Below are 54,784 nucleotides of genomic sequence, written 5' to 3' on the forward strand. Positions count from 1 at the left end.
GCTCGACCGCTGGCAGCAGCCGCCCTCGGTCCGGCCTTGCCGGGCATGGAGATTCGGGTGGTGCCGAGAGCGGCGGGCGACCTGGAAGTCACCGGCCGTGACGTCGGGGACATCGAAATCCGCGGCCATACGATGATGAGCGGCTACCGCGAATCGGCGCCGATCGATCCTGCGGACTGGTTCCCGACGGGCGATATCGGCTATCTGCACGAAGGACAGCTCTACGTGTGTGGCCGATCGAAGGAAATGATCACGATCGCGGGTCGCAACCTGTTCCCGCAACAGGTCGAGAACGCGGTGAGCGAGATCCCTGGAGTTCGCGCGGGCGGAGTCGTCGCCACCGTCGTCGCCACCGGCGGTGGTCGATCGATACGTCGTCCCGAACTCGTGGTGGTCGCCGAATTCCGTGGCAAGGACGCCGATCAAGCGCGTAGCCGCATACAACAAGCCGTGGCAGCCGAGTGCGGCGTCGTACCGTCGAATGTCGAACTGGTGTCGCCGGGCGCGTTGCCTCGAACGACCTCCGGAAAACTGCGTCGGCTCGAGGTCGGCGGGTGGTTCGCCGACAGGAAGGTTTCCGTCGAATGACTGTCGTTGGCACCGCCCCCGATGCGGCCGAAGAGTTCACTACACCAAAGGATTTCAAGGAACTGCTGGCCGGATATCTGACCCCCGAGGTCGAGCGGATCGCTGCCGCCGCGGAAGTCGCGGGGGAGTTCCCGAGGATCCTGATCGAACGCATGGGCATGTCTGGAATCCTGCGGGAGAAGTGGCGCTCGGGCAGCAGACCCGATCTGGCAAAGCTCAACGAACTGGCAATCACGCTGGGTCGCTTGGGTTCTGGCGGCATCGGTCCCGGCCTGAGCATCCATGATTCGGCCATCGCCATCCTGCGCAGGTTCGGCAGCAACGCCTACCTGAAGGGGCTCGCGGAATCCGCGATCGACGGACAGACCGTGCTGTGCCTTGCCGCCTCTGAGGCGTCCGGCGGGTCTGATCTGCAGAATGTCGAGACGATCGCGAAGCGCTCGGGTGACGGGTACACGCTGGTCGGGCGGAAGAAGTTCGTATCCCTCGCACCGATCGCGGACCACGCGCTGGTCGTCGCGCGCTGCCCGGATGAAGGTAGTTCGGCCCGCGAGAGCGGCAACGTCGCGGTCTTCGCGGTGCCGATGAAAGACGTGACCGTCGGGCCCGCTTACCGCAAGGTCGGCGCCGCAGCGCTGTCAACCGCGCCGATCGAGTTCGACACCTGGGTGAAGGAAGAGCAGCTTGTCGCCCGGCCGGGAGTCGGTCTGTTGGCGATCAGTTGGGGACTCGCTCACGAGCGGCTGTCGGTGGCCGGGCAGATCGCCGGGTCATGTGAAGTGGCAATCGCGATCACGCATGCGCGCATGGTGCACCGCAAGCAGTTCGGTCAGCGGTTGTTCGACCATCAGGCGTTGCGACTTCGCCTGGCCGACCTGTGCGCCAGGGTCGACATGCTCAAGCTGGCGTTGAGCGGTCTCGCCGCCACCCAGTCCACCTTGGATCTGCGGTCGTCGGCCGGGTTGAAGGTGACCGCGGCCCGGTTGGGAGAAGAAGTGATGGCGGAATGCATGCACATCTTCGGCGGTGCCGGCTACCTGCTCGACGAAACGCCGGTGGGGCAGTGGTGGCTGGATATGAAGCTGGCCCGCACCGCCGGTGGTTCCGATGAGGTGCTGTGGGAGCTGGTCGCTTCGGGCATGAAGCCGGATGTCGCCAACTACCAGCGCTTTTACGAACTGTCGCCAGCCAATGACGGAACAAGGAAATGAACATGAGTTCTGCACCGGACGGTGCGATCACCGTCGACGAGTCGACCATCGGAACGGTTGACAAAGATACCTATCGACAGTTCTACGACCAGATCAGCCAGGGCCTGGCCACGACCGGGCTCGGCAAGTTGTCGTCCTTTCTCAATTTCGGCTACGTCAGCGTCGACGACCAGGACGAAGCGCGCGGTGAGCTACCGCGCCGCGCCTTCAACACACATTCTGTGCGCCTGGCCTTCGAACTGATCGCTGACACCGAGCTGACCGGGCGTTCGGTCCTCGATGTGGGATGTGGCCGGGGCGGGGTCGCGGCGCTGCTGGCAACGGAGTTCGGCGCCGAGGTCCTCGGAGTCGACCTTTCGCCGGAGGCGATCGCGTTCTGCGCAGAGACGCACAAGCATCCGTCGGTACGTTTCGAGGTTGGTGACGCGGAGAATTTGCCGGTCGGCGCCGCGTCTCACGACGTGGTGACCAACATCGAGTCGTCGCACACCTACCCCGATCTCCTCGCGTTCCTGTCCGAGGTGCGCCGAGTGCTCAAGCCCGGCGGCGTGTTCCTGCACACCGACGTGCTGCCGGCGCAGCGCTGGCCCGATGTGCGGGAGGCGTTGCGGGAGAACGGCTTCGAAGTACTCGATGAGCGTGACATCACCGCCAACGTGCTCGCCGCCCGGGACAAGTTCGGCTCGGGGCGAATCGAGGTACTCGGCGAACAGAGTGCGCTGATGGAGAACTTCCTCGCGGTCCCGGGTTCGGCGATGTACGAGCAGATGACGATGGGCAGCCTGCAGTACCGGATCATGCGGTCGCGGTTGGGCGGGCACCGGTGAGATCCGTCGCCGCGTACGTGGCTGATTCGTCGGGGGGACCGCTGACCAGGACGGCGATCCCGCGTCGACCGGTCGGCCCGGCCGACGTGCTCATCGACATCCATTACGCCGGTGTCTGCCACACCGACATCCATATCGCCAGGAATGAATGGGGCACGACCCACTATCCGGTCGTGCCGGGCCATGAGATCGCCGGTGTGGTCAGGGAAGTCGGGAGCGAGGTCACATCGCACCGGCCGGGCGACCGGGTCGGCGTTGGTTGCTTCGTCGACGCGTGCCACGAGTGTGACGCCTGCACATCCGGGGTCGAACAGCACTGCCTGCGCGGGGCCACATTGACCTACAACTCGTTGACCGCCGACGGCACCGTGACTTATGGCGGGTACTCGTCGGCGATCGTCGTCGATCACCGCTTCGTTGTCTCGATACCGGACGCGATTCCACTCGACGCCGCGGCGCCGATCATGTGCGCGGGCACGACCGTCTACGCGCCGCTGCGCCGGTTCGGCGTCGGCACGGGAACGCGGGTCGGCATCATCGGGCTCGGGGGTCTCGGCCACCTCGGAGTGATGATCGCCCGCGCGCTCGGCGCGGAGGTCACCGTGCTGAGCCAGTCGTCGGACAAGCGCGACGACGCGCTGCGGTTCGGTGCGACGCGCCATTTCACCACCGGTGCCGCAGCGACCTTCGATGAGTTGGCCGGCACGTTCGACGTGGTACTGAATACGGTTTCGTCGAAAATCGATTTGAACCCCTATTTCGCCACCCTCGCTCGATACGGCGTCCTGGTGGAGCTAGGTATTCCCGATGCACCCCTCGAGCTCGACGGATTCTCCCTCATCCTCGGCGACAGATCGTTCGCCGGATCGTTTGTCGGTAGCGTCCGGCAAACCCGGGAAGTGCTCGAGCTCTGCGCCGAGAACGGTATTCGTCCGCAGATCGAGGTGGTCGCGGCGTCCAGGGTGAACGAGGTGTTCGCGTCGATCATCGACGGCCGAGCACGATACCGGTACGTCCTCGATACGAGGGAATTATGAGCCGCGCTCGTTCACCGGTGCGGGGATATCGGTCGGCGGACCGACGCATGGATGGGAGGTGGCGCCCGTGTTGACACTGAGTGGTGCCGAAGAGTTGCGGTCCTATGTCGGAAAGGAACTGGGCGTGAGTCCGTGGCGTGAGATTCCGCAGCAGGCGATCGACGATTTCGCCGCGGTGACCGGCGACGACCAGTGGATTCACGTCGACCCGGTCCGCGCTGCCGAAACCGAATTGGGTAGCACCATCGCGCACGGATGCTTTCTGCTGGCACTGGGCCCGCGGTTTGCCTACGACATGTTCTCCCTGGACGGATTCGCGTACGTGCTGAACGTCGGTTACGGCACCGTGCGGTTCACCGCGCCGGTCCCGGTCGGCGCCAAGGTGCGCATGCGGGCTGTGCTCGGTCGAGTGGACGAGGTTCCGGGGGGTTTGCGGATCACCGTGACGCAGAACTTCGAATGCGAAGGCGTCGACCGGCCTGTGTGCATAGCGCAGAGCCTTGTCCGTGCCCTATACGCCACGCCGGACGGCCAGGTGAACTGAGCGCGCCGGACGGTGGGCGTTCTTCAATCTTTTCCCGAGGAGTAATCATGAGTTCCGTAAGTTGTGTCGTATGTCCCGGGTCGGTCGCGCTGCCGGCCACCGTCGAATTGTCCGAGATCGTGGTGTGCCGCGATTGCGGACAAGAACATGAAGTGATCGAAACCGATCCCGCCGTGCGGCTGGAACTCGCCCCCGAGATCGAAGAGGATTGGGGCGAGTAGGTGATCCGCGCGAAGCGTGTGCTGGTGTCGGTGACGGTCCTTAGACCGGAAGAGAAGGAGATCCTGAGCTCACTTCGAGAGCTCGGCTGCGCGATCGAAGTCGCGAACCGTCGGAACTACGCCCAATTCTTGGGCTCGGCTGATGCACGGCCATCACTCGTCCTCATGCGTAATGTTTCGCGCAACGAGAACCTCCGTATGGCTCAATTGTTCGAGCATGCCGGAATCGCGGTGATCAATTCCGCCGCATCGATTCTGACTTGCTCGGGGAAGGACATACAAGCGCTCGCTTTCGCGCGGCACGACATCCGTCATCCGCAGACTCGGCTCGCGTTCACCTTCGACGACGTGTCGTCGTTCGTAGCTGGACTCGGCGGTGACGTCGTGATCAAGCCGGTGAATTCGTCGTGGGGTCGCGGTGTGGTGCGGATCAGGACCGAGGAACAGTTCGCGGCCTGGCGGGCCGGCTGGGAGAGTGTCGACGCGCGCGGCCGCGAGTTCCCGGTGATCGTGCAGCAGCACATTCCGAAGGCTGACCACGATCTACGCGCGATCGTCATCGGCACCGAGGTCGTGGTGGTGATCAGGCGGGACGCGATCGGCCTGCGAACCAACACCGCACTCGGCGGCGTCGCCAAGCGGGTACCGATCGAACCAGAGGTCCGCAGCCTGTGCGCCGAGGTGGTGGCGATGTTGGGGCCGGGATTCTACGGAATCGATCTCGTCCGGTCGACCCTCGATGGCGAGTACTTCGTGCTCGAGGTCAACGCGAACCCGGAGTTCGCGCGATCGGCACCAGCGCACGATGTCGACATCGCCGGGCTGTTCGCGAGTTACACCACCTCGGTGCTCGGCATCGAGCGCGAGTTGGCCGGGCTGGGAGCGCCGTCATGACGAGAGTGTCGGTGCTGGGCGCCAGTGGCTATATCGGTGGTGAGGTACTCCGGCTGCTCGGCGGTCACCCGCAGGTCACCGAGATAGTCCCGGTGAGTTCGTCCAGGGCAGGGGACATCGTCGGCGACACCGTGCGCGGAGTGCGCAATTCCTCGGTCGGCGACCTGCGCTTCGTCGACATTGATGCGATGCCTGACGTCGACGTCGCCATCGCGGCCATGCCACATGGGGCGCTGCCCGAGCGGTTGGATTCTGTGTCGGCAAAGGCGTCGACGGTGATCAACGTCGCCGGCGACTTCCGGTTGACCGACCCGGCGGCAGCGGCCCGCCACTATCCCGCCTCGGCCGCTACACCGGTCGCCGGGGCCTATTACATCCCGGAGTTCGGCGAAGTTCCGGACGGTTCGCTGGTGAACATGCCGGGCTGTATGGCGGTGGCCGCGCTGTATGCCGCGCTGCCGCTGTACCGGGGCGGCCTGGTGTGCGGGCCGGTGGTAATCGAGGCGAAAACCGGGTCCAGTGGCGGCGGTGTGCACGGCGAAGCACACGCACAGCGCTACGGCGACATCCGGATGCATCGGTTCTTCGGCCATCGCCACGAACCAGAAGTGCGCGAGGCGATCTCGCGATACTCGGGAAAGGATCCGGACATTCAGTTCTCGACGGTGAGTCTGCCGATCAGCAGGGGTGTCTTCGTCAGCGTGTACGCCCGGCTACGACCGGATACCGGAATCACGGAGGTCCGACGCGTCTACGCGGAGGCGTACCGGCATTCGGCTTTCGTGAAGGTGCGCAACGGCCGCAGCCCCGGTTCGTTTCCCTCGGTCAACACGGTGATCGGCACCAACTTCGCGGAGGTCGGCGTCGCGGTGCGCGGGGAAAGCTGCGTTGCCGTGTGCGCGCTGGACAACCTGATCAAGGGTGGCGGTGGCCAGGCGGTGCAGGCGATGAACAAGCGACTCGGTCTCCCGGAGGAGACTGGTCTCATGGCCGCCGCGAGGTGGCCGTGAAGCCGTACCGTCCGCTGTATGTCGTGAAGATCGGCAATCGCTCGATCCGCGCCTCGCTGGTGTGGTCACAGATCAAAGACCTGGTGGATGACGGCGCGCACGTGCTGGTCGTCGCCGGAGGGTCCGCGGACCTGACCGAACACTACGCGGCGATGCATCGGGAGCCACCGGTGCTGACCATGGAAAACGGCACCTCGGTTCGGGATTCGCGGCACGCGGAGATACCGCACATCGTCGACTCGTACCGAACCCGGACGTTGCCGAGATTGGTTCGTGCCGCTGAGCAGTTCTCGCTGCGGGCGACGGTGAGGTCTGCCGGTGCGGACGGATTGGTGCGTGGCGTTCGTAATCGCCCGATCAAGGCGCTGTTCGGCGATCGGGTGACGGTTGTTCGTGACCTGATGGTCGGCCAGGTCGCCGCCGTCGACACGGTACGGGTGCGCGAACTCCTGGCGTCCTGCGATGTGTTGTGCCTGACACCACCGATCGCCGACCCCGACGGCGGATGGTTGAACATCGACGCCGACGTGCTCGCGGCGCAGCTGTCCAACGAGCTGTCCGCCGATCACCTGCGCATCGTCACGTCGACGCCGGGACTGCTCGCCGATCCCGAGGACGCGCGCACGAGGCTGCCCGATCTGTATCGGGGCGAGGGTTACGCGTACGCGTCGGGTCGAATGCGGCAGAAGGTACGTGCCGTCGAATTGGCCGATTCGGGTACCGCGGACATTGCCATCACCGGCCCGGACACGCTGGACACCACGCTGGGTACGCGGTACTGGCGGGTCGGGCGCTGCGCCCCGGAGCTGGATTTGCTGTCGAAAATGGTGGACATCTCGTCGGTGTCCGGCGACGAGCGCGAGCTCGCGATCTTTCTGCGGGATTGGGCGACGGCCCGAGGACTGTCCGCGGACCTCGACAAGGCCGGAAACCTGGTGGTCAGTGTCGGGGAGGGGTCGTTCACCGTGCTGTTGCTCGGTCATCTCGACACCGTTCGGCACCGGTGGCGCCCGCACTGGCGGGACGGGGCGCTGACCGGGCGGGGCAGCGTCGATGCCAAGGGGTGCCTCGCGACATTCCTCGAGACCGCCGCGTCGATTCCGGTACCGCCCGGTGCCCGGCTCGTGGTGGTCGGCGCGGTCGAGGAGGAGACGACGTCGCGTGGGGCGTTTCATATCCGGGACAACTACACCGCCGACGCTGTCGTGATCGGCGAGCCCAGCGGCGAAGCCGGGCTGACGATCGGCTACAACGGCTTGCTGAAGGTACGCCTCGACTTCGGTACCGACGGCATGCATCCGGCAGGCGAGGGATCGGTCACCGGCGCGGACGGGATCATCGCCGAGGTCGTGGCGCTACGGCAGGCCGTCGCGGCTTTCGCGCCGCATGCGCTCGTGGCCACGCTGGACGTCGGAGCCGATGAGCACGGGGGTCGGCAGGTCGGGTACGCGGTCGTGGATATCCGGGTACCCGCGGACGTCGAGCTGGCCGGCCTGGTGGCCGTGATCGAAGCCCGCAGCAGCGAGAATCTGACCGTCGATGTGCTACGGGCGACGCCTGGGGTGATTACGCGGCGCGACACCGATCTCGTTCGATCCTTCGCGGTGGCGTTCCGCTCGGCCGGCCTGCGGCCGCGCTATGTCTTCAAACGCGGCAGCAGTGACATGAATACGCTCGCGACCGCCTGGTCGGACGTCGCGATGGTGGCGTACGGGCCTGGCGATGCGAATTACGACCATACGCCGGACGAGCAGATCACGGCCGCGGCGTATGAGACGGCTCGGGGCGTCTTGGCCTCGGCTCTGACTCGACTGCTCGACAGAGGTGCAGATAGATGACGTCCATTGTCGTGAACGAACTGGCGACGATTCTCGAACGACAGGCGCTGCGCTGCCGGGAAGTCGTGATCGATACCGCCGCAACCGAAGTCGGCTGCCATCTCGGCGGAAGTCTGTCGGTGGTGGAGATCCTGCTTGCCACGATGGCGATCGCGGACACCGAGGAAGGGTCCGCGGTGGTGCTGAGCAAAGGACACGCGGCTGCGGCGTTGTACGCGGCGTTGCATGTGCGTGGCGTGCTATCGGAGCACCCCGCGGTTTCGTATGGAAGGGCGGGATCCGCCCTCACCGGCCATCCCGGTAAGGACATGCCGGGGGTGCTATTCCCGACCGGAAGCCTCGGCCACGGTGCGGCCTACGCGGTCGGCTGGGCACTGTCCCGCAGGCTGCTCGCCCGGCCCGGTCGGACCTTCGCCATCGTCGGTGACGGTGAACTGCAAGAGGGACTTGTCTGGGAAGCCCTGCAGGTCGCCGCGGCGAAAAAGGTCGATGACCTGACGCTGATCGTCGATGCCAACGGGGGACAGAACGACGGGTACGTGGCCGACATCTCGCCGCTCGGCGACCTCGCGGCGCGATTGCGCGCATTCGGCGCTGTCGTCGAGACGGTGGACGGGCACTCGGTTCCAGCGCTACTCGACGCGCTCACCACAGGATCGGGCCTGCGCGCGATCGTCGCGCGGACGACCAAGGCGAAAGGCGTGTCGACCGCGGAGGGATTGTCGAAGTCCCACTACGTCCGCATCGGCAAGCAGCGTGCGCACCAGTGGAAGTCCGCGCTGGCCGGAGTGAACCGGTGACCCCCGCCGGGCTGTCCGGGCGCGACGCGTACAAGGACGAGTTGCTCGCGCTCGCTCGGCAGGACGACCGGGTGGTGTGCATCGAGACGGATGTCGGCGGGCACAACCACGTCTTCCAGGCGGAGTTTCCGGATCGGTTCTTCAACCTCGGCATCGCCGAAGCCGCGGCCATCGACATCGCCGTCGGTATGGCGAAGGCCGGCCTACGTCCGTATCTGTCCACGTTCGCGACGTTCGCCACGTATCGAGCGGCCGAGAGCCTGAAACTCGGACTGGGATATATCGGTGCACCGGTGGTGCTCGTCTGTCCGTATGGCGGCCTGGCTGGTGCGTGGTACGGCCCTACGCACCACGCGGTCGATGATCTCGCTGTGGTCCAGGCCATTCCAGGCGTGACCATCGGGGTGCCGTGCGGTGAGCAGGAAACCCGGTCCGCGCTGCGCTACGTGCACGCCGCGGGCAAGCCCGCGTATCTGCGATTGGCCCGTAACGAATCACACGCGGCGAGTGGCCATCCCGAGCCCGGACGGATCAACTGGTGCCGTGTGCCGGTGGCCGGGGCGCCCATTCTCGTCTCCGTGGGTGAGCGGTCGTCCGAACTGTGCTCGGCGGCAAGCGATTTGCGTGACGGGGTGGGGCACGCACAGTTGTGCTGGCTCGATGGTGATCATCTGATCGCGGCGGTCGCGGAGCTGACCCAGCGGTCGCGGCACCTGATTTTCGTAGAAGAGCACCGCCTACCGGGCAGCGTCGCATCGACGGTGGCAGTACTGGCCCGCGACGCCGAGGTGACCAGCGTCAACGTCGGGACCGGTTGGGCGTCGGTCGGTGGCGATCACCGCGACGTGCTCGCCGCGTATGGCGTCACGGTGGAGGCGGTATGCGCGGCCATCGACAATTCGAAGGAGTTTCAATGAGTAGCGGCACGGATTGGCTCAGTCGGCCACACGTCGGTTTGGTCGACGATACGGCCCACCGATTCACCGTAGGTGAGGAATTCGCCAGGGCGGTGGCCGGAAAGATCGGCTCCGATGGCGTCGTTGTTACCTACCGCACCCATCTGACCAGTGCTTTTCCCCTCTTCGCGCAGCGTCCCCGGTACGCGGTACGGGATCTGGTCAAGACCGCGTCCGCGGGTGACCGGCCCGCGAACTACGTGCGGGAAACGATCGGTGCCAACTCGCATCCGGCACGAGACCGTCAGTCCTACAGCGGAACCCGTGAGGCGCGGGCGCGGACGGACCTGGTGGAGCGGCCGATGACGGATATCCAGGTGGATGTCGATATCCCGACCGATCTGCTCGGGCACACCGCGCAGCTGGCGCACTTCGTCGATTACCGGGTCCTGGTGCGGCTGTCTGTGCGGGAGAACGAAACGCTCCTGCACGGCAGCGGCGATGGCGCCGTCACCGGTCTGCTCCAGGAAGACGGCATCCGCAGGCACGAGCGAATTTTCGACGGCGTCGAGGATCTGGTCTATCGCCTCGCGGCGGAAGTCGAGGAGGCGGGCGGATCGTTCGACGGCTTGATCGTCCACCCCCAGCAGTACTGGGATCTGGTGCGCTCCGGGACCCTGGCACGGCTCACCGCTGTCGGTATCAAGGCGTCGCGGACCAGGATGATCCCGGCAGGGCAGGTGATGCTCGGTGACTTCAGCGCGGCGGCGACCATGTTCCTGCCGCGGATCGGAAGTGTGGAGCTGCGTGGGAACGGTGATGGGCCGCAAAGCCAGATCAGGGCGTCAGCGCGATTCGGGTTCGCCGTGCCGCTGCCGGATCATCTGATCGTCGCGAGGACGAACTGACGTGACCAGTGCGCCGAAGCCGTCGGTGCTCTACATCACCGGCATGATGCGGTCGGGGAGCACGCTGGTCGGAAACATTCTCAACGAGGTGCCCGGCGTCGTCCACGTCGGTGAACTCCATTACCTCTGGAAGAACCTCGGTATGGCGACCGGGTCCAACGCGCAGTGCGGTTGTGGCGCTCCCGGGGCCGAGTGCGAGTTCTGGGCACCGATCTTGGACCACTCTATAGACCTCGGACTGTCGGCCGCCGTGGTTGCCGAGCAGCATCGGCATACCCGGGTCCGGCATACTCCGGCTCGTCTCGCGCGCCCGACGCCGACCCGAGCCGTGCCGGAGCTCGTCGAACAACGCATCGCTCTCTACCGCGCGATCCACCGGCGAACCGGCGGTAGCATCATCGTCGACAGCTCCAAGGTTCCGACGGAGCCGCTCGTCTTCGGGCTCGGCGGCGATATCGACTTCCGGGTACTGCACATCGTGCGTTCGCCGCACGATACGGTCGAGTCGTATCGCAAACCAAAATCATATATTCGGCGCGTATCGCCGTTGCGCACACTGGGCTACTGGACGTCCTTCAATATCGCGGCGGAAATGGTGATGCTGCGTTCGGATATTCCCGGGATGCGTATCCGTTACGAGGACTTCATTCGGAATCCGCAGCGCGGCATCGAGCGGATACTCGAGTTCATGGATCTCCCGGTGGAGTCGCCGATCAGCGGTGATCGGAGCGTCTCTTTCGGGGTTAATCACACCATCACCGGAAACCCTGATCGGTTCCGGCGGGGCGCCGTGGAAATAAAATCCGGGTCAGCTCCGAAGACGGTGCCGGAGCATATACGCCGTGCGCTTTCCATGGCGCTGGTAGCGCCAGTGGCGCTCCGCTACGGATATCTGAAATTCTGATCGCTTCCGGACTGTGAAATGAGCATGGTATGGAAATAGGCATAAAGGGTCGCGTCGCGCTGGTGAGCGCGGCGAGCAGCGGACTCGGGTTCGGCGTCGCGGCCGCGATGGTGCGCGAGGGCGCTACGGTCTGCATCTGCGGGCGCGATTCCGAAAAGTTGGCGAAATCAGTTGAACGGCTCCGGGATTCGGGTCCCGGCGGGGTGGACGCGACGGTCGTCGACCTGCGTGATCCTGCGGCCGTCCTGCAGTGGGTCGAGCAGGTTGTCGCGGACCATCAGCGACTCGATATCGTGGTGTCGAATACCGGCGGGGTCGACCACGGTGATATTCGTTCTTTCCAGCTGCCGGACTATCGAACAGCAGTCGAGTCGACAATGCTGCCACACATCGGGCTCACGCTGGCGACATTGCCGCACCTGCAGCGGAACGGCTGGGGACGAATCGTGTACATGACATCCGAGTCCGTCCGTGAGCCGATGGTCGACAATGTACTTTCGGGAACGGTGCGGTCCGGCATCTCTGCCTTCGCGAAGAACGTGGCGAACTCATACGGGCGATACGGAATAACCGCGAACGTGGTCGCGCCCGGATATCACCGGACCGCCGCCCTGGATACCCAGTTCGGCGATGCGATCGACCAGGAATTGGAGCGGCTGTCGGCGGAGCTGCCGGTCGGACGGGTGGGTGATCCGGCGGAATTCGGTGACGTCGTCACCTTTCTCACGGGGGAGTCGGCGGGCTTCATTTCCGGCGCGATGCTCGTGGTCGATGGTGGAAAGGCGGCTGGTATCTGATGGACCACGATGATCTCGGCGTTTTCGCGGATCCGGACGCGCCTGCCCATGTGGCCGCCGGTCTGTGGCGGAGCCACTCGACGTTGATCGATGACCTGATCGCGGCCGCCGATGCGAGTCCGGACAAAACCGCGGCGATCTGCTACGGCGAAACCGTGCGGCGCACGAGCTATCGGCAGCTCCATGATCGGGTGACCAGGCTGGCGCTGCTGCTGACCCAGCAGAACGTGCGGCGTGGCGATGTCGTGGCCATCCAGCTGCCGAACTCCGAGGAACTGATCGCTCTCGCCCTGGCTGTCTGCGCAGTGGGGGCGATCCCGGCGCCGATTCTGCCCGCCATGCGGGCCCGTGAAGTCGAATACATTCTGAAGCTCACCGAAAGCCAGGTGTACTTCGGCGCCGAATCCTTCAGGGGATTCTCGTATCTCCCAATGCTCGAAGAGGTTTCGGCCCGGCTCGCGCAGCCGCCGCGCTGCGTTCTCGTCGCCACATCGGACGAATCCCGGGCGCGCGTCGCGGCAGCGGGTTTCCCGTGTCTGTCCGAGTGGGAGGCCGCGCCGGTATCCGCGGAGTCGCCGAAAGCGTTGCGGCGCTTGGCACGCACGCTGAACGCCGACGACGTGTGTCAGCTGATGTTCACCTCCGGGACCACCGGTGAGCCGAAAGGGGTGATGCACACGCACAACACCCTGTACGCGATGAACAAGGTCCAAGCCGACGTCATGGGACTCGACTCGGCGACCATCACCTGCATGGGGTCGCCGACGGCCCATCAGGCCGGGTACACCTGGAACTTCATCATGCCGCTCATCCTCGGCGCGACGGCTGTACAGGTCGAGCGATGGGATCCCGACCTCGTGCTGGATATCATCGAGCGCGAGAAGGTCACGTTCTTCATGGGGGCGCCGACGTTCCTCATCGATCTGATCGCGGCGCAGGAAAGCCGGCCGAGAGATCTCTCGACGTTGGTCAGCTTCGTGACCGGGAGCGCCCCGATCGCGCCGCACCTCACCGAGGCCGCCCATCGGGTGCTCGGCTGTCGGCTGTATTCCGAGTGGGGGATGACCGAGAACGGTTGCGTGACGGTGACCCGCCGGAGCGAGCCGATGCTGCGCGCCAGCGAATGCGACGGTTCGGCGGTGGACGGCATGGCGGTACGCATCACCGCCGATGACGGCTCATCGGTCACCGCGGTCGGCCCGATCGGTGAGCTGCAGGTCAAGGGCGCGAGTCAATGTACCGGGTACTTCCGGCGGCCGGAGACCTACGCGGAATGCCTGACCTCCGACGGTTGGTTCCGCACCGGGGACCTGGCGCGCTGGACCGACGATGAAGGCATCCGCATCTGCGGTCGTACCAAGGACATCATCTCCAGGGGCGGCGAGAAGATACCGGTCGCCGAGGTGGAGAGCGCGCTGTTGGGGATGGCGGCGGTGCGCGATGTCGCTGTGATCGCCGTTCCCGACGCGCGTCTCGGCGAACGCTCCTGCGCCGTGCTGGTGACCGACGGCGCCGAGCCGTCGCTGCCGGAGATCACGCGACACCTCGAAGCACTCGGAATGGCGAAGATCTACTGGCCCGAGGAGATTCGGTTGGTCGAATCGCTGCCGCGCACGACCACCGGGAAAGTTCAGAAGTTTCTGTTGCGAGAAGGGCTGGGTTCACTGTGACCACGAGTTCGGCAGTAGTCACGAGACAGGAGTGGGTCGATCGCGCCCGCGAGGTCGCCGATCGCGTGCTACGACCCGCCGCCCGATGGCACGACCAGCACGGAGTGCTACAAGACGGGGTGCTGCCCGAGCTGGCGACCGCGGGCTTCTTCGGGATGGGCGTCGGTCGCGAATACAGCGGCTCGTCGGCCGGGTCGGTGGTCGTCGGGGAGGTGCTCGAACAGTTGGCACGGGTGGATATGTCCCCGTGCTACCCGATCCTCAATGCGGCACTGATCGGCAGCATCATCGAAGCGAATTGCTCGGACGAGCAGCGGGCGCGCTGGCTGCCCGGTCTCGCAGCCGGGGACATCGTTCCCGCGCTAGCGTTGACCGAGGAAGAGTACGGAACCGATGCCGCCAACATATCCTTCCGCGCCGACCGCGATGGCTCCGGCTGGATACTGTCCGGGCGCAAGACCTCGATCATGCTCGCGGCGTACGCGACGCACGCGCTGGTCTTCACACGAACCAGTGACGGTGGCGCGCAAGGTGTTTCGGCGTTCTTCGTGGCACTGGATCAGGCTGGGGTGCACCGCGACCTCTTCGATGACCTCGGGTGCCGAGCGGGTGGCCGTGGCGTACTGGACTTCTCGGCGGTGCGAGTCGAACGGTCGGAGTTGGTCGGAGCGATCGACAGTGGATTCGTGCAAGTGATGAAGGGATTCGGCTACTCGCGGGCGCTGATCTGCATGATGGCGCTCGGTACGGCGCAGGCGGCACTGGACGAGTCCGTCGAATTTTGCAGGCAGCGAACCACATTCGGAAAGCCGATCGGCGCGCACCAAGGGGTCTCCTTCCCGTTGGTCGACGCACACATCTCCGTCACCGCGGCACGTCTGCTGACGTTGGACGCTTTGGCGAAACGCGATGCGGGCGTTGATTTCAACGCCGCGACGAATATGGCCAAAGCGTGGGTGCCGCGGGTCTGTTTCGAGGCGGCGCATCAGGCGCTGCTCTCGTGTGGGCATCGAGGATGGTCCGGCGAAACGGGCTTCGGACGCAGGTTGCGAGATCTGGTCGGACCGGAGATCGCCGATGGTACGGACAACGCGGCCCGGCTCGTGGTCGCACGAAGGATCTTCGGCCGGGCCTACGCGCCCTGATCACACGAAATCTGTTGCTGAGGAGGTAAATATGCTGTGCGGCACCGTATGGCTCACCGGTCTGCCGAGTTCGGGAAAGACGACATTGGCGGCGGCGGTGTGCCGGGGATTGGGAAGCGAGGTGCGCACCGAGCACTTCGACGGTGACGTGGTACGTGCCAAGTTCTTCCCCGAGCTCGGGTTCGCTGAAGCGGACCGGCGCGCCAACATCCGCCGGATCGGCGAGCTTTCCATGATGGTCGCCAGACACGGTGTGCTCGCGGTGGTTTCGGCGATCTCACCGTATCGCGACGCGCGTGCCGATATCCGCGCCGCACATGCCGCCGCGGGCTTGGCCTTCATCGAGGTGCACGTGGATCCGCCACTGGCAGTCTGCATCGAGCGCGACGTCAAGGGTTTGTACCGACGAGCCGCCGACGGGCAGATCTCCGATATGACCGGTGTGCAGTCCACCTACGAGGCGCCGATCTCGCCGGAGCTGCGCTTGGACACCTCGATGCAGTCGATCGAGCGGTGTGTTACCGAGATCATCGACGTTGCCGAGCAGGCCATGTTGTCCGCGCGGCGCGGCCTATCCCTCTCGCCGGAGGCCGGCGCGGGGGTCGGATAGCTCATGCGATTCGACGCGCTCTGGGTCAACGGGGTAAGCGGCGAGTCGGGCGACCTCGTCTCGGTCGCCGATGCGGTAGCGGCAGGCCACTACCGTGCGGACGACATCGCCGAGACCAAGATGCGGTCGGTGTCGGTGCTCGATGTTCCCGCACCGGAAGCGGCGGTGACGGCCGGCGCCGCGGCATTGACCGCGGGGGTGGCGGAAGGTGCGCCGTCCCCCTCGTTCCTGATTCATTCCTATACCTTCTTCCAAGGCATCTCGATGTGGCCAACCGGTTGTTGGATCGCCAACCAGCTCTTCGGCGCGGACTCGGCGATCGTCCCGTTCGAGCTGACCGCCTACTCGAACAGCATGATCTTCGCCCTCGCGACGGCGGGGCGGATGCTCGCCGGTGATCCAGCGGTCGCGTCATCGATTCTGCTGACCTGTGCCGACCGTTTCACCGCTCCAGGGGTCGACCGGTGGACCTTGAGCTCCGGCATGGTCTTCGGCGACGGCGCGGCAGCCGCGCTGGTATCGAATGTGCCTGGGCGGTACCAGGTGTTGTCGGTCGAACTCGGCGCGGACGCGGGTATGGAGCCCCTGTTCCGCGGCGACGAAGGGCACAGTTCGATCCCCGCTCCGGTCGACATGCGGGCACGCAATCGCGCGTTCTTCCGAAAGGGAGAGCTGTCGCCAGCGCAGGTGCGGGCGCGGGCCGCAGCGGGGGTACGCTCGGTCGTCTCGAAGGCGATCGCGCAGGCAGGCATCGAGCGCAGCGAAATAGCCTGGGTTATCCCCCCTTTCGTTGGGGAGCGGATGTTCAACGAGTCCTTCGTCGAACCGCTGTGGGACTTCTCGGACAGCAGTGTGTTGGACCTCGGCCTGCGGCACGGTCATATGGGGCCGGTTGATCAGATGTTCGCGCTGCACCATCTCGAACAGTCCGGCCAACTGCTTCGCGGGCGTTGCGTGCTGTTCATCGGCACGGGTTTCGGGTTCACGTTCTCCGCGGCAGTACTGCGGGTGGCCGCCGCGTAAATGTTCCGTCATGCACAGCTGTGCGTGCGGATAGTTCAGAGAGGTAGCAGACATGCCCAAGGATTTGACTCAGCTCGCCCTCCTCACCGAGCTGGAGCCGATCGCCGAGGCGAATCTCAATCGACACCTGTCGATGGCCAAAGAGTGGCATCCGCACGATTACGTGCCGTGGGATGACGGTCGGAACTTCGCCGCGTTGGGCGGAACAGACTGGGAGCCTGCCCAATCCCGGCTTTCGGAGGTGGCCAAGGCCGCCATGATCACCAACCTGCTCACCGAGGACAACCTGCCCTCTTATCACCGAGTGATCGCCGAGAACTTCTCTCGGGACGGTGCCTGGGGTACGTGGGTCGGACGTTGGACCGCCGAGGAGAACCGGCACGGCATCGTCATGCGGGACTACCTGGTGGTCACTCGCGGTGTCGATCCGGTCGAACTGGAGCGGGCCAGGATGGCGGCCATGACAACGGGATTCGATCCGATGACCGCTATCCGGCACAGCGACGTCGGCGCCGCCGCCGAATTGGCCGACGGCTCGGTCCTGCACGGTCTGGCTTACGTGACCTTTCAGGAACTGGCGACTCGGGTCAGCCATCGCAATACCGGGAAGGTATGCGACGACCTGATCGCGGACCAGATGCTGCAACGCATCGCCGCCGACGAGAACCTGCACATGATCTTCTACCGCAACCTCTGCGGCGCCGCCCTCGACCTGGCCCCGGACCAAGCACTGGAGGCGATCACATTCATGCTGCTCAACTTTCAGATGCCGGGCGCGGGGAATCCGAACTTCCTCCGGTACGGCGCGCTCATGGCCAAGAACGGCATCTACGACATGCGACAGCATCTCGACGAGGTGGTCCTGCCGGTGCTGCGCAAATGGAAGATATTCGAGCGCAACGACTTCACCGCACGGGGCGAGAATACGCGCGAGCGCCTTGCGGAGTTTCTGGAGAAGTACCGGCAAGACACGCTCAGGTTCGAGGAACGGCGCGATCGCATCGCCGATCGCCTGTCTCGCGCCGAGGCCGGCCGCTAGATGATTGATTCCAAGGGGTGCGGTGCGCGGCTGCTGCCGGGGCTGGCTGTGACGAACAGACCCACCTTGGCAGGCGTCAGCTTGCCCACCCGGAACCTGACCGACCCGCGTCCGACGCTGGAGACGAACGCCCCGTAAGCGGCGTTCTCCGTCTCGGGAACCGCAGCCGAAAACTCCAAACCCAGACGGTCGAAAAGTAGCCTCGCCTCGGCCACATCGGGATGCACGCCAATAGACACCAACCAACTCCTCACCGAACAAGACCTGCCGATCAATGCCACGGCACAACAGGCCAAAGCCACCGGGCAAGGCAGCATACGACGCACCAGGCGCGCGCATCGATGTACGACCCGATGTCCTTCCTTTGTCGGATGTGGGTCGGAGTTCGGCTGCTCGACGATGAGAGTCCTGTCGTTCCGAAAGGAAATGGATGACTTTCACTCTCGTCGCGGCGTTGATCGGACTCGCGCTCATCGACAGCACCAGTTTCGGCACGCTGCTGATCCCCATCTGGTTGTTGCTGACTCCCGGGCGGTTGCGGGCCGGCCGGATCGCGGTCTACCTCGGGACCGTCGCGGTGTTCTACTTCGGCGTCGGAATCCTGTTGGTCCTCGGCGCGGATGCTGCGCTGACAGCGGTCGGCGCCATCGACATCCCACCGGTTCCGCTGCGGATCGGGCAACTGATCCTCGGCATCCTCATCATCGCGCTGAGCTATCGGCTGGAGGCCAGGGCCGAACGGCGGGCCGGTAGCCCCGGCAAGATACAGCGCTGGCGGTCCAAAACGATGTCGGGCAGCGGCAGCGCACGGAGCCTGATGAGGCTCGCACTCGTGGCCGCCGCCCTGGAAGTCGCCACCATGCTGCCCTATCTCGCCGCCGTCGGCCTGATCGCCAACGCCGATCTCGCCTGGCAGCTGACCGGCCTCGTGCTGGCCGCCTACTGCGTCGTCATGACCCTGCCCGCCATCGCCTTGGCGCTGGCCCGCCTCGCCGCACACCAGCGGGTCGATCCGTACCTGCAACGAATCAACGACTGGTTCACCCGAAACAGCGCAAAAGCCCTCGGGTGGACCGTCGGTGGGATCGGCATAGGCATAACTCTCAACGCCGCGACCGTCCTCGCCGTCAACCCGACCTGAACCGCTCAGGGATCGCGGGCGCGCACACGGCTGCTTACCGAGCGTGTTGGCGGAACGTCGGGAGAAGACGCGTCGTCCGAAGCCTCGACAGACTATTGGGCTCCGGCCGCCCCGCCCAGGCCGTGCGCTCCGCCGCCCACCGCCGAGCGGCGTGGTGTCCCGGCGTACGCGCCTGGAGCACCACGCCGGGCCTTTCCCGCGTGGGGCGAGGCTCAGCGGATGAACGCCTTCCGCTGTGCTGTCGCTGCGTCGGCTCGCGCTTTCGCGCTGTCCTCGAAGGGGTGCCGGACGAATTCGTGGATCGGCGTTGCAGGGCGTTCCACTGCAGCCTGACCGAACGACCAGAAGGCACCTCACCAAAACTCACACTCTCAGCGGGGATCGGCGAGAAGCAGGGCGGCATGTGACCGCGGAGCGACGGCCGGGCGATGGACGGGCGCTCGGATTCAGAACGGCGGCTGGTTCCGGGGCGGGTACTGGTGCGGCCCTTGGCCTCCGGTCCGCGTCGTCGCGGCGGCGACCACGGTCGCGAGGGTGGCGGCGAATGCGGCGAGCGCGCACGGGATGGACAACCAGAAGGTGTCCTCGAAGAGGAATTCGAACTGCGCGGCACTGAGCACAGCTTCCACCATGCCGGACAGGAGCATGCCCGCAGCCACCGCCGCAAGCGAGCGCAGCACGGGATATCGCGCGCCCATCCCCGCGAGCGTGCAGATACCAGTGAGGATCGCGAGCAGGATCATCAGCACGAGCATGATGTCGGACCAGAGGAAACGCGAAGAACTCGAGGAGAACGCGTTGGCCACCCGGAAGACGATGGCGAACAACGCGGCGATCAGCAGCAGACCACCCGCGACCCGCTCCATCGCGCCGCCGCTCGCCGGTCGGCTCGGCGGACCGTAGCCGGGCACGGACGGCGCCGGAGCCGGCAAGCCGGGCGGCGGCGCGCCGTAGGGATGCGGCTGATAAGGATGCGGCTGACTCTGCTGCGGGTTCACTTGACCCCCATACGGATTCGCCTGGCCCTGCGGCCCGTACCCGCCCGGCTGACCCGGTGGCATCGGATTCACCATCGGCAACACTCCTCCCCGGCCGCCCGGCCGCACACTCGAACCGCTACGACGAAGGACCCTAGTGTCTCTGGCCTCGCAGCGCCGCACGGCGTCGACAGAGACGAGCTGCCCACGGCGCGGTAGCCGGGTAAACCGGCTTGTTCAGAGTCTTCACCGGTCGCTGTTCTCTGAGCTGCCAGGGTTACCGATCGGCCTGGGGAAGATGGACTTTGGCGTCGGCGTAATCGCCGGTCCGGATACCGCCGTCGGAGGTGTAGATCAGGTGCACGACACCGGTGGTGAACGGCTGGGCGGAGATGAGCCGCAGCGGGATCGGCGTGCCCTCGTCGAAGAGTCGCTGACCGCTGCGCACGGCGATGGGGTGCACCAGCAGGTGCAGTTCGTCGATCAGTCCCGCCGCAAGCAGCTGTCGCACGACCGACGGCGAACCGCTCATGGCGATATCCGTCGCGCCCGGCTGCTGCTTCAACTCAGTGACGGACTGCACCAGCTCACCTTGCAGCTGCTCGGAATTGCGCCAGGTGAATTCGAGCTCCCGATGCGAGACGACGATCTTGCGGGCATCGCCCAGAGCCTTCGCCATGACCGCGTCCTCTCCGCCGGCCGCCTCACGCTCCGGCCATGCTCCGGCGAAGCTGTCATAGGTCGCGCGGCCGAGCAGCAAGGTGTCGGCAGCGGCGAGCTGCGCGCCGACGGCGGCACCCATCTCGTCGTTGAAATAGGGAAAGTGCCAGTCCTGCGGTTCGCCGATGAGGCCGTCGAGCGAAATGAACAGGCCTGCGGTGATTTTGCGCATGGGTGAACTCCTCGAAAAGAAGGCTGGGGTGGTTATGGGCCGAATCAGCCGGCGAATTGCGCGGTGCCGGTGAGGAATTCACCAGCCGACGGCGTGAGGATGGCGATATTCGGATTGTGGCTCAGTTCGGCCAGCTCCACATGCTGAGCATCGGGCAGGACCGCGGTAGCAGCGCGGGCCGCGGTGCGCAGCAGATCGCCACTCTTCGCACCGGAGATGACCAGGGTCGGCACGGTCACCCCGGACCAATCGGCCGCACGCAGCGGCTCTCCTGTCATGAACCGGCCCATAATGGCCCAATCATGGCCCGCAGCAGGTGAAACCGCCTTCAAGTTCTTCCAGAACGGGGTGAATCGCATGACTGCGACCATGGCGCGCGGCATACCCATCCCCTTGGTCATGTAGAACTTCACGGTCTCACCACGACGGTCCTCGGCGATCAGCTTGTGCAGCGTGACGTGCAGATCGGCCGGCGGAACAAAGTTCTCGTGATTCACCACGAACGGCGGCTCGAACGCGATCACCTTGGTGATACCGGGCACCCGGCCGGAGGCGGCAGCCTGCAAGGCCAGCCCCGCACCGGACGACCAGCCGAACAGCGCGGCCGAGCCGCCGACCGCCTCGACGATCGCCGCAATATCGTCGATCTCGTTGTCGACGTCGTAGACGCCCGGCGAATCACTGCTGTCACCCCGGCCACGCCGGTCGTAATTGATCACGGTGAGCCGATATTCATCGGCCAGCTTCTCCGCGAGCTCAACCATTTTCGGGAATTTGCGATAGCTGAATGCCCCGCCGATCACAATGACCGTTCCGGCATCCCCGCCGACGTAACGATCGAAGGCGAGAGTGATACCGGCAGGTGTGATGACGGTTTCCATGGGGTGATCCCTTCAGGCGAAGCTCCAGCGGCACCGTGTGGTGCTTTCAGTGATAGAGACGGCGGCCGGATCCGGTATTCATCGCCGCATCCGGAAACCGGAATGTGACCCGGCGCACGCCGCGCGCTCGTGTGCGTGGCAGCGATCGATGGCCTAGGCACCCTGCGCCGGCGCGAACCGCAGGGCTACTGTCTGGCCCACGGCGGTGCGCTCGCGTGTGATCATCAAGACACCGGGCCCGACCATGACGTCGAGGCGTTCGCCTTCCCCATGCGTAACGCCTGCGTGGTCGCCGTCGGTCGTCATATTGAGAGGCGGATAGGCGAGGGCGAGGACCAGCGTTCCGCTCGGTACATCGACGAGCCCCATCGGAAGGGTTTCGGTACGTGGCTCGTGTTCGAGGCCGTCCTCCGGAATTGGGCGGACACCCGGCTCGACCGGTGGTGAGATCCAGAGGGTTCCGTCATCGCTGCGACGCACCTCATGGTGGCCATCACCGTGGGCTTCCTCGACGTAGACGCGCAACCCGTCGAGCACCAGTTGCGTGCTGCCCTCCGCGGCGAGCTCGTCGCCGTGGACATCCCAGCCGCCGAACCGCGCCCCCGCATCGCACAGCACCAGGAAAAGCCCGTTGTGCACGAGATTTCGGATCGATCCAAGGTAGTTCACGATGGGGAAGCCTACGGCGGGCGATCGTTCGCCGATGACCTCCGGCTCACCCTGCGCGGCGGCGGTTGGCGACCGGATGTCGGTTGGTGGTGCGGAGGGGCGTGCCACGGTGGCATCATCGCGGCCGCTCTCGACGGTGCGACGGGCACCCACAACGCGGGGCGCCAGAGCGGTTGGGGAACCACCGACTCACGCAGCGCTCCGTGACACGATCCAAGTCGAGTAGCGCGGGCCCGCGGGTGAGTACTGGAGTCGCTGACCAATGAGTATCAAATCCTGGTGACAACCTCCCACTCTGAGCGGATCATACGAACGGACAAGGCGAATACGAATATCGCCAGACCGGTTCGAACCCCGGTTCAGGAGGTAGTGAGCAATGTTCTCGAACCGCAGGGCCCTTTCGATGTCGATCACCGGAATCGTCCTGACCGTTGTCGCGGTGCTCGGCACCGCCTCGCTCGGCGGCGCCGCATCGGCACAGCCCTCGCCCAAAGTCTTCACCTGGAACCAGGACATACGGGAGGGTGACTGCACGATGTTCGGTGGCGCGCGATGGGTACTGAAGGTGGACGGCCAAGCCCACTTCACGGGAAAGGTCACCAGCCATGACGACAACGATGCATGGTTGATGTGGGCCGAACTCAGGGACGGCCAGAGAAACTACCTCGGCAACATCCTTGCCCATCAACTCGACAGCGACATAGCCAAATTCGTCATCAACCTCCCCGACAGCCGCCGCCAGTACGACTGGTGGGTCCACGGCACGTTCGACCCCGCCCTTCTTTCGAGGGTGCACCACATGACCCTGCGATCAGCCTGCTGACCCGCCACGGTATTTCCGTTCTGCCGCTGGGTGGTACGTCACGACCGCCTTACCGCGAACCGACCGGCGCGGCGGCTGACCAACCAGGTCCGCCGCAGCGGGCGCCGCGGGGAGGAGACCTCCCGAGATCGCGACGAACACCTCACGCCGAACCGATCATGAACGCGGCCGGGAACATTCACGGAGTCCGCATCTGGGTCGGGAATCCGTGGACGGACGTCCCGACCCCGCCGCGTTCGGGGCGCGAAATTGGAATCTCGAGAAGATCATGCGGTCGAGCTGCGGTGCGGCAAGTTGGATGGTGAACCGGTCAAGTTTCGTCGGCATTCAAGTGGGCGGTGTCGGCGAGGCCGAGCAGGGTGCGGTTGCGCCAGTAGTCGTCGAGGCGCAGATGGGTGATCGCGCCCGGCGTTGTCGCGAAGGAGGCGAACCCGACCGCGTCGACGGGGATCTGCATCCAGCTGGTGATGACGAATGTCAGTGCGTATCCGTGGGTGACCACGATATGGTCGTGGCCGGTGTCGTCCATCAGCTCGCGTGTGCATGCTCCGACTCGGGTGGCGACCTCGCGTCGGGTCTCGGCACCAGGTATGGGGCCTCGGTGGTCGAGTCGGTTGTGGTCTGGTGCGGGAATTTGCCGCTGTGCGAGCCACTCGTTCGATCGGCCTTCGGCCTCGCCGAAGCTGATCTCACGCAGACGGGCATCTGTGGAGACCGGGGCGTTGAGGGTCGTGCCGAGAATCCGGGCGGTTTCGGCGCATCGGGCGAGGTCGGAGGTTGTGATGCGGATCGGCCGTAGTGTGTCGCGGCGGCGTTCGAGCTCCCCGGCGATCAGGTGTGCATCGTGTCGGCCGGGCGGTGTCAGGTGAGAGTCGTGCCAGCCGCCGACCAGGTTGGCTTCGGTGTGTTGTGCGTGCGGGTGGCTCACGACGTAGAGATTCTGCATGTGCCTTCAGAAATGTCGGTGTGTGCGGCGTGGTCGAGGTCAACGGGCATTCGTCGAATAGCCTTCAGCAGACCTGCCGCGGACCGGTGAGTCGATGTGCCAGAAGGAAGTCCATCATCCGGCGCTGCAACGTGAGTCCCGACGGTGACTGCATGAGCAGCCCGCCGCCGATGTGGTCCGGTCCGACAGGCGTGACGAATTGCGCCAGCTCACAGCCGCTTCCGATGTAGTGCTCGATGGTCGCGGGGACCGGATCCGCGGTGGTGGTGACCGCGGTCGGTGCGTCGGCGAGGGTGAGGTTGCCCGCCCGCCGGTCGGCGCCCAGCCACTGCAGGACGTTGGCACGGCCGATCGGGTAGAGGCTGGTCTGATCGGCGAGGTCCTGGAGGAAGAAGGCCGGGACCGGGCGTGCCCGCGGGCCCATCGACGCGACAATGGTGGCGCCGGTGAGATCCGCTTCGAGCGGCTGCAGGCTCATGCCGTGCGGTGCACCCGCCATCGGGGCTATGGCGGCGTACAGATCCGGATACGTGGCCGCCATGACGGTGCTCATACCGCCGCCCGCGGAGTAGCCGCCGACGTAGACGCGGGCGCGGTCGATTCCGAACTCCTCGATCAAGGTTTCGGTGATGCCCGCGACGATCGACGGCTCACCGGAGTCGCGCTCCTGGTCGGCGGGGTCGAACCAGTTCCAGCACCAGCGCTCGTCGGCATCCCTGGTCTGGATCGGGTACGCGAGGACGAAACCCAGCTCGTCGGCGATCCTGGTCAGCGAGAAGCCGTTGTCGGCCAGTTGCGCTTCGGGGTCGGTGCAGCCGTGCAGGTAGATCATCAAGGGTTTGCCCGCCGTGTCACCCGGCGGCACGTGTAGGTAGTAGCTGCGGGTGCCCGCCGCGTTGGTGTAGCTGCGCTCGGCGATATCGGCCGCGTACACGCGGGGAATACCGAGCGCGGCCAGACCCGAGGCCAGCAGCAGCACGGCGACCATGCCCGCCAGCCGATTCCGAGAGATGACGCGGTCGATCAACTGCACTCCCCACACCAAAGCACCAACGAATACGCGCATCTCGGAGGCGATCCTTCGATGCGGGGTCGAGCTCTGCCGAGCACCGGCTCCATCTGAAGGATAACCATTCCACGTGGGCGTCGGCGCGGTGTCTACGGGTCATCCGATGCACATCCGAATTCCAATCCATCCCAACGGAAATCGGCGGCGTCCTCCTCAGCGGATCGTGTCGGAGGAGATGGATAGGCTGCCGACGTGATTTTCGAGATGGATGCCCGGAACCGGGCGGGGCGGGAAGGTCGAGTTCAGATGCGGGAGTGGATGATTCGGGTTGGGCTGGGGGTTGTGCCGGTGCTGGTCGTTGCGGCGGCGGGGGTGGCCGCGGTCGGTGCGGGCGGCTCGCTGGAGTCGAATCATGCAGTGATGGGGCAGGTTTCGGGAAGTGAGCCGGTTCGGCTGGCGGCGCTTCGGACGATCGTCGCAGTGGATGGCAAGACGCAGGTGACCGTGCCGGACGGATGGGGAATGTCGCCGCAGAATGTGTGGGGCAAGGGTGAGACTTTGCAGGTGGCGGATTCGCGCGGGTCCGGCAACCTGCTGATCGCACCGCAGCACACCCGGAACGACTTCGCGACATTCGTGCAGAATGTCCGGGCGAACCTGGTCAGCGGCAGGGTGATTCGCACGACCAGCGTCTCGGAGGACCATCCGATGACGGTTGGCGGCAAGCAGGCAGTCCAATGGGATGTTGCCGTCAGCAACAATGGCCTCGATGGGGTCGGGTGGATGACCGCGGTGGCGGGGGACCACTCGTATTACCTGGTCTTCGGCTTCACCAGCCCGGACCGGGCCGACACCGACAAGACCACCATCCAGAACATCATCGCGTCGTTCCAGGAATGCCCCTGACTCTGCCGATAGCCGGGAACTCGTTCGTTGGAGACACCCGAGCCCCGTCCGGCTCGGGCCGGGCGGGGTCTTCGCAGTTGAGGTCTAAAGGGACAGAACAGCCTGGTCTTGGCGGCGTCTGGTCAGGCGGCGGCTCTCCGGCGGACGGTGCGCTCGAGGATCCCGAGGGTGGCTTTCAGGGCGGATTCCGGGACGACCGGGAAGGTGAGGCGCTTCTTCCACGTCTCGTCGATCTCCGACCAGTCGTAGTAGGACGTGACGAGGGTGCCGTCCTCGGTCGGCTGCAGCCGGTAGCCGTAGATGTGGCGGGCATGGGGCCGGGTCTTGGCCTCGACGGTCCAGGCGATCTCTTGGTCCGGGATGAGCTCGGTGATGACGACCTCGACTTGGTACTTGCCCAACGGAATGTCCCCGAGGGCTTCTCGGTCCATGTGGACCAGGAACCGGTCACCGGGTTGCTCGACCGGTTCGCCTTCGGCGTCGATGAGCATTCCCGACGCGTCGATGTCCACGTGGCCCTTCGGGTCGGTCAGGACCGCGAAAATGGCGCTGGCGGGGGCGGGGATGTGTCGGGAAACCTCGATCCGTTCGGTGTCCTGGCCCACATGCGGCGTTTCCGCGGTAGCGGTCAGGACCGCGCGGCCGAGGATGTGGTCGGTCATGGTGAAGCCGAGAAGGGCCGGAGTGGCGTCGGCCGGGACGCCGATGGATTCGACGTCGAGGGCGTGCACCACGACGAAGTAGCGGTGCGGGCCGTGCCCAGCCGGCGGCGCCGCGCCGATGAAGCGCGCTGCGCGGACGTCGTTGGGCAGCTGGAAGGCGCCCTCGGGCAGGCCCGAGCCGGTGTCGTCGCCTGCGCCCTCGGGGAGCTCGGTGACGGTGGCGGGGATGTCGGCGACTGCCCAGTGCCAGAACCCGGACCCGGTGGGGGCGTCGGGGTCGTAGACGGTGACGGCGTAGCTCTTGGTGCCTTCGGGGGCGCCGCTCCAGGACAGCTGCGGGGAGATGTCCTTCCCGCCCGGGATGCCGGAGGAGAACTGCTCGGGCGACCAGGCGCCACCGTCGGCGACGGTGGCGCTGGTAACGGTGAAGGAGGCCGCCTCGGGGAGGCGAGCGAAGGGGTTGTTGGGGCTCATCGCGTCGTTCCTTTCAGGCCGTGCAGGGTGGCGGTGATGCGGCCGACGGAGACCGTCCCGCTAAATCGACCATATCAGAAATAATCGATTATCTTTCCGATTGTCTATGCTGGTGACATGACCCGGACGGCCCACGCCTCGACCTCGTCGGGCAACCAGATGCTCACCGAGCAGGTCTACGCATACCTGCGGGACGCGATCATGCGCGGGAACTACGCCCCCGGTGACGCCCTCAAACCGCAGGACCTCGCCAAGAAACAGGGAGTGAGTCTGGCCGTCGTACGCGAGGCGCTCGTGCGGGTGGTCGGCGATGGCCTCGCCGATCGGTTGCCGAACCGCGGCTTCGCCGTCCCGGCATTCTCCGATCGCCGCTGGAAGGAAATCGCGGAGGCCCGCCGGACCATCGAACCGGTCCTGCTACGCATGTCGATCGAGCGCGGCGACGTCGAATGGGAGGCTCGAGTACGAGCCGCCCACCACCGCCTTGCCCGTACCCCGGCGTTCGTGCCGGAGGAGGGCGAGTACTACAGCGAGGCATGGGCCGAAGCCCACCGGGTCTTCCACCGCACCCTGCTGGAGGGCTGCGGCAACCCCGTCCTGCTGGAGACCTTCGACCGGATGTGGACCGCGAGCGAGCTGGCTCGCCGCTGGTCGACACACCGCAACCCCGACCGGGACGGTGTCGACGAACATCGTCGGCTGGAGGAGGCGGCGCTTGCCCGCGACGCCGACACCGCGGCCGAGACATTGGCCCGGCACCTCAACCTGACCGCGGCCGGACTGACCAGCGGTACCCACCCCGAACCCGCGCAGGAAACCGGATAAGTCCCGCCGAACTGGCCGGATGACTGCACCTGATCACCGGCACCGAAGCCGCTTCGGCAGCACTGGAATCGACACCTCGGTGCGTCCGGGCTGTGCGGTCAGGCGGGGCAATTGCTCGGCGCTTGCTTGCCGGTGCCCGAGAAAGTGGTCGGCGACCCGGGATCTCTCGCCGCAACCCCCGTATCGCGCGATCCGCTAGCCGATTTCGACGACTCGCGCCCAGGCCGGTGGTTTGTCCGGAACGTAATCGGGATCGCGTTCGCTCCACGAGGTGATCCGGCGGAACAGGCCCACGATGGTGCGGCAGCACGGCTTGGTCTCCGGCCATGGTGTCTGACCGTCGGTGAGGACCACGATGACGTCCGGGCGGGGTTGGGCGCGAAGGGTTTTGGCGAAGCCTGCGCGCAGGTCGGTGCCGCCGCCGCCCACCAGCGGTATGCCCTCGGCCGCGCACAGCGGGTGCGCGATCCGGGCGGCCGCGTCGCAGGACAACACGGTGACCAGGTCGCGGCGGCCGCCCGCCGCGCGGCAGATGGCGGTCACTTCGAGCAGGGCGCTGCCGAGTTCGGCGTCGCTGACCGAACCGGAGGTATCGATGATCACGCTGACGCGGGGTGGTGTGCGCCGCAGACTCGGCAGGATGACGCCAGGCACGCCGGCCGAGCGTCGCGCGGGTCTGCCATAGGTGTAGTCCTCGCCGACCCCGGGCGCCGAGACGGCCGCGCGCAGCGCCGCGCCCAGCAGGTCGCGCCACGGCTGCGATGGATGGAATGCTTCCTGCGCCCAGCGCCGCCAACCTTCGGGCGTGTTGCCCGGGCGGCCGATGATGCCCTGCGCCACCCGGAAGCGCACGGCGTCACGTTCCTGTTCGCTGAGTTTGTCCGCGCCGAGCGGCCCCAGTTCCCACTCGCGTTCCAAGCCGTCGGCGCCGCTACCGCAATCGAGCCACGCCATCTCCGGTGTGTACGTTCCGAACCGGAACTCCCGCAGGTACTCCTCCATGAGTTTGCCTGCGGGCAAGTCGATGTCGGCGGGCATGATCGCACCCTCCGGGCGGACCAGTCCGTCTCCGAAGATGTCGTCGTTGATCTCGAAGTCCGCGGCGATATTCACGCGCAGCCGTTCCCCGGGCCCGCTCAGTTCGTGCTCGCGGGCGAAGCGCTCACCGCGGCCGTGATGGTCGCGCAGCAGGTGCGACACCTCGTGCACCAGGACCCCGGCCAATTCCTCGACGGGCATGCTGTCCACGAACGCGGGCGAAACATAGCAGCGCCAGTACCGGTCCACACTCATCGTCGGGACGCGTCGCGATTCGACGATGTGCAGAGCGAACAGGGCGGTCGCCAGGTATGGCCGGACGCGCACGGCGTACAGCCGGGCGGCGAAGAGCTTTTCCAGATCCAGTCGATCCGCTGCCTGCACCGTCATCGGCCCGCTCGCACGAGCTCGGCGGCGCGATCCGCGCGCTGCGACACCGACACCACGCCCGCGAGCTTCTCGATCGACGCAGGCACCTCCCAATCTCCCTGGCGCAGTGTCGCGAGCGTGGTCGCGGCGACGACCACCAGATCCGGCGCCCCGGTTTCGATCGCCCTGACCAGCAGCGCCCACGCCGCATCCCAGCGGGATCTCTCCGGGCGCTTACGCACCGCCGCGACCACACCGTCGAGCACGGCCTGGCGCAGATCCCCGCGCTCGGGGAGCTCAGCGCCCGCGGGATCGGCCAGCAGCGTCTCGGGGTCCGGGAGGTCCATCCGGTCCAGGCTGGTCAGCAGCTCGAAACCCGGGCCATCCCCGACCGTGCCGCGGACCAACAGCGACAGCACATCCCTGGAAGACCCGGCGGCGGTGGCGAATGCGATCAGCCGCAGCGTCATCTCCCAACTGCGAGGCGAAGCCCAGGCGCCGCCTCGGCGCGCTTCGGTGCTCGGCATCCGATGCACGAGCTTAGGGCGCGCCGCGAGCAGCACGCACACCGCGCGACGCGCGAACGCCACTGCGTCCGTGAGCTTTTCCGGATCGAGCTGCGGTAATGTGGCGCGCGGCCAGGTGCCGCCCAGACCCCGCACGACCACATCGTGATCGTGCACCCACTGCAGGTGCACGAACCGATTGGCCAGCGGCGGGCTCAGCTCCCAGCCATCGGCCGCCGACGAGCGCGGATTGGCTGCCGCCACGATCCGGACGCCGGGCGGCAGCTTCAGCGAACCGATCCGCCGCTCCAGCACGAGCCGCAGCAGGGCGGCCTGCACGGCGGGCGGCGCGGTGGAGAGCTCGTCGAGGAACAGCAGCCCGCGGCCCGCCCGGACCAATCGCACCGCCCAGTCCGGTGGCGCCATCGGAACACCGTGCTCCGCCGGGTCGTCGCCGACGATCGGCAGACCCGAAAAGTCCGACGGCTCATGCACGCTCGCGATCACTGTGGTCAGCGGAAGCTCCAGGGTTTCGGCGAGCTGCGTCAGGGCCGCGGTCTTACCGATTCCAGGCTCACCCCACAGCAGCACCGGCAGGTCGGCGGCTACCGCCAGGGTGAGTGCCTCCAGTTGGGTGTCTGGCCGCGGTTCGGTGGTGGCCTCGCCGAGCAGGGTCAGCAGATCAGCGGCGATATCGAGCTGGGAAGCGTGATCGGCAGAGGGGTGAGCAGCGGAGCTCGTGACAGCAGCGGACATGTGAATCACCTTGTTTTGTAAGAGGATTAGCGGATACGACGGGTGGGGCGTAGTCGTGTCGCGCGGTCCCGGATCGGTAGGCGGTCGTACCGGCGGCTGCGCGCAGCAGTCGCCGGATCGGCAAGCAGTCGGTCAGCGCCGCGGCGCACGGCGGCGGCAGGGTCAGTAGCTCGTCGCGTTGCGCGGGTGCGCGCGGCGATCTCGTGGACGACGAGCGGCGGGGTAGTTGGGGGAGAGTTCTGGTTTGGACAGGCCGGATCGGTAGAGCCCGTGAGTGATTCGCTGTCGCGCGGTGGCTTCCAGTTCGTCGCGGAGAGCGCCGTCGCGCAGGACCGCCTCGGGACCGAGCAGGCCTTCGATGACGGCGAGTGCGCCGCCGGTGTCACCGTGTGCAAGACGTTCGCGAACGCCTGTGAGGCAGTCCGGTTGGCGATGTGCCTGATCGATGGCCTGCAGGCAGGGCAGTGGGGTGCCGCTCAAGGCGGCAAGGAGTTCCTCGCGCCGAATCTCGGCCGGGTCGTGGTCCAGTGCGGACAGCGCACCGTCGACCAAGCCGATTCGGTGTTGCTCGCCGCCGCATTCCACCAGGTGTGTTCGCTCCCACTGGGTTGGCTGCAGGACGGATTCGCTCGGCGAATAGTCCGGCACCAGCGCCGCGGCGACCAGCGGATGCAATCGATCGCGCGAGATCACGCCGGTGCGAAGCAGTTTCAGGTCGGGCGGTTGCCAGGTCGCGGCGTCGGGCAGCACCGGAAGCGCGGAGACAGCTCCAGCCGGATACGCCGTCGCGATCCGCAAGCCATCGGGTCCCAGTTCTGCAACCATCCGTTGCCCGGCACCCAACCGCACCAGGAAAGAATTCTCCTGTCGCCCTTCGGCATCGAGCAGGATTCGCGCCTCGTCGGCCCAGCGATCAACCGCGTAGCCGCGATCCCGCGGCGCAATCTCCAGGAGAGCCGGGTCCAGCGCCGACCGGTCGGCGCCCGGTTCGGCTCCGCACCGCACCCGCAGCTCATCGGACCTGCGCGCGTCCCAGAGGTGACGATGCAGGTCCATCCGGAAACGGCGGTCCGGCCGGGGATGCGGATGCGAGCCTGCTACGGTGCCGGATCCATCCCACAGCGCGAGGCCGACCCGCTGCCCGGCATCCGCCCACACTGGCGCGGTACGGACCACCAGGTGCACGAAACCAGCTGTGCCACAAGGATAACGAGCGAGCGTGATCGTCAATCCCGGCCGGAGCAAACCATCCGGAGCAACCCTCGGCAGGTGCCAGCGCAGCAGATCCGGGGCCAAATGGCGCAGATCGGACCGGACCTCAGCCACCAGCTCCCGGCCGTAAACCCTTGCTACGGAACGTAAATCGACATCGACATCGAAACCCGCTGCGGCGCAGGCCCCCGCCCAATCCCCGGCGCGACGCCGAGCGGTAGCGGTCTCGATCATGGAAGGCGGCACGGCGAACTCACGCACGCGCGGCCAGAAGGAAAGGTGGGAATCGTCCGCATTCGTCTTCGCAGTGAGCATCAGCACTCACCTTGGACGAACGGGACCCCCAATCTGCGATCAGAAGGAATCATCATCGTGTCGATCATAGAGTGCGCCGCTGAGACCCGCCAAACACGGGCCGTGAAACAGGCTCGGGACGGCCACCATCGGACAGACTTCGTACGGTGAGCTGCGGTGGTCGCCTCGTCGCCACGGCCTCGACTCTGTAACGCGTTGCGACACAGCTTCGAATACATCCCATGTAATCAACCACAACAACATTCGGAGCTCAGTATGCGAATCACGGCTCGAGCAATAGCGATGTGCCTGGCAGCTCCCGCTGTGGCAGTCGGCCTCACGGGGATGGCCACCGGATCGGCCGCCGCCGAGCCCGGCTGCTCGGGATCGATGAACGGCCCATGGGCCTACAACGGGATCTGCCAAGGCGGTGCTGGCAGCTACCGACTCGAGATCGACTGCATCGGATACAACTTCACCGCTATTCCGCCGATCCTGGGTCAGTACACAACGCGCCAAGACCTGCCGGTCGGACAGGCGGGCACGGTGGCTTGCTTCGGTCCCAACTGGTCCAGCGCCGGGTGGGGTGTGGGCGGGCGCATCGTCCGGCTCTGATCGCCGGAGTCCCTAATAACCGCCCGCAGGGCTGGCTTTCGCGGTGGCGGGCCATAGCCTTGCGGGCATTGGGTCGTCGACTGTCCTCGCGCGTGCGCTGGACCGTCACGGGATGGTCGGGTTGAGCCGCGTGGACTACCGGTCGCCCCACTGTGCTTCCCGAGCGAACTGGTTCCAGTGCTTGTTGAGCATGCCGTTCAGTGAGGTCGGGCCGTCGTGGATGACGTTGAAATCGAAGTCCTCGCTACGCGACATCGCGCGTAGCAGCATCCACATGGTGGAGGCGATATCGGCGTACAGCTCCGGGTCCAGCTCGCTACCGAACTGGATGGTCAGCTTCTTGGGCATGCGGTGGAATCCCCTCTGATCGACCGGTCCAGCGGCACAGAACGAGGATAAGGCCTTCGGGGAGGCTCAGCGGGGGACGAATCCGATCCATGGGAGATTATGGCTTTCGGGGCGGGCGGGGCACCGGCTTCATCGTGTCGACGATTCGCGGGGGCGCTGCCCGCCCGGCCGGAATGCCCGCACGAGGTGCGGGCGCGCGGGTCTCAACGGGTGAAGACCGTTTTGTGGGCGGCGGTGATCAGGGTGGTGAGTTCCGCGCCTGCGGCATCGTCGAGGACGGCGAAGGCGGGGGCGATGAGGGCGTCGGTGAGGGCTTCGGCCCGCTGCCAGCGGTCTTGCACGGTGGCGGTGATGTCTTCGAAGGGTTCTGGCCAGCCGTACCAGCGGGCCTGGCCGGGGCCGTCGTTGAAGGGGGAGCCCGAGATGAGGACGGCTTGCAGCGGGGTGATACCGCTGGCGCGGACGGCGAGCAGGTGCAGACCGCCGCGGAGTTCGCGCAGGACGTGGGCGAGTTGCGTGATTCGGGCCGGTGCGTCGGCGGGAAGGGGCAGCGCGCGCCAGCCGGCGAACAATGGCACGCCAGCCGGATCAGCTGCGGCGACAACGACTTCCAGCAATTGCGCCAGCCGTTCGGCCTGCTCGAAACCGCCGAGCTTGCGGCGGCCGAAGTCCTGACAGGCGGTCAGGTAGCCGTCGGCGGCTTTGGCGGCGGGCATGGGTACCGACTCCCAGGCCTTGCGGATGGAGTGGGCGGGAAAGAATCCGAAGGCCGCGGTGACGACGTCGGCGTCCACGTCGCCGAGCACGCCGCCCCTGCCGCGGGTGTACGGGCCGAAGAACCCGTCGACTCCGGTGCTGCGCCCGAATTCCTTGGTCTCCCGGGAGAACATGAATCCCCCGCCGAGTTCCTGGACCTGCTTCTTGACCGCGGCGGCGACCGACACGTGCACTTCCTTTCGACGGACTGTATCCGCCGCCACACTATGTGATTCTTACACCGTATGGAACACCCGTGTCACATTGCGGGAAGAACTCGGCGCAAGAAGCCGATCTGATCGGCGACGACCTTGTCGCGGTTGTCCGGGCGGTAGATCTCGAAGTGGCTGAAGGGGTAGGTCCGCAGCTCGCCACGGGGCGCGCGGTCCGCGAGTTCGACGGTGTCGGCAGCGACGGTCTCCCGGTCGTGTTCGCCGATGCTGACCAGCAGCGGCATCCGGAGCCGTGGCGCATGATCGCCGTGCTTGTAGCGCAACATCTGTAGCAGCACTCGCGGCGCGATCCTGACCAGGCCGATCCGGTGGGACCTGATCGCTCAGCAATACGACCACGCGGTTGTCTTCTACGGCAAGGACTCCCAGCTCACCGGCGCCGACCGCGAGCACGCCGAGGTGTCGATGCTGGCACTGCACCTACTACAATCGGCGATGGTGCACATCAATACCCCGCTGCTACAAGCGGTTTTGGAGGATCCAGAGTTCCACGATCTGGTCGGCGACACCGAGCGGAGGGCGATGTCGCCGCTGTTCTGGTCCAACATCAACCCCTACGGCCGGTTCCGGCTCGATATGGACACCCGCCTGGACCTCACCCGGGAACGAGTCGCGGGGTAGCCCGGCTGTTGTTGTCGGTGCGCCGAATCACGGCCCGTGACGGATAGCTGAACGAGAGATAGGACCCGAGGGGCAATTGCGCTCTGACGGGGGTGTTGCCAGCCGGATCAGCGCCCGCGCACACCTGACCGTCGCGTGTGGACGCGGGTTTATCGCCGGTGCTGTGCGCCCCGGCGGTGTCGGCCGCCGTAGCCATCGTTCCTGGACCGGATTCGGTGCCGAGCACGGCTGTCAGGAAGTTCCCGCGCGTATGGCAGTCGCGGCCAGGGTGGTGTAGTCCATCGTGAAGGATCCGCCCAAAGAGTCGATGGCGTTGCCGACCGCGTCCAGTATCTCGGCCAGCTGATCAGGACCGAGTCGGGTGAGACCACCTGTGGTGGGGAGCAACTCCAGCCATTGGTCGCGCGTATGGGACTGCTGCCAGTCGAATCGCCACTGTTCGGGATCTTCGAATTGTTCGGTCTTGCGGATCTGGTCGGCGATTTTCGCGTATCCCGCTTGGTAGAGCTCGAGGGGACGTCGAGCCGGTTGGCCGCTGAGCGGGGAGTCCGGCGCCACCCGCCGGTAGGCGGCAGCGAACGGTTCTGCCACCTCGGCGGGTGGCTCGTACACGTGACCGAAGATCGCCAGCCGTCCCCCTGGACGCAGAACGCCGGCCGCTTTCGCGACGCCGGCAACCGGATCCACCCAATGCCACGACTGAGCGGCGATGACCGTATCGAACATCCGGTCACCCGGCTGCCACGCCTCGAAGGTTGCCACCTCGACCCGCAGACCGCGGGCTCGCGCGAAGTCGGCCATCCGCGCATCGGGTTCGACGCCGTGCACCGTGCACCCTGCGGCCTGGAACTGGCGGGCCGCGATGCCGGTACCGCAGCCCACGTCGAGCACGTCAGGCCCGGGGCTGCCGGCGACGATCCGCGCCACCAGGGCGTCGGGGTAGCCGGGCCGGGCCTGGTCGTAGCGTTGCGCGTCCATACCGAACGACTCGGCCATCCGCCGGGCCTTGTGCGGCTGCGCTGGGTACGGTTCTGGCTGCTCTCGCGGTAGAGTGGGCATGCGCCCACATTAATGGGCGCATGCCCACTAGGCAACTGGTGGTTGACGTATCGAGAGGATCTGTAGGTGCCTACAGGAGTGCATTTGCGCGATGCGCGGCAGCAACTGTTCGACGCTGCCGAACACGTATTGCTGCGGGATGGGCCGAATGGGCTGACCAGCCGGGCTGTCACCGACGAAGCCGACTGCGCCAAAGGCGTTCTGCATCGGCACTTCACCGACTTCGACACATTCCTCACCGAGCTTGTGCTCGACCGGGCCGCGCAGCTCGAAGCGCAGGCGAGTGCGCTGCGGGCCTCCGCCGGCGCCGGCACGGTGGCCGCCAATCTGAGCAGCGCTCTGACCATTCTGTTCGGACCGGTTCCGGTGGCGATAATCCCGCTCATCACCTTCCGTGACGAGCTGCGCACACGACTGCGGCAAGCCAGACCCGGCGGCGGCATGGCGATCCTTGCCGAGGCGACGACCGCGATCTCCACTTATCTGACCGACGAGCGTGAACTCGGCCGCATCGCCTCCGACGCAGACATCGACTCACTCACCCTCTCCCTCGTCGGCGGTGGGCACCTGCTGTTCATAGACCGCGACCCCGGCCCACCGACTACATCAGCAGTCGAAAAGTTCGTGGCAGCGGTCATCTCCGATGTCGTGCAACGACGACCGGCCTGAGCCCTACCGGCATCGAGAACAGCTACCAAGAAGCTTTCCGACCACACCACCGGTTGAACCTCATCAAATGTTCCGTAGCCGAAACTGCCTCTCGCAGCACGCAAGACGATCCACCGCCGCTACCACGACCCCGACGACGACGCCGGCCTCGCCGACTTGGCTGACGAATACAGCGTCGGCCGCTCCACCATCCACCGCATCGTCAGCGGCGACACACCACGGGTCTGATCCAGATCTCACAGGGCCACATCACGGCCTACCGGACACCTCAACCTCGAACCAGCCTGCCCGCGAAGCTACTTTGCGGCTCGGGCCAGCTTCAGGATTCCGGGGCCGTACCTGACGAATCGAACGTGGCCGCAACGGTTTTCATCGGTCCTCCGGGTGATCGGAATCGGTGAGTTCCGCGCCGAGCAGCCGTTCGAGCAGGTCCACCAGCGTGGCGCGGTGCGCGGCGAGATCGAGATCGGGGCGCTCGGCGTACACCTCGTGCAGTTCCCGCAGTGCGCCGGGTAACGCGATCGCGGTGAATTCCGGGTCGGGAATGCGGAATTCGCCCTCCGCCGCGCCCTCCGCCACCACGGCGCACAGCGCGGGACGCAGTTCGTCTGCCACCCGATCGACGATCCGATGGTGCATGTCCCGGAAGCGGTCTCCGTGCAGCGCGGCCAGCAGGCCGGGCGCTTCGGTGAGCGCGTAGCTGTGGTCGATGTATCCCCGCAGCCGGGCGCGCGGCGATCGCGAATCATCCTGCAGGACGGCGAGATAGCTCGCGCACAGTTGGCGCGCGATGGCCTCGATCGCGGCCGCGAATACCTGCTCCTTCGAGCTGAAGTAGTGGTAGAAGCAGCCTTTCGCGACGCCGAGGCCGCCGGTGATGGATTCGACGCTGGTCTGGTCGTAGCCGCGCTCCACGAAACTGCGCACGGCGGCGTCCACGATCTCGGCCTTGCGGATCTCGGGCTTTTTCACCTGTCGCACGGTGCACCTCCCTGCGCTCGACGGCACCGACCGACCGACCGTCGGCCGGTCAATGCGCGGGTGGGCTCGGAAGGCGCGGTGCACACTGCCACGCTCGAGCAGCGTCGTGTCGGGCGCGGTCCGAGGTGGGTTTGTCAGCGGCAGGATGGGCGATCGCCCGGAATGAGCACGATGCACGGCAACGGGCGAATCAGGATCTCTTGCCGGGTCCAGAGGTGTTTGCCGCGTCTCCGTCCGGTAACTCGGTAACTGAGCGAAGTGTCGAGGAGAGAACCGGATGACGGATGTGCACGCGGTATCCACCGAGACCTTTGCCGAGACCGTGCTCGGTGCCGGTAAGCCGGTGCTGGTCGTGTTCTCCGCGCCGTGGTGTGGCCCATGCCGTCGGTCGACGCCGCGGCTGCGCCGACTCACCGACGAGCTTTCCGATCGGCTCGTCGTCGTCAGCGTGAACGTGGACGAGCACCCCGGGCTGGCCGAGCGGTACCGGGTGCGGGCTTTTCCGACGCTGGGTCTGTTCGTCGGTGGCCGCCTCGTCCACCACAGCGTCGGCGTCGACCCGGTACCGGAGTTCCTGGACGAGTTCGGGGACTATCTCCCTGGGAGCTGAACGTCTCTCGATCGCGCCGTATCTTCGATCGCCCGGCGCACCTGCACCGCTGAGCCCGCTTGCTGATCACCGAGCGCCGCCGCGGTCGGATGCTCCGACCGCGACGGGTCTCGATCAAGCGAACCGCTGGACGAACCCCAACGCCGTATCGGCGACCTCTCTCCACCTGGAATCGATGGTCAAGGCGTGGCCCCGCCCTGGCATCTCGACGAACTCGGTGACGCCGGGATTGCGCTTCTGCTTGACGTATTCGGCATGCGTGATCGCCCGCGGCACCGTGTTGTCCTTCTCGCCCGAGAGGATCAGCAGCGGTCCCCGCTCGGGGTTTTCGGTGTCGACCCGCGTCTCCGACCACGGGTTGAGGTTCGCGGCCGCGGCCTGGAACAGCGGCGCACCCGGCGCGGCGACGGCGTACGTCTCGAACAGACTCCTGGCTTCGTCCTCGACCACCGCGTTGGCGAAGCTGAAGCGGAACTGTTCGTAGGTCAATGGCACCGCGCGGTGCCGATTCGCCGGATTGCTCAGCACCGGCGCGGCGGCGCGCAGCGAGGAGATCGGCAGCGGAAGGACCCCGCGGAACGGTGCGGCGTCGATGGCCACCGAGACCGCCGACAGCCCGCGCCCGGCCAGAATCTGGGTGAGCAGCCCGCCGAAGGAATGCCCGATCACCGCCGGCTTGCGGTCGAGTGCGCGGATCACCGCCCCGTAGTGATCGGCGACCTGGCCGACGGTCTTGCCCGCGAACACCTCGGGATGTTCGTGCGCTTCCGTCACCGTCTGCGGGTCGTCGGGCCAGCCCGCGGTCACCGGTGCGTAGCCCGCGTCGGCGAAAACCGCGGCCCAGCGGTCCCAGCTGCTGGCGAGCAACCACAGTCCGTGGATGAAAACCACCGGCGTGCGCCCGCTCGCATTGGCCTGTTCGATCTGGGCGCGGGTGTGCTCGTCGATGGAGGTCGAGGCAGTCGACATCGTGAATCGTCCTGTCGATCAGAGGATTTGGCAGCCGCGACTCAGCCGTGCAGCGCTGCGGTCAGGGTCGCGACGGCTTGGGCGATCGCCGCCTTGGCCGCGTGGGTGTCGTGCAACGCGTTGACCATCACGAAGTCGTGCACGATCCCGCCGTAGCGGGTCTGCGTCACCGGGACGCCCGCCCGGCGCAGTTTGCCCGCGAAGGCTTCGCCCTCGTCGCGCAGCACGTCGGCCTCGGCGGTGATGACCAGCGCGGGCGGCAGTCCGGTCAGCTGTTCGGTGGTGGCGCGCAACGGCGACGCGGTGATCTGCGCCCGATCCTCTTCGCTGGTCGTGTACTGATCCCAGAACCAGCGCATTCCGTCTCGGGTCAGGAAGTACCCGTCGGCGAACTCGCGGTACGAACCGGTGTCGAAGTTCGCGTCGGTTACCGGGTAGAACAGCACCTGCTGCAGGAAGGAGACGTCGCCGCGCTGCTTCGCCATCAGCGTCAGCGCGATGGCCATGTTGCCGCCGACCGAGTCGCCCGCGATGGCGATGCGCGAGGAATCCAGGCCCTTCGCGCCGCCGTCGGTGGTGACCCACTGGGCGACCCGGTAGGACTGTTCGTTGGCCACCGGGTAGCGCACCTCCGGCGAGCGGTCGTACTCGGGGAAGACCACGGCGGCGTTCGCGCCGATCGCGAGGTCGCGCACGAGCCGATCGTGGGTGTGCGCGTCGCCGAAGACCCAGCCCGCGCCGTGCGTGTAGAGAATGACGGGCAGCGGTCCCGCCGCGCCGAGCGGCTTGACGATGCGCACCGGGACCGAGCCGGTGGGGCCGCCGTCGACGGTGATCCATTCCTCGTCGATCTCCGGCTTGAAGATCGGGCTGTCTTGCACGCCGTCGACCGCTTTGCGGCCCTCTTGCGGGGGGAGCTGGAAGAGGAAGGGCGGTTCGGAGGTCGCGTCGACGAACTCCTGCGCGGCGGGCTCGAGGGAGATACCGAGGGGGTTTCCGGCCATGGTCCTGCCTTTCGGTGTCGTGTGGGATGGACCTCGAGTCTCGATGAACGGGGCGCGGGCGCGCCCCAACCGTTGAGCCAAGTATCCGCCCGATTTGGGACACCGGACAGCAAATCGGTGACCAAGATCAGCTGCCGGTCGCGTACGCCGTCGAACGGAAGCGCTGCTGGTACTTGCGCGGCGAGACGCCGAGGCGCGCGATGAAGGCGCGGCGCATCGCCTCGCCGCTGCCGTATCCGGCGGCCATGGCGGCGTCGGTCACGCTGTAGCCAGCGTCGAGTTTGTCTCTGGCATAAGCGAATCGGACGAAGGCGACGTACTCCGCAGGCGTGCTCTCCAGTTCCGCCCGGAACAACCGGGTCAGGTGCCGCGGGCTCACCCCGGCGTGCGAGGCGAGCGTTTTCACGGTGTACGGCTGGGCGGGATCGGCGCAGATGAGGTTGGCGACCGCGCGGACGAGGGGGCTGCGCGGGACCGGTCCGCTGAGCGCCGCCGAGAACTGCGACTGCCCGCCGGCCCGCTGCATGTACACCAGCAACGACTGGGCGACCCGGCGCGCCACCGCGGCGCCGTGGTCCTCCTCGACCAGCGCGAGCGCCAGATCGATGCCCGCGGCGACGCCCGCGGAGCTGTAGATGTGCCCGTCGCGCACGAAGATCGCGTCCGGATCCACGTCGACAGCGGGGAATTGGCGGCCGAGGTTCTTGACGAACTTCCAGTGAGTGGTGGCGCGACGGCCGTCCAGCAGGCCGAGGTGGGCGAGGATGGCGGCCCCGCTGCAAATCGAGGCGAGGCGGCGCGTGTGCTCCGCGAGGTGGCGGGTGGCCCGCAACACCTCCGGTGTCACGAACTCGGCGGCGGGCAGCTCGCTGCCGGGGATGACGACGGTGTCGAAGCGGCCCGCGTCGGCCGCCGCGTGCGCTACGGCGACGCGCGCGCCGATCGAGGTCTGCACGTCGTTGCCGTCGGCCGAGACCAGCACCACCTCGTAGGCGGGCAGCGACTGATTCGCCTCGACGAACACCTCGGCCGGGCCCGCGAAATCGAGCATCTTCACGCCGTCGAAGACCAGGATCCCGATGCGCCGGCGCGACGAGGTGACCGCTCTGGAATTCATTTCGCACATTATTGTGGAGCCGCGACTCCACAATCAACCGAGGCGACCGGGATGTGCCGCGTTTCATGCCCGCTCGGGCCTCGCGCGCGGTCGAAGGACGGCGTTGCTAGCGTGAACGAATGGGGCGTCCACGGCAGTTCGATGAGTCGGCGCTGCTCGACGTCGCCATCGAAATGTTCTGGACCGACGGGTTCGAAGGCACGTCGGTCGAGGGCGTGTCGAGTGCGTCCGGTGTCGGCAACGGGAGCATCTACGCCGCCTACGGCAGCAAGACGGGGCTGTTTCTCTCTGCTTTCCGTCGCTACTGCGAGCGGCGAGCCGAATACGTGCACGCGGCGCTGCACGCCGATCCCGGCCCGCCGCGGGCGGCGGTGCGGGCGTTCTTCGACGCGGTGATCGCCGACTGTCTCGCGCATCCGAAGCGGCGCGGGTGTTTGATGCTCAACAGCATCGGCCAGCTCGGGCACCGGGTTCCCGAGGTCGTCGCCATCGGGGATCGAACGACGGCGCGGATGGAGACCCACGTCGCCGAACGGCTCCGCGCCGACATTCCGCGAAAAGTACTGGACGAGAGAGAACTAGCGGTGCTCAGCGCCCACATCGTGCTGGTATCCCAGGGGCTGATCCAGCTGAGCCGCCTCGGGACGTCTCGGCAACGCCTGCGCGAGGTCGCCGAAATCTCTTGTGCTGCTGTCCCGCAATGACTACTCAGGTGAATTTCTCGGATTGACAGCCACACCCGAACCGGGCACCGCAATCGGCGCGGAAGTGCGGCCCGAAGCCCCGATTCAGTTGTGGGCATACATCTGTACCGCTCGGGCGTAGACCCTGCTCGCTGAAATTCGGCAGGTCAGTCGGTCGCGTCGGTGAAATCCACCTAGGCGGTTGCCTGCGATGTGAATAGGTATCTTTCGCCGACGCGAAACACCCTGTGTCACTGGAAGTCTCCATCTCGTCGACGAACGACGAGGAGGAACGATGACCACCGCCCGGCACGCACCCCCGCGGGTGGCCCAGGCGACGCTGCTGGCCGCGGCCACGCTGACCATCATGGCCGCGGCCATCATCGCGCCGAGTCTGCCTGCGATGACCGAGGTCTTCGACACGGCAGATGTACTGGTCAGGCTGGCCCTGACGGTCACGTCGCTGGCGATCGCGATCAGTGCCCCGCTGAGCGGCACCGTCGCCGACCGTGTCGGGCGGCGACCGTTGCTCGTCGGCAGCTTGGCGCTCTACGCGGTGGCGGGCACCGCAGGCTATTTCGTCTCTGATCTGGCAGTGCTGCTGGCCACCCGAGCGCTGCTCGGTGTCGCGGTCGGCGGGATCATGACGGCGGTCGGTGCGTTGATCACCGACTGGTTCGACGGACCACGGCGTGCCTCGTTCCTCGGGATGCAGCAGGCCTCGGCGAGCCTCGGTGGAGTGGTGTTCCTGCCACTGGCCGGTGTACTGGCCGGCTTGGACTGGAAACTGCCGTTCTGGATATACGCTGTGTCCGCACTGATCTTGCCGTTTGCCGTGCTGACGATCGGTGAGCCCGCCCGCGCCGCCACACCCGTCGCCGCCTCCGGCGCGTCGCGGAACTCGCTGCGCGTCTACGGAATCTACGCACTCGCTCTGGTCGCGACACTCGCGTTCTACATGGCACCGACCCAATTGCCGTTCCTGCTCACCGATTTCCACGTCGGCCCCGCGGTCACCGGAATCGTGGTCGCCGGGAGCACACTGACCGGCGTCGTTGGCGCTCTGGCCTTTCCGGCCCTGCGCAGCAAGGTCACACCCACCGCGATCACCACCACCAGCATCGGGCTGCTGGGGCTGGGCTGGCTGGTCATCGGCACCGCGGGATCTGTCGCGCTGATCGTGGCCGGACTGCTCGTCGGCGGCATCGGTGTCGGCCTCGTTGTGCCCAACCTCAACCTGCGCCTCGCCGACCTGGCAGCCCCGGACCGGCGCGGCCAAGCCCTCAGCGGACTCGTCACCGGGATCTTCCTCGGCCAGTTCCTCTCACCGCTGGCCATCCAACCACTCATCCAGACCATAGGCGTCGCAGGCACTTTCGCCCTCAGCGGTGTCGCGATGACCGTGGGCGCGGCCATGGCCGCGCTGTTCACCCTGCAACAGAACAAGAACAGGAAAGTCGCATGATCTACCACGGCAACCGATTCACCATCAAGGCCGACGCCACCCCTGAGCAGGTCGAAGAGGCGCTCGAGAGCCTGCGCAACCAAGGCCGGGTCATCCCGTCGGTGAAGTCCTTCGTCGTCGGCCCCGACTACGGCGGCGAATACCACTACGGCGCGGTGTTCGCCATCGAGGACCTCGAGGGCTACTGGGAATACCTCGTGCATCCTGCCCACCTCAACACCGATCGGGTCGGGCTGCCCCTCGTGGACAAGTTCATGTCGTTCGACATCACCGACGACGAGGACCCGCAGATGGCCGACAAGATCGCCGAGCTGCACCAGCGCCGTTACGACAGCATGCCCGACATCACCGAGCTGGTCTCCGAGCTCGGCGAATACAGCGGCAGCGCCGCCCCCGGCCAGCACGGCGAATAGCCGCGGCACCGACCCCTTACCGAGACGAAGGAGGACCATGACAATGTCCTACGACAAGATCGCCCAGGCCTGGGCCGACATATGGAACGGTGACCTGTCACTGGTCGAACGCACCGTCCACCCGGATTTCGTCTCCCATGCCGCACCGCTGCTGGGGGGACCACCCGCAGACACTGCCGGCCGCGACAACCTCGACACCTGGGTCGGTGGCATCCGGACAGCTGTCCCCGACCTCCGCTTCACCGTTCAGGTCGGGCCACTGGTCGATGATCCCTACCTGGTGCTGCGTTGGCTCGCTCGCGGGACCTACCAGTCCGGTCTCCCCGGTGCCGCGCCCGGACCGACTCCGATCGAGTTCTTCGGCACCGACATCCTGAAGGTGACCGACAACCTGATCACTGAGTACTGGGCCAACGCCGACAGCATGTGGGTCGTCCAGCAGCTGGGCATTTCCTAAAGCTTCAGGTCGGGCACCTCCCGCAGTTGTCTGCGGGAGGTGATGCCCAGCTTGCGGAAGATGTTGCGCAGGTGGGCATCGATCGTGCGAGGGCTGAGGAAGAGGCGGTTGGCGACCTCTTTGGTCGTCGCACCGGCGGCCACGAGGCGCGCGATGTGCATTTCCTGCATGGTCAGCTCGTCGTGGGTGCGGGTGGAACGGCTCCCGGCCTGGGCTCCGGTAGCCCGCAGTTCGTCTGCGGCACGACGGGCGAACGCTTCCATCCCCAACTCCGACAACCGGTTGTGTGCACTGCGGAGCCGTTGGCGTGCATCGAGTTTGCGGTTCTGGCGGCGCAACCATTCCCCGTACAGCAGCTCGGTCCGAGCAAGGTACGGCGCGAGCCGGGTTCCGTCGAAGATGTCGATGGCTTCCAGATATGCCGGTTCGTCCCCGGTGACGAGGGCGCGGGCGCATGCGGTGACTCCGGCAGCCCACACCGTGCCGCTCGGCTGGGTGCGTTCGGTCAGTGCCGCCAGCGCGGCCTCGGCTTCGGTGCCGCGGCCGCAGTGCACCGCTGCCTCGATCAGTTCCGGCAGGGCGATGCCGGCGAGAAACAGGTCACCACCGGCTGCGGCTTGCTGAGCGGCGGCCAGCGCGGCCGGATAGTCGGCCAGACCGTTACCCAGCACCGATTGGGCCCAGTGGGTGTTGGCGATGAGCTGCCCGGTTCCGCGAGTGTCAGCCGCTGCTGCCGCCGCGTCGAAGAGTTCGCGCGCTTCCTGCCGACGGCCGCGGAAGGCGGCCAGGTGCAGCTGCGGGTACATCATCGGTGGTGCGCCGACCGCGTCGGCGATCGCTGCCTCTTCCGCGATCGCCGACATCGCCGTGGCGAAGTCACCGGTGTGCACGGCGCCGGAGGCCACCTGGGCAAGGCCGAGCCGCAGCATGACCGGCGAGCCGGAACTACGACCGGTTTTCATGATCCACTCGGTGATCACGTTGTGCGCGTCGATGTCCCACAGTTCGGCCGCGACCACCGTGGCCAGTGCGGGACGGGCAGAGTACACGCCGACATCGGTGACGACCGACCGCAGCAAGGACGACGCCGCCCGGTGCCCCTGGGTGGTCAGCGTCAGTAGTGCGTCGAGGATGTCCGGTAGTGCCGGAGCCCGCGGGGCGGAACCGGCCGCACGTATCACCCGGTCCATCACCCCGCTGGCGCGGCCGACTGCCAACGCCATTTCCAGCGCGTCGAGGTAGCAGTCGCGCGACCATGCCGGATCCACAGCGGCCAGCCGCTGCGCGGCGCGGAGCATGAAACGCGGGCCGTTCCCGTCGCCGTGCCGGCTGAACGCGATCTGCCCGCGAAGCAGATCGACTCGAGCGAGCGCCTCGTCGTCCAAGCCGCTGGTGTCCACGGTGGTCAGCAGATCCGAGGCTGCTTCGACAGCACCTGCTTCCAGGGTGAGCCGCACAGCTGCGAGTGTGCGTCCTATGCGTTCGATCGGGTCCAGCGACAGCGCTGCGGCGCGTTCGAGGAACGCTGCCGCGGCCGTGACGCCGCATCGGGCCTGAGCCCGTGACGCGGATGCTTCCAGTTCGGCGGCGACGGCTTCGTTCGGCCCGGCACCGGCATGCGCTCGGTGCCAGGCGCGGCGGTCGGCGTCGGTGATCGGATCGGTTACCCCTGCCAGCGCTTGGTGCACGGTATGCAGCTCGGTTGCCTCAGCAGCCCGGTAGACAGCCGACCTCGCCAGCGGATGACAGAACCGCACCCGCGTGCCGAATTCGATCAGGCCCGACACTTCCGCAGCGCTGCTCACATCGACATCGATGCCGAGTTCGCCGGCCGCCGCCCACAACAGGGCCGGGTCGCCGGTCGGCTCGGCACTGGCGAGAGTCAACAGCAGCTGCACCTTGGAGGGCAAGGCCGCCAGCCTGGCTTGGAATCCACGCTCCACCCGGTTCGCCACCGACGACGTCTGTGGGAGAGCGAATCCATCGGTGCGTGGCAACTCCAGCAACGCCAGCGGGTTACCGCGCGCCTCGGCGAGAATCCGGTCACGCACCCGAGGATCGAGCGTGGACCGCAACAGCCCACGCGCCTCGTCGTCGGTCAGACCCTCCAGTTCCATACCGGGAAGCTCATCGAGCCCCTCGCGAGCTGCGAAGACCATCGCGACCGGTTCCGAAGCGATCCGGCGGGCAAGGAACATCAATGCCCTGGTCGATGCATCGTCGAGCCAATGCGCGTCATCGATCACACACAGCACAGGGCGATTACGCGCAGCCCCGCTGAGCAATTCCAGGACAGCCAACCCGATGCGAAGCATCTCCGGCGCGCCGGTGGCCTGGCCGAACGCAACTCGCAGGGGCTCTGGCATCTCATCCACCCGCCCCAACACCGGCACGCACAGCTGGTGCAGTGCGGCGAAGGGCAACTCGGACTCGAACTCCGACCCGGACGCCTGCAGCACCAGGAATCCAGGCGCTCGGCTGACTTGCTCGAGCAGCGCGCTCTTGCCGATGCCTGCTTCCCCCCGAAGTACCAGCACACCACCCCGGCCCTCGGCAGCCGAGCGCGTAAGCCCTTCCAGTCGACCGATCTCGTCCTGTCTACCGACTAACGACGAACCATTCTGCACAGCGCGCAACCGTACGTGACACCGCACGAAGCAACCACCCAACTCGACCGTTGAGGTCCCGATTCGTTTGCGCCGCCGCTGTTGCGGCACCTGCAGCCTTTCCTCGCGCCACAGGCGTTGGATCTTCACGCATCAGGTGCGCCACGGCCGCTCGCCGGCGTTCCGTGCGGCAGCGGCGTTGGCGATGAACATTCTGTTCACGCTTCTCCTTTCGGTCCAGGATCGGAAGTTTTCCGGCTTGTCCGGAAAGTTCCGCGCAGTCGCGTTTCGCATGGCTATAACGAGTTCCAATTCAAGTCTCGATGAGGAGGCGGCGTTGCCTGTTCACACCCATGAAATGCCTGTTGGTAATCGGTACGGCCGGGGGGTGAGCAGGCGCTGGTTCCTAGCTGCAACAGGTTTCACTGCTGCCGCCGCGCTGGTGGGGAGGTCCATGGCGCGGGCAACCGCGGCACCGCTGGCGGATGGGGAGAAGGTTCCCGCGCTCGTCATCGGCAGCGGATACGGGGGATCGGTCGCCGCACTGCGGCTCGCGCAGGCGGGTGTGCAGGTGACCGTGGTGGAAATGGGCATGTCGTGGACGACGCCAGGCTCCGACGGCAAGATCTTCTGTCCCGTGCTGAAACCCGATGGGCGGTCCTACTGGCTGCGTGACCGCACCGATCAGCCGGTCGGCTACTTCGCGGGCAGCAGCTACAACAAGGACATCGAAAGGTACACGGGCGTACTGGATTCCGAGCAATTCAGCGGGATTCGTGTCTACCAGGGCCGGGGCGTCGGCGGTGGCTCGCTGGTCAATGGCGGTATGGCGGTGACGCCCAAACGGGAGAACTTCGCGGCCATCCTGCCCTCGGTGAACGCCGATGAGATGTACAACCTCTACTATCCGCGCGCCAATGCCGGTCTCGGCGTGAACAATATCGACCAGACCTGGTTCGAGAGCGCGGAGTGCTACCAATTCGCGCGCGTGGGGCGCAAACACGCGGAACGCTCCGGCTTCGGCTGGACCTTCGTGCCGAATGTCTACGACTTCGAGTACATGAAGAAGGAGCAGGCCGAGCAGGTCACCCGGTCGGCACTGGCCGGCGAGGTCATCTACGGCAACAACCACGGCAAGCGGTCGCTGGACAAGACGTATCTGGCCGCGGCCACCGGGACCGGCAAGGTGCGTATCACCCCCATGCACACCGTCACCGCCGTATCGCCCACAGAGGGCGGCTATCGGGTGGAGATGAACGAGATCAATACCAGCGGTGCCACAGTGGCAACCAAAGCCGTTGTGGCACAGAAGGTGTTCTTCGCGGCGGGCAGTATCGGCACCTCGAAGCTGCTGGTTGCCATGAAAGCGCAGGGCAAACTGCCGGACCTGCCCGATGCCGTCGGCAAGAAGTGGGGCAACAACGGCAATGTGATGGTGGGCCGCGCCAATCACATGTGGGACGGCACCGGCGTACTGCAATCCAGCATGCCGTGCCTGGGTATCGACAACTGGGCCGATGCGGGCGGCCCGGCCTTCGCCGAGGTCGCGCCCTTCCCCGCGGGGCTGGAGACCTACGTCAGCCTGTACCTGGCGATCACCAAGAACCCGAATCGCGGCCAGTTCACTTTCAACTCCGGTACCGGCAACGTCGATCTGAGTTGGCAGACCTCCCAGAACCAGTACGCCATCGATGCCGCCAAGCGCATCTTCGACAAGATCAATACTAAGGAGGGGACGATCTACCGGACCGACCTCTTCGGCGTCTACAAGACCTGGGGCGACGACTTCACCTACCACCCGCTGGGCGGTTGCGTGCTGAACGAGGCAACCGACAACTACGGTCGCCTGCCCGGCTACGCCGGGCTCTACGTCATCGACGGGTCGCTGATTCCGGGTAATACGAGCGTCAATCCCTTCGTCACCATTACGGCTCTGGCGGAACGGAATATCGAGAACATCGTCGCCAGCGATCTGTAACCGTGGCGTCAGACCCTCGTCCAGCCAGGTCCGGATCTGCTCCGCCCGCACGGCCACTGTCGCCCACGCGTCGCTCTCGATTCGCCTGCTGTTAACATCGGTCCGCTCGATCGGTAACAAGGGGGGAAGTCCGTGCGCGGCAAGTCATCTGGTGGTTTCGGTGCTGGCGGACGGCGCATGTCGCGGCGAGTGGCGTATGCGCTGCCGGCTGCGGTGGCCGCATCGCTGCTCGCCACGGGGTGCGGGTCTGCCCAACCGAAGAAGGCGCCCAAGCCAGCGGCGTCGGTCACCACCACCGCGCCGCGGACCACCCAGTCGGCGCCGCGGACGACGGTGCCGCAGCCGTCGACGGCGACCAAACCCCCGACCACCACGGAGCGCGGTGGTCTCGGCGGCGGATCCAATGGCGGCAGCGGCAGCTGAATCGGACCTGTCAGCTGGCGTTCCGCTCCCTCCGGTGGTTCGAGCAGGTTCGGATAGCGGTCGGGAAAGTTCTTGGGATGATGCCGAGGTGAGTTCGCCGGGCGCTCCCGGTTCTTCCGTAAGCGTTGGTGGTGCTGATTGCCAGTCGCTATACGTCCGGCGTATGGTCCGCTCCTCGCTAGCTGAATTAGCCCGGGGCAGGGACCGCATGGATACCTGTGCCGTACTCGTGCCGGAGCGCGTTGCGTGCAATATGTTTCTGCGCGTGGGGCAGTACCGGGTGTGAGCCGATCTTGCCGACCGACATCTGTCGGATGCGGCGGTTGAGCTTGTTCGAAGCCTTTGTCACCGTCGGCCAGTCCCAGGCGGCTGGTTCTCCCAGATAGGGCACAGTCGCCGCCCATGCCGCAGCACGCTTGGCTGTGTTGTGATTGGTGTGGGTCAAGCGTAACTCCTGGGCGCTGACAGGGCCGCCGTAATGGAGCTGGATCAGTCCCCATCCCTCGCAGATGTAGTGAAATGGGGCGTCGCTGATTGTGTGTGCGGCAGTATCGACCTGTCGCGCCAGGGGTTCCGGTCCGGCGCCGTTGACCAACAACATCAGTGGCCTGGTTCGGGGAATCTCCGCTGCGGTAGAGAACTCTCGCAATTCGTGGCCTGGTTCGGACCGGCTTTCGAAGACCCGGAAGAGGTCGAGTTCGAACACGACGTCAAGGACAGCCGACCAATCCTCGTCGACGGCGTAGAACGCGAGATTCGGCACCTGATTCACTATGCCATTCGCTGGAACAGCGACGACGCACGGTCATCCACCATGAACCGGCGATGCGCGGTCGGAACGCTCACCCCGAACGACGGCGGCAGATGCCGCCACGCACACCCGCTGGTCAACACGAACACCACTGCGGTGAACACTGCCGCTCGTCCACCGGCACAGTCCCGCCGCCCTGTGGTCTGGCTGTGAACTCCGGTAGCAGTGGTTTCACGATGTCCCACAACGCATCCGGGATCATTCTCCGAGCAAGCCTGTCGACCACGGGTCGGTATTCCCGGCGAACTGCTGTGGTTTCGTCTTCCGGCGGATCCTGACAGCGTCCCTGGCAGTCCGGTCTCATGGCCGGTCGGGGCGTGATCTGAGTGCCTGTGAACAAACTGATCGCTGCCGCGTAGGGGGCTATGCGTGGGGATGGCTTGGGCCCTGCGTGTCGGGCGGGAAAGGGGCGGAACCCGCCTGGCAGCAACGGGGTTGCTGAACCATCCACTGCGGCAAAAGATCCACCAATGTCGTTGTACTCTCACAGGCACCAAGACGCGCACAGGGGCTGCCGCAGGTCGTCCGCGGTCGGGACGGTTGCCACCCGCCGCCGCCGAGATATCGGCGAAGTTGCGCTGAGCAGGCATTTTGTGTGAAGGTGCTTCGGTGTAGAGCGGCCAGCGCACGGCCGGGAGGGGAGATCCGATGTCGGAGACTTTCAAAGTCGATCCAACCGCAGTGGACACGTTCGCCGCGGCTTTGAAGACACTGGCCGAGGCCAATGCGAATGTCGCGACCTATCTGGACAAGTGGCTGGTCCTGGACAGCACCGTGTGGGGCGACGGCGGGCTCATCCGTACCGGGTTGAGCGCCGTTGCCGAGGCGCACAACGAGCTGAAGACCAATTACGCCACCCTCGGCACCCTCTCCGAGGCTGCGGCGACCGAATTGACCAAGGTCGCGCAGGTTTACCGGACCACCGACCACGCGCGCGCCGACGAGTTGGACCGCACGTACTCCACAGGCAGCAACTGATGACCAAGACGCCGTCCGAGCACCTGGCGGAACCTTCGCTCGAGGACCCACTCAACGACAGTTTCGAGTTCCTCATCACGTCGAACGCCATTTCGCCGACGTACTGGGCTTGTAAGTGGTGCGAAAATGTCCTCGGGACGGACCCGCTGAAGTGGTTCACCACCAAGATCTCCGGTGATTGGGAGGCCTTGCAGAAGGCGGGCAAGGCGGTGGAAAACCTGGCTTCCTACAGCGCGAGCTTCTCCGAATCGGTCAAGTCCGCCGCGACGACTGTCGACGCGACGTGGGACGGTAACGCGGCGACCAGCGCCCAAGCCTATTTCACGAAGCTCTCGACAGCCATTTCCGCGCAGGTCGAGCCATTGAAGGAGATGGTGACCGAGATCAACCGCTTCGCGTCGACGGCGTACCACCTCTCCACCGCCATGAGTAATGCCTTGCAGACCTTGCTGGACTGGGGCGCTATGGCGGTGATCGAGTGGGCCGCGGTCAAGGCCTCCGCGCTCACCGGCGTCGGAATTTTCGCAACGGCGGCCCTGGTCGCCGCCGCCACCGCGACCACGGCGAAGGTGATCGCGGAATGGGGCCTGCTGGTCGAGAAGTTCAACGCCGCGTATGTCGCACTCGAGGCCATCGCCGGGGTCGGTTTCGGCGTGGTCGCGGTGGTCGAGTCCGCCGATATGCCGAGCCTGCCCACCGCCACCTACGACCACCCTGGAGCCTGAATGAACGCGCCCGAGCCGATTCATGATCTGGCCCACGGCGACCTCGGGGCCTCGCGCCAACTGTCCCGGGCGATTCGGGTGCTGATGCATACCGCCACCGATCCGCAATTGAAGGAGCAGCTGCGCGGTGTCCTCGAAGGCAAGGGCAGCGCACGCGAATTGATGCACAGCGAGGCATTCAATCGGGTGCTCGATCGCACGTTGCCCGCCGCCATGCAGCAGTTCGCGGACATGCCGGAGGAGGAACGGCAACGGCTGGCCGCCCAAGGCGAAGCCGAGTTGGTGCGACTCCGGTCTGAACCATTAGAGGACCAGCAGCCGTCGGACCAGCCGACGCCCCCTCCCGCGGATCGGCCGGCGCCCGCCGGGAACGCCGTCATCCCGGGCACCCGCAAGCCCAACCGCGATCGCATCGTAACCCCGACTGATGACGACGACGAGGACGACGAATACTTCCGGGACCGCCAGCAGCGCGGATGGCTGCAGTGACCAGGGCGCAGGTGGTCTTCGACACTGAGGTCAACCCGGATTGGACGCCGACTCTCGCGACGGCACCGACGGAGCTCGTTCTCACCGAGCGGATGCCGGGGTTGTGCAGCGAGCACGGTCTCACCGCCAGTGAGACCCGTTCCTGCGCAGTCAATTCCAGTGGCCCACTATCGGAGCTGCCGACACCGCGAGCCATGTTGCGCTCCATGAAACCGGGGCGGCGGGACCCCGTCCTGGCGCGCGTCCGCTTCGACTGCCCGGCCTGCGAGTTCTGTCTCCACGAAATCCGGCGCTTCCGTCGAATCGCGCTGCTGGCACTGCTGGCGATACCACTGACAATCGCGGCCGTCCTCATCGCACGGGCGCTCGAACTCGAACCGCTCTATCTACCTTTGGCTTTCATGATCGTGCCCGGATGCATGCCGATCGCGTTGCTCGTGGCGATGCTGTCCTGGAGTCGCTCCGACTATTTCGCCGATGTCTGGATGAACGAAACAGCCGACCAGCTGATCGTTTCCGCACACCCGGATTTCGTGGCCGCGGTCGAGCAAGATCGGGCCGGGAATCGCTGAACGTCCCACCGGAGCCCACCACAACAGGGGCCCAAGCATTTTCGCAGCCAAGCCTATCGGCGCCGCTAAACGATCAGCTTGTTCACAGGAACTAAGTCAGACCGTGCCACGCAACTGCGGGGAAGGCGAGCCGCTCTGAGGTGGCGAAGCCATCCTTCGCTGCACCGCGAACATGCGGCAGCCCCGTGGGCAGGTTGAAGCTGGACCCCTAGCCTCGTAGCGGGCTGGATCAGGAAAGTCGTTCGAAGACCGCGGCGAGACCTTGGCCGCCGCCAATGCACATCGTCTCCAGGCCGTATCGCGCCTCCCTGCGGTCCATTTCGCGCAGCAGGGTGGCGAGGATGCGGGCGCCGGTGGCGCCGACGGGGTGGCCGAGGGAGATGCCGGAACCGTTGGGGTTGAGGCGGGGATCGTCGGGTTCGATGTTCCAGCGGCCCAGCACGGCGAGGACTTGGGCAGCGAAGGCTTCGTTCAGTTCGATGACGTCCAGGTCGGCGAGGGTGAGGCCGGCGAGGGTGAGGGCGCGTTCGGTCGCGGGGATCGGGCCGATGCCCATCGTGCGCGGGGCGACGCCCGCCACGGCCCAAGAGACCAGCCGGGCCAGCGGGCGAAGTCCGAGCTTGCGCGCGTGCTCCGGTGTGGTGACGAGGCAGAGGGCCGCGCCGTCGTTCTGGCCGCTGGAATTGCCTGCGGTGACGGTGGATTCGGGGTCCACCGAAGCCCGGATCGGTCGCAGTGTGGACAGCGCCTCGAGGGTGGTGTCGGCGCGCGGGTGTTCGTCGGTGTCGACAAGGACAGGTGCCGAGCGGCGTTGCGGAACAGGGACTCCGACTATCTCGTCGGCGAATCGTCCCGCGAGCTGGGCGGCTACGGCGCGATGGTGGGAGAGCACGGCCAGCGCGTCCTGGTCCGACCGGCTGATCGCGTACTCGGCGCGCAGGTTCTCCGCGGTCTCGATCATTCCGCCGGGCACGGGGAAGTCGCGTCCGCCTGCGGTGACACGCGCCCTGGCCAGCCGGTCCGCGAGCGCGACGCCGTCGCCCTTGACGCCCCACCGCATTCCGGTCGCGTAGAACTCGGTCTGGCTCATCGACTCCACGCCACCGGCCAGCACGAGATCGCTGCCGCCGGAGGCGACTTGCAGGCAGGCCTGGATGACGGCCTGGAGTCCGGAGCCGCAGCGCCGATCGACCTGGAGGCCGGGCACGTCGATGCCGAGGCCCGCGTCGAGGGCGGCGATTCGGCCGATAGCGGGTGCCTCGCCGTTGGGGGAGGCCTGGCCGAGGATCACGTCGTCGATCGAGGAGCCGTCGATGCCGGTGCGTCGCACCAGTTCCGTGATGATGGTGGCGGCGAGTTGTTGCGGTGGAACGTCTTTGAGTACGCCGCCGAACCGGCCGACGGGTGTACGCAACGGTTCGCAGATGACTGCGTCGGGCATGGTTGTCCTTATGGGAGGGGCGATCACATCGCGTCGATGCCGGTGAGGGCGCGGCCGATGATGAGCTTCTGCAGCTGGCTGGTGCCTTCGTAGAGGGTGAGCACGCGCGCGTCGCGCAGGTATTTGCCCATCGGGTATTCGTCGATGAAGCCGTAGCCGCCGAACACCTGCAGGCAGTTGTTGCTCACTCGCACGGCGGTCTCGCTGGCCGCGAGCTTGGCCATGGAGGAGGCGAGCTGCACCTCGTCCCGCGACGCTCCCGCGTCGACGAGCGAAGCGGCCTTCCACGTCAGCAGGCGGGCGGATTCGACGTCCAGTGCGGAGTCGGCGAGTAGTTCCTGGACGAGCTGTTTGGTGGCGATGGGCTTGCCGAATTGGGTGCGTTCGGTCGAGTAGCGCACCGCGGCGTCGAGGGCCGC

Annotated in this window: 60 protein-coding genes and 2 pseudogenes (2 of these 62 running past the window's edge); 37 read left to right on the forward strand and 25 right to left on the reverse strand. The window is 66.3% G+C overall.

All coding sequences use genetic code 11. From position 1 onward, the window contains the following. The 19 genes from mbtM to AB0H50_RS11405 form a co-directional block, all read left to right on the forward strand. Window positions 1-588, forward strand: partial view of a long-chain-fatty acid--ACP ligase MbtM gene (gene mbtM, locus AB0H50_RS11315; RefSeq protein WP_357449864.1) — the 3' end only. The gene continues 1,059 nt to the left of window position 1, outside the view; only the last 588 of its 1,647 coding nucleotides appear in the window; its start codon lies beyond the left edge, outside the window; its stop codon occupies window positions 586-588. Then, window positions 585-1,799, forward strand: a complete 1,215-nt coding sequence (locus AB0H50_RS11320) for an acyl-CoA dehydrogenase family protein (RefSeq protein WP_357451513.1) — start codon at window positions 585-587, stop codon at window positions 1,797-1,799. The genes mbtM and AB0H50_RS11320 overlap by 4 nt, the downstream gene beginning before the upstream one ends. A gap of 2 nt (window positions 1,800-1,801) precedes the next feature. After that, on the forward strand, window positions 1,802-2,626 hold the full coding sequence (locus AB0H50_RS11325; RefSeq protein WP_357449866.1) for a class I SAM-dependent methyltransferase: 825 nt from the start codon (window positions 1,802-1,804) through the stop codon (window positions 2,624-2,626). After that, the gene (locus AB0H50_RS11330) at window positions 2,623-3,663 is read left to right on the forward strand and encodes an NAD(P)-dependent alcohol dehydrogenase (RefSeq protein WP_357449869.1); all 1,041 of its coding nucleotides are present in this window, start codon (window positions 2,623-2,625) and stop codon (window positions 3,661-3,663) included. Before AB0H50_RS11325 ends, AB0H50_RS11330 begins: the two co-directional genes overlap by 4 nt. Before the next feature lie 67 nt (window positions 3,664-3,730). Then, a complete protein-coding gene (locus AB0H50_RS11335; RefSeq protein WP_357449871.1) occupies window positions 3,731-4,207 on the forward strand; it encodes a MaoC family dehydratase in 477 nt (158 codons plus the stop codon). A 47-nt stretch (window positions 4,208-4,254) separates the two neighbouring features. Further along, window positions 4,255-4,428: a hypothetical protein gene (locus AB0H50_RS11340; protein ID WP_357449874.1), complete on the forward strand. Its 174-nt coding sequence runs from the start codon at window positions 4,255-4,257 to the stop codon at window positions 4,426-4,428. A gap of 30 nt (window positions 4,429-4,458) precedes the next feature. After that, on the forward strand, window positions 4,459-5,322 hold the full coding sequence (locus AB0H50_RS11345) for a RimK family alpha-L-glutamate ligase (protein WP_357449877.1): 864 nt from the start codon (window positions 4,459-4,461) through the stop codon (window positions 5,320-5,322). Beyond that, on the forward strand, window positions 5,319-6,332 hold the full coding sequence (gene argC / locus AB0H50_RS11350; protein WP_357449880.1) for an N-acetyl-gamma-glutamyl-phosphate reductase: 1,014 nt from the start codon (window positions 5,319-5,321) through the stop codon (window positions 6,330-6,332). Before AB0H50_RS11345 ends, argC begins: the two co-directional genes overlap by 4 nt. Then, on the forward strand, window positions 6,329-8,170 hold the full coding sequence (locus AB0H50_RS11355; protein ID WP_357449882.1) for a M20/M25/M40 family metallo-hydrolase: 1,842 nt from the start codon (window positions 6,329-6,331) through the stop codon (window positions 8,168-8,170). The genes argC and AB0H50_RS11355 overlap by 4 nt, the downstream gene beginning before the upstream one ends. Further along, the gene (locus AB0H50_RS11360; protein WP_357449885.1) at window positions 8,167-8,970 is read left to right on the forward strand and encodes a 1-deoxy-D-xylulose-5-phosphate synthase N-terminal domain-containing protein; all 804 of its coding nucleotides are present in this window, start codon (window positions 8,167-8,169) and stop codon (window positions 8,968-8,970) included. Before AB0H50_RS11355 ends, AB0H50_RS11360 begins: the two co-directional genes overlap by 4 nt. Beyond that, on the forward strand, window positions 8,967-9,887 hold the full coding sequence (locus tag AB0H50_RS11365; protein ID WP_357449888.1) for a hypothetical protein: 921 nt from the start codon (window positions 8,967-8,969) through the stop codon (window positions 9,885-9,887). Before AB0H50_RS11360 ends, AB0H50_RS11365 begins: the two co-directional genes overlap by 4 nt. Then, a complete protein-coding gene (locus AB0H50_RS11370) occupies window positions 9,884-10,774 on the forward strand; it encodes a family 3 encapsulin nanocompartment shell protein (RefSeq protein WP_357449890.1) in 891 nt (296 codons plus the stop codon). The genes AB0H50_RS11365 and AB0H50_RS11370 overlap by 4 nt, the downstream gene beginning before the upstream one ends. Window position 10,775: 1 nt before the next feature. After that, window positions 10,776-11,678 carry a hypothetical protein gene (locus tag AB0H50_RS11375; protein WP_357449893.1) on the forward strand — a complete coding sequence of 301 codons (903 nt, stop codon included), beginning with the start codon at window positions 10,776-10,778 and terminating at the stop codon, window positions 11,676-11,678. A gap of 29 nt (window positions 11,679-11,707) precedes the next feature. Next, window positions 11,708-12,475 carry an SDR family oxidoreductase gene (locus tag AB0H50_RS11380; protein ID WP_357449896.1) on the forward strand — a complete coding sequence of 256 codons (768 nt, stop codon included), beginning with the start codon at window positions 11,708-11,710 and terminating at the stop codon, window positions 12,473-12,475. Continuing rightward, a complete protein-coding gene (locus AB0H50_RS11385; RefSeq protein WP_357449899.1) occupies window positions 12,475-14,145 on the forward strand; it encodes an AMP-binding protein in 1,671 nt (556 codons plus the stop codon). The genes AB0H50_RS11380 and AB0H50_RS11385 overlap by 1 nt, the downstream gene beginning before the upstream one ends. Continuing rightward, window positions 14,142-15,290: an acyl-CoA dehydrogenase family protein gene (locus tag AB0H50_RS11390; protein ID WP_357449901.1), complete on the forward strand. Its 1,149-nt coding sequence runs from the start codon at window positions 14,142-14,144 to the stop codon at window positions 15,288-15,290. The genes AB0H50_RS11385 and AB0H50_RS11390 overlap by 4 nt, the downstream gene beginning before the upstream one ends. A gap of 31 nt (window positions 15,291-15,321) precedes the next feature. After that, entirely contained in the window at window positions 15,322-15,900 is a 579-nt protein-coding gene (gene cysC / locus AB0H50_RS11395) for an adenylyl-sulfate kinase (RefSeq protein ID WP_357449904.1), read from the forward strand. 3 nt (window positions 15,901-15,903) lie between these two features. Beyond that, window positions 15,904-16,923 (forward strand): 3-oxoacyl-[acyl-carrier-protein] synthase III C-terminal domain-containing protein, encoded by a 1,020-nt coding sequence (locus tag AB0H50_RS11400; protein ID WP_357449906.1) that lies wholly within the window; start codon window positions 15,904-15,906, stop codon window positions 16,921-16,923. Between the two features lie 52 nt (window positions 16,924-16,975). Continuing rightward, complete coding sequence (locus tag AB0H50_RS11405) at window positions 16,976-17,962, forward strand: acyl-ACP desaturase (RefSeq protein ID WP_357449909.1); 987 nt, start codon at window positions 16,976-16,978, stop codon at window positions 17,960-17,962. On the opposite strand, the gene AB0H50_RS11410 is transcribed toward AB0H50_RS11405, so the two are convergent. After that, the gene (locus AB0H50_RS11410) at window positions 17,959-18,201 is read right to left on the reverse strand and encodes a hypothetical protein (protein WP_357449912.1); all 243 of its coding nucleotides are present in this window, start codon (window positions 18,199-18,201) and stop codon (window positions 17,959-17,961) included. The genes AB0H50_RS11405 and AB0H50_RS11410 overlap by 4 nt on opposite strands. A 191-nt stretch (window positions 18,202-18,392) precedes the next feature. On the opposite strand from AB0H50_RS11410, the gene AB0H50_RS11415 reads away from it, so the two are divergent. Further along, entirely contained in the window at window positions 18,393-19,103 is a 711-nt protein-coding gene (locus AB0H50_RS11415) for a GAP family protein (RefSeq protein WP_357449915.1), read from the forward strand. A gap of 446 nt (window positions 19,104-19,549) precedes the next feature. Here AB0H50_RS11415 and AB0H50_RS11420 read toward each other — a convergent pair whose 3' ends face one another. The 4 genes from AB0H50_RS11420 to AB0H50_RS11435 form a co-directional block, all read right to left on the reverse strand. Then, window positions 19,550-20,176 (reverse strand): hypothetical protein, encoded by a 627-nt coding sequence (locus AB0H50_RS11420; RefSeq protein WP_357449918.1) that lies wholly within the window; start codon window positions 20,174-20,176, stop codon window positions 19,550-19,552. 181 nt (window positions 20,177-20,357) lie between these two features. Further along, window positions 20,358-20,972 carry a dihydrofolate reductase family protein gene (locus AB0H50_RS11425; RefSeq protein ID WP_357449920.1) on the reverse strand — a complete coding sequence of 205 codons (615 nt, stop codon included), beginning with the start codon at window positions 20,970-20,972 and terminating at the stop codon, window positions 20,358-20,360. Between the two features lie 44 nt (window positions 20,973-21,016). Beyond that, complete coding sequence (locus tag AB0H50_RS11430; RefSeq protein ID WP_357449923.1) at window positions 21,017-21,853, reverse strand: alpha/beta hydrolase; 837 nt, start codon at window positions 21,851-21,853, stop codon at window positions 21,017-21,019. 153 nt (window positions 21,854-22,006) lie between these two features. After that, window positions 22,007-22,630 (reverse strand): hypothetical protein, encoded by a 624-nt coding sequence (locus AB0H50_RS11435; protein ID WP_357449926.1) that lies wholly within the window; start codon window positions 22,628-22,630, stop codon window positions 22,007-22,009. Between the two features lie 268 nt (window positions 22,631-22,898). Here AB0H50_RS11435 and AB0H50_RS11440 point away from each other — a divergent pair, with 268 nt between their 5' ends. Beyond that, window positions 22,899-23,345: a DUF6294 family protein gene (locus AB0H50_RS11440; protein ID WP_357449928.1), complete on the forward strand. Its 447-nt coding sequence runs from the start codon at window positions 22,899-22,901 to the stop codon at window positions 23,343-23,345. A 310-nt stretch (window positions 23,346-23,655) separates the two neighbouring features. Here AB0H50_RS11440 and AB0H50_RS11445 read toward each other — a convergent pair whose 3' ends face one another. Continuing rightward, window positions 23,656-24,291, reverse strand: a complete 636-nt coding sequence (locus tag AB0H50_RS11445; RefSeq protein WP_357449931.1) for a histidine phosphatase family protein — start codon at window positions 24,289-24,291, stop codon at window positions 23,656-23,658. A 64-nt stretch (window positions 24,292-24,355) separates the two neighbouring features. After that, window positions 24,356-25,357: a PHB depolymerase family esterase gene (locus AB0H50_RS11450; RefSeq protein ID WP_357449934.1), complete on the reverse strand. Its 1,002-nt coding sequence runs from the start codon at window positions 25,355-25,357 to the stop codon at window positions 24,356-24,358. A gap of 195 nt (window positions 25,358-25,552) precedes the next feature. Between AB0H50_RS11450 and AB0H50_RS11455 the strand changes: the two genes are divergently transcribed. Further along, entirely contained in the window at window positions 25,553-26,206 is a 654-nt protein-coding gene (locus tag AB0H50_RS11455) for a hypothetical protein (protein WP_357449937.1), read from the forward strand. 122 nt (window positions 26,207-26,328) lie between these two features. Here AB0H50_RS11455 and AB0H50_RS11460 read toward each other — a convergent pair whose 3' ends face one another. Together AB0H50_RS11460 and AB0H50_RS11465 are read right to left on the reverse strand one after the other, a co-directional pair. After that, a complete protein-coding gene (locus tag AB0H50_RS11460) occupies window positions 26,329-26,811 on the reverse strand; it encodes an SRPBCC family protein (protein WP_357451515.1) in 483 nt (160 codons plus the stop codon). A 9-nt stretch (window positions 26,812-26,820) separates the two neighbouring features. Beyond that, a pseudogene (locus tag AB0H50_RS11465) lies at window positions 26,821-27,342 on the reverse strand (YbhB/YbcL family Raf kinase inhibitor-like protein); the annotation flags it as partial. 117 nt (window positions 27,343-27,459) lie between these two features. On the opposite strand from AB0H50_RS11465, the gene AB0H50_RS11470 reads away from it, so the two are divergent. Further along, window positions 27,460-28,167, forward strand: coding sequence for a GntR family transcriptional regulator (locus AB0H50_RS11470; RefSeq protein ID WP_357449940.1), 708 nt, complete (start codon window positions 27,460-27,462; stop codon window positions 28,165-28,167). Between the two features lie 195 nt (window positions 28,168-28,362). On the opposite strand, the gene AB0H50_RS11475 is transcribed toward AB0H50_RS11470, so the two are convergent. The 3 genes from AB0H50_RS11475 to AB0H50_RS11485 all read right to left on the reverse strand — a co-directional run bounded on the left by AB0H50_RS11475 (window position 28,363) and on the right by AB0H50_RS11485 (window position 32,363). Continuing rightward, window positions 28,363-29,595, reverse strand: coding sequence for a VWA-like domain-containing protein (locus AB0H50_RS11475; RefSeq protein WP_357449943.1), 1,233 nt, complete (start codon window positions 29,593-29,595; stop codon window positions 28,363-28,365). Beyond that, on the reverse strand, window positions 29,592-30,836 hold the full coding sequence (locus tag AB0H50_RS11480) for a MoxR family ATPase (RefSeq protein WP_357449946.1): 1,245 nt from the start codon (window positions 30,834-30,836) through the stop codon (window positions 29,592-29,594). The genes AB0H50_RS11475 and AB0H50_RS11480 overlap by 4 nt, the downstream gene beginning before the upstream one ends. A 162-nt stretch (window positions 30,837-30,998) precedes the next feature. Next, window positions 30,999-32,363: a hypothetical protein gene (locus AB0H50_RS11485; protein WP_357449949.1), complete on the reverse strand. Its 1,365-nt coding sequence runs from the start codon at window positions 32,361-32,363 to the stop codon at window positions 30,999-31,001. Between the two features lie 324 nt (window positions 32,364-32,687). Here AB0H50_RS11485 and AB0H50_RS11490 point away from each other — a divergent pair, with 324 nt between their 5' ends. Further along, entirely contained in the window at window positions 32,688-32,957 is a 270-nt protein-coding gene (locus AB0H50_RS11490; RefSeq protein WP_357449952.1) for a hypothetical protein, read from the forward strand. Between the two features lie 135 nt (window positions 32,958-33,092). Here the strand turns inward: AB0H50_RS11490 and AB0H50_RS11495 are convergent, their stop codons facing one another. The 3 genes from AB0H50_RS11495 to AB0H50_RS11505 all read right to left on the reverse strand — a co-directional run bounded on the left by AB0H50_RS11495 (window position 33,093) and on the right by AB0H50_RS11505 (window position 34,572). Beyond that, window positions 33,093-33,305: a hypothetical protein gene (locus AB0H50_RS11495; protein WP_357449955.1), complete on the reverse strand. Its 213-nt coding sequence runs from the start codon at window positions 33,303-33,305 to the stop codon at window positions 33,093-33,095. A 203-nt stretch (window positions 33,306-33,508) separates the two neighbouring features. After that, on the reverse strand, window positions 33,509-34,249 hold the full coding sequence (locus AB0H50_RS11500; protein ID WP_357449958.1) for a hypothetical protein: 741 nt from the start codon (window positions 34,247-34,249) through the stop codon (window positions 33,509-33,511). A gap of 71 nt (window positions 34,250-34,320) precedes the next feature. Next, window positions 34,321-34,572 carry a hypothetical protein gene (locus AB0H50_RS11505; protein WP_357449961.1) on the reverse strand — a complete coding sequence of 84 codons (252 nt, stop codon included), beginning with the start codon at window positions 34,570-34,572 and terminating at the stop codon, window positions 34,321-34,323. Between the two features lie 40 nt (window positions 34,573-34,612). On the opposite strand from AB0H50_RS11505, the gene AB0H50_RS11510 reads away from it, so the two are divergent. Beyond that, entirely contained in the window at window positions 34,613-34,915 is a 303-nt protein-coding gene (locus AB0H50_RS11510; RefSeq protein WP_357451517.1) for a Tn3 family transposase, read from the forward strand. A gap of 231 nt (window positions 34,916-35,146) precedes the next feature. On the opposite strand, the gene AB0H50_RS11515 is transcribed toward AB0H50_RS11510, so the two are convergent. Next, entirely contained in the window at window positions 35,147-35,974 is an 828-nt protein-coding gene (locus AB0H50_RS11515) for a class I SAM-dependent methyltransferase (RefSeq protein WP_357449964.1), read from the reverse strand. A gap of 66 nt (window positions 35,975-36,040) precedes the next feature. Between AB0H50_RS11515 and AB0H50_RS11520 the strand changes: the two genes are divergently transcribed. After that, window positions 36,041-36,643, forward strand: a complete 603-nt coding sequence (locus AB0H50_RS11520; protein ID WP_357449967.1) for a TetR/AcrR family transcriptional regulator — start codon at window positions 36,041-36,043, stop codon at window positions 36,641-36,643. A gap of 369 nt (window positions 36,644-37,012) precedes the next feature. On the opposite strand, the gene AB0H50_RS11525 is transcribed toward AB0H50_RS11520, so the two are convergent. Further along, window positions 37,013-37,624, reverse strand: a complete 612-nt coding sequence (locus AB0H50_RS11525; RefSeq protein ID WP_357449970.1) for a TetR/AcrR family transcriptional regulator — start codon at window positions 37,622-37,624, stop codon at window positions 37,013-37,015. A 277-nt stretch (window positions 37,625-37,901) separates the two neighbouring features. Here AB0H50_RS11525 and AB0H50_RS11530 point away from each other — a divergent pair, with 277 nt between their 5' ends. Next, window positions 37,902-38,234 (forward strand): thioredoxin domain-containing protein, encoded by a 333-nt coding sequence (locus tag AB0H50_RS11530; RefSeq protein ID WP_357449973.1) that lies wholly within the window; start codon window positions 37,902-37,904, stop codon window positions 38,232-38,234. A gap of 114 nt (window positions 38,235-38,348) precedes the next feature. Here AB0H50_RS11530 and AB0H50_RS11535 read toward each other — a convergent pair whose 3' ends face one another. The 3 genes from AB0H50_RS11535 to AB0H50_RS11545 all read right to left on the reverse strand — a co-directional run bounded on the left by AB0H50_RS11535 (window position 38,349) and on the right by AB0H50_RS11545 (window position 41,324). Beyond that, window positions 38,349-39,203, reverse strand: coding sequence for an alpha/beta hydrolase (locus tag AB0H50_RS11535; protein ID WP_357449976.1), 855 nt, complete (start codon window positions 39,201-39,203; stop codon window positions 38,349-38,351). A gap of 41 nt (window positions 39,204-39,244) precedes the next feature. Continuing rightward, on the reverse strand, window positions 39,245-40,207 hold the full coding sequence (locus AB0H50_RS11540) for an alpha/beta hydrolase (RefSeq protein WP_357449978.1): 963 nt from the start codon (window positions 40,205-40,207) through the stop codon (window positions 39,245-39,247). Window positions 40,208-40,334: 127 nt separating this feature from the next. Next, window positions 40,335-41,324, reverse strand: a complete 990-nt coding sequence (locus tag AB0H50_RS11545; RefSeq protein ID WP_357449981.1) for a DJ-1/PfpI family protein — start codon at window positions 41,322-41,324, stop codon at window positions 40,335-40,337. Window positions 41,325-41,443: 119 nt separating this feature from the next. Between AB0H50_RS11545 and AB0H50_RS11550 the strand changes: the two genes are divergently transcribed. From AB0H50_RS11550 to AB0H50_RS11565, 4 genes are all read left to right on the forward strand, one after another. Continuing rightward, window positions 41,444-42,028, forward strand: a complete 585-nt coding sequence (locus tag AB0H50_RS11550; protein WP_357449984.1) for a TetR/AcrR family transcriptional regulator — start codon at window positions 41,444-41,446, stop codon at window positions 42,026-42,028. Window positions 42,029-42,302: 274 nt separating this feature from the next. Continuing rightward, the gene (locus tag AB0H50_RS11555; protein ID WP_357449987.1) at window positions 42,303-43,472 is read left to right on the forward strand and encodes an MFS transporter; all 1,170 of its coding nucleotides are present in this window, start codon (window positions 42,303-42,305) and stop codon (window positions 43,470-43,472) included. Next, window positions 43,469-43,885, forward strand: a complete 417-nt coding sequence (locus AB0H50_RS11560; protein ID WP_357449990.1) for a Dabb family protein — start codon at window positions 43,469-43,471, stop codon at window positions 43,883-43,885. Before AB0H50_RS11555 ends, AB0H50_RS11560 begins: the two co-directional genes overlap by 4 nt. Before the next feature lie 37 nt (window positions 43,886-43,922). Next, the gene (locus tag AB0H50_RS11565) at window positions 43,923-44,342 is read left to right on the forward strand and encodes an ester cyclase (protein ID WP_357449992.1); all 420 of its coding nucleotides are present in this window, start codon (window positions 43,923-43,925) and stop codon (window positions 44,340-44,342) included. Here AB0H50_RS11565 and AB0H50_RS11570 read toward each other — a convergent pair. Further along, window positions 44,339-46,996 carry an AAA family ATPase gene (locus tag AB0H50_RS11570; RefSeq protein WP_357451519.1) on the reverse strand — a complete coding sequence of 886 codons (2,658 nt, stop codon included), beginning with the start codon at window positions 46,994-46,996 and terminating at the stop codon, window positions 44,339-44,341. The genes AB0H50_RS11565 and AB0H50_RS11570 overlap by 4 nt on opposite strands. A gap of 157 nt (window positions 46,997-47,153) precedes the next feature. On the opposite strand from AB0H50_RS11570, the gene AB0H50_RS11575 reads away from it, so the two are divergent. Together AB0H50_RS11575 and AB0H50_RS11580 are read left to right on the forward strand one after the other, a co-directional pair. Beyond that, a complete protein-coding gene (locus AB0H50_RS11575; RefSeq protein WP_357449995.1) occupies window positions 47,154-48,926 on the forward strand; it encodes a GMC oxidoreductase in 1,773 nt (590 codons plus the stop codon). A 177-nt stretch (window positions 48,927-49,103) separates the two neighbouring features. Continuing rightward, complete coding sequence (locus tag AB0H50_RS11580) at window positions 49,104-49,349, forward strand: hypothetical protein (protein ID WP_357449998.1); 246 nt, start codon at window positions 49,104-49,106, stop codon at window positions 49,347-49,349. A 187-nt stretch (window positions 49,350-49,536) separates the two neighbouring features. On the opposite strand, the gene AB0H50_RS11585 is transcribed toward AB0H50_RS11580, so the two are convergent. Continuing rightward, window positions 49,537-50,112 carry a hypothetical protein gene (locus AB0H50_RS11585; RefSeq protein ID WP_357450000.1) on the reverse strand — a complete coding sequence of 192 codons (576 nt, stop codon included), beginning with the start codon at window positions 50,110-50,112 and terminating at the stop codon, window positions 49,537-49,539. A 14-nt stretch (window positions 50,113-50,126) separates the two neighbouring features. Further along, window positions 50,127-50,359 (reverse strand): annotated as a pseudogene (locus AB0H50_RS11590) (transposase); the annotation flags it as partial. A gap of 449 nt (window positions 50,360-50,808) precedes the next feature. Here AB0H50_RS11590 and AB0H50_RS11595 point away from each other — a divergent pair. Genes AB0H50_RS11595 through AB0H50_RS11610 form a run of 4 tightly spaced genes read left to right on the forward strand, consistent with a single transcriptional unit; the run spans window position 50,809 to window position 52,924 of the window. Further along, window positions 50,809-51,138 carry a type VII secretion target gene (locus AB0H50_RS11595; RefSeq protein WP_357450003.1) on the forward strand — a complete coding sequence of 110 codons (330 nt, stop codon included), beginning with the start codon at window positions 50,809-50,811 and terminating at the stop codon, window positions 51,136-51,138. Continuing rightward, complete coding sequence (locus AB0H50_RS11600; protein ID WP_357450005.1) at window positions 51,138-51,863, forward strand: hypothetical protein; 726 nt, start codon at window positions 51,138-51,140, stop codon at window positions 51,861-51,863. The genes AB0H50_RS11595 and AB0H50_RS11600 overlap by 1 nt, the downstream gene beginning before the upstream one ends. Further along, a complete protein-coding gene (locus AB0H50_RS11605; RefSeq protein ID WP_357450008.1) occupies window positions 51,864-52,352 on the forward strand; it encodes a hypothetical protein in 489 nt (162 codons plus the stop codon). Then, window positions 52,340-52,924: a hypothetical protein gene (locus AB0H50_RS11610; RefSeq protein WP_357450011.1), complete on the forward strand. Its 585-nt coding sequence runs from the start codon at window positions 52,340-52,342 to the stop codon at window positions 52,922-52,924. Before AB0H50_RS11605 ends, AB0H50_RS11610 begins: the two co-directional genes overlap by 13 nt. Window positions 52,925-53,153: 229 nt before the next feature. Here the strand turns inward: AB0H50_RS11610 and AB0H50_RS11615 are convergent, their stop codons facing one another. Together AB0H50_RS11615 and AB0H50_RS11620 are read right to left on the reverse strand one after the other, a co-directional pair. Next, complete coding sequence (locus tag AB0H50_RS11615) at window positions 53,154-54,365, reverse strand: acetyl-CoA C-acetyltransferase (protein WP_357450013.1); 1,212 nt, start codon at window positions 54,363-54,365, stop codon at window positions 53,154-53,156. A gap of 23 nt (window positions 54,366-54,388) precedes the next feature. Continuing rightward, on the reverse strand, window positions 54,389-54,784 hold the end of the coding sequence (locus tag AB0H50_RS11620; RefSeq protein ID WP_357450016.1) for an acyl-CoA dehydrogenase family protein. 759 nt of this gene lie beyond the right edge of the window; the window shows 396 of its 1,155 coding nt (coding positions 760-1,155); its start codon lies off the right edge, out of view; its stop codon occupies window positions 54,389-54,391.

The sequence above is a fragment of the Nocardia sp. NPDC050793 genome, from assembly GCF_040654065.1.
Lineage (GTDB): Bacteria > Actinomycetota > Actinomycetes > Mycobacteriales > Mycobacteriaceae > Nocardia.

Excerpts from the sequence above, each read along its gene's own strand:
- AB0H50_RS11420 (WP_357449918.1), bottom strand. The coding sequence starts at position 20,176 with ATGGTGAATCCGATGCCACCGGGTCAGCCGGGCGGGTACGGGCCGCAG.
- AB0H50_RS11475 (WP_357449943.1), bottom strand. The coding sequence starts at position 29,595 with ATGACGGTGCAGGCAGCGGATCGACTGGATCTGGAAAAGCTCTTCGCC.
- AB0H50_RS11515 (WP_357449964.1), bottom strand. The coding sequence starts at position 35,974 with ATGCCCACTCTACCGCGAGAGCAGCCAGAACCGTACCCAGCGCAGCCG.
- AB0H50_RS11360 (WP_357449885.1), top strand. The coding sequence starts at position 8,167 with ATGACGTCCATTGTCGTGAACGAACTGGCGACGATTCTCGAACGACAG.
- AB0H50_RS11325 (WP_357449866.1), top strand. The coding sequence starts at position 1,802 with ATGAGTTCTGCACCGGACGGTGCGATCACCGTCGACGAGTCGACCATC.
- AB0H50_RS11605 (WP_357450008.1), top strand. The coding sequence starts at position 51,864 with ATGAACGCGCCCGAGCCGATTCATGATCTGGCCCACGGCGACCTCGGG.
- AB0H50_RS11405 (WP_357449909.1), top strand. The coding sequence starts at position 16,976 with ATGCCCAAGGATTTGACTCAGCTCGCCCTCCTCACCGAGCTGGAGCCG.
- AB0H50_RS11535 (WP_357449976.1), bottom strand. The coding sequence starts at position 39,203 with ATGTCGACTGCCTCGACCTCCATCGACGAGCACACCCGCGCCCAGATC.
- AB0H50_RS11320 (WP_357451513.1), top strand. The coding sequence starts at position 585 with ATGACTGTCGTTGGCACCGCCCCCGATGCGGCCGAAGAGTTCACTACA.
- AB0H50_RS11550 (WP_357449984.1), top strand. The coding sequence starts at position 41,444 with ATGGGGCGTCCACGGCAGTTCGATGAGTCGGCGCTGCTCGACGTCGCC.
- AB0H50_RS11560 (WP_357449990.1), top strand. The coding sequence starts at position 43,469 with ATGATCTACCACGGCAACCGATTCACCATCAAGGCCGACGCCACCCCT.
- AB0H50_RS11445 (WP_357449931.1), bottom strand. The coding sequence starts at position 24,291 with ATGCAGAATCTCTACGTCGTGAGCCACCCGCACGCACAACACACCGAA.
- AB0H50_RS11485 (WP_357449949.1), bottom strand. The coding sequence starts at position 32,363 with ATGCTCACTGCGAAGACGAATGCGGACGATTCCCACCTTTCCTTCTGG.
- argC (WP_357449880.1), top strand. The coding sequence starts at position 5,319 with ATGACGAGAGTGTCGGTGCTGGGCGCCAGTGGCTATATCGGTGGTGAG.
- AB0H50_RS11340 (WP_357449874.1), top strand. The coding sequence starts at position 4,255 with ATGAGTTCCGTAAGTTGTGTCGTATGTCCCGGGTCGGTCGCGCTGCCG.
- cysC (WP_357449904.1), top strand. The coding sequence starts at position 15,322 with ATGCTGTGCGGCACCGTATGGCTCACCGGTCTGCCGAGTTCGGGAAAG.
- AB0H50_RS11565 (WP_357449992.1), top strand. The coding sequence starts at position 43,923 with ATGACAATGTCCTACGACAAGATCGCCCAGGCCTGGGCCGACATATGG.
- AB0H50_RS11370 (WP_357449890.1), top strand. The coding sequence starts at position 9,884 with ATGAGTAGCGGCACGGATTGGCTCAGTCGGCCACACGTCGGTTTGGTC.
- AB0H50_RS11470 (WP_357449940.1), top strand. The coding sequence starts at position 27,460 with ATGACCCGGACGGCCCACGCCTCGACCTCGTCGGGCAACCAGATGCTC.
- AB0H50_RS11600 (WP_357450005.1), top strand. The coding sequence starts at position 51,138 with ATGACCAAGACGCCGTCCGAGCACCTGGCGGAACCTTCGCTCGAGGAC.
- AB0H50_RS11615 (WP_357450013.1), bottom strand. The coding sequence starts at position 54,365 with ATGCCCGACGCAGTCATCTGCGAACCGTTGCGTACACCCGTCGGCCGG.
- AB0H50_RS11415 (WP_357449915.1), top strand. The coding sequence starts at position 18,393 with ATGACTTTCACTCTCGTCGCGGCGTTGATCGGACTCGCGCTCATCGAC.
- AB0H50_RS11530 (WP_357449973.1), top strand. The coding sequence starts at position 37,902 with ATGACGGATGTGCACGCGGTATCCACCGAGACCTTTGCCGAGACCGTG.
- AB0H50_RS11440 (WP_357449928.1), top strand. The coding sequence starts at position 22,899 with ATGTTCTCGAACCGCAGGGCCCTTTCGATGTCGATCACCGGAATCGTC.
- AB0H50_RS11480 (WP_357449946.1), bottom strand. The coding sequence starts at position 30,836 with ATGTCCGCTGCTGTCACGAGCTCCGCTGCTCACCCCTCTGCCGATCAC.
- AB0H50_RS11540 (WP_357449978.1), bottom strand. The coding sequence starts at position 40,207 with ATGGCCGGAAACCCCCTCGGTATCTCCCTCGAGCCCGCCGCGCAGGAG.
- AB0H50_RS11610 (WP_357450011.1), top strand. The coding sequence starts at position 52,340 with ATGGCTGCAGTGACCAGGGCGCAGGTGGTCTTCGACACTGAGGTCAAC.
- AB0H50_RS11400 (WP_357449906.1), top strand. The coding sequence starts at position 15,904 with ATGCGATTCGACGCGCTCTGGGTCAACGGGGTAAGCGGCGAGTCGGGC.
- AB0H50_RS11595 (WP_357450003.1), top strand. The coding sequence starts at position 50,809 with ATGTCGGAGACTTTCAAAGTCGATCCAACCGCAGTGGACACGTTCGCC.
- AB0H50_RS11575 (WP_357449995.1), top strand. The coding sequence starts at position 47,154 with ATGAACATTCTGTTCACGCTTCTCCTTTCGGTCCAGGATCGGAAGTTT.
- AB0H50_RS11430 (WP_357449923.1), bottom strand. The coding sequence starts at position 21,853 with ATGGAAACCGTCATCACACCTGCCGGTATCACTCTCGCCTTCGATCGT.
- AB0H50_RS11490 (WP_357449952.1), top strand. The coding sequence starts at position 32,688 with ATGGCCACCGGATCGGCCGCCGCCGAGCCCGGCTGCTCGGGATCGATG.
- AB0H50_RS11425 (WP_357449920.1), bottom strand. The coding sequence starts at position 20,972 with ATGCGCAAAATCACCGCAGGCCTGTTCATTTCGCTCGACGGCCTCATC.
- AB0H50_RS11385 (WP_357449899.1), top strand. The coding sequence starts at position 12,475 with ATGGACCACGATGATCTCGGCGTTTTCGCGGATCCGGACGCGCCTGCC.
- AB0H50_RS11580 (WP_357449998.1), top strand. The coding sequence starts at position 49,104 with ATGTCGCGGCGAGTGGCGTATGCGCTGCCGGCTGCGGTGGCCGCATCG.
- AB0H50_RS11555 (WP_357449987.1), top strand. The coding sequence starts at position 42,303 with ATGACCACCGCCCGGCACGCACCCCCGCGGGTGGCCCAGGCGACGCTG.
- AB0H50_RS11495 (WP_357449955.1), bottom strand. The coding sequence starts at position 33,305 with ATGCCCAAGAAGCTGACCATCCAGTTCGGTAGCGAGCTGGACCCGGAG.
- AB0H50_RS11380 (WP_357449896.1), top strand. The coding sequence starts at position 11,708 with ATGGAAATAGGCATAAAGGGTCGCGTCGCGCTGGTGAGCGCGGCGAGC.
- AB0H50_RS11450 (WP_357449934.1), bottom strand. The coding sequence starts at position 25,357 with ATGCGCGTATTCGTTGGTGCTTTGGTGTGGGGAGTGCAGTTGATCGAC.
- AB0H50_RS11545 (WP_357449981.1), bottom strand. The coding sequence starts at position 41,324 with ATGAATTCCAGAGCGGTCACCTCGTCGCGCCGGCGCATCGGGATCCTG.